The sequence below is a fragment of the Longilinea arvoryzae genome, assembly GCF_001050235.1.
Taxonomy (GTDB): Bacteria; Chloroflexota; Anaerolineae; order Anaerolineales; family Anaerolineaceae; genus Longilinea; species Longilinea arvoryzae.
On sequence record NZ_DF967972.1, the window covers coordinates 1,661,450 to 1,719,120 of the forward strand.

Below are 57,671 nucleotides of genomic sequence, written 5' to 3' on the forward strand. Positions count from 1 at the left end.
ATCCAGGTGGAGACCGAGAAGGGCCAGCGTGGTTTTGTGGCAGCCTGGCTGGCGCGCGCCACCGGCCAGAGCGCACCCGCGAGTGGCCTGACGGTCTATCCCATCGAATGGGTCAATCTGCGAGCGCGGCCTTCCACCCAGGATAACATTCTGGCGGTGGTCCTCGGCAGCGATGCGCTGGCCGTGCTGGGCGACACCGATCTGGCGCGCGCGAAAATCGGCCAGGCGGAACAATGGCTGAACGTGCGCACGCCGGCCGGATTGGAAGGGTACGTCGCCGCCTGGCTGGTGCGTACCCAGGCCCCGCGGGGACCCGGGCAGGTAGGGCTCAGGGTGATCGCAAGCGCCGATCTCAACCTGCGGAAGCAGCCCAGCGTCAATTCACCCCGGGTGAGCGGATTGTTCGCCAACGAGGTGTTGAACGTGCTGGAACCAGACCTGGCCGCCGCGCGTTTGAAGATCGGCCAGCCGGAGCAGTGGATCTACGGCGAGAATTCCAAGGGCGAGCGCGGTTGGGCGGCGGCCTGGTTTTTGAAAGCGGCTTAGCCATTTCTGAAAACCTGCCCGCCTGATTACAGGTTCGAATGTTTCATGGAACGGCTTGCCAGTGGCTGCCGGTCGAACTTTAGGTAAGTGGCCTTTTGAAAAGATAGAACATATCCTGTTCGCCGCGGAACTCGCGCAGACCCAGGCAGGTCATGCCGATCTTTTCCATGACCCGCATGGAAGCCTTGTTCTGCGGATTCACCATGCCGTAGATGGAGTCGATATCCGTGGTTGCAAAGGCAGCCTGAATGACGGCTTTTCCGATCTCGGTGGCATAGCCTTTTTCCCAGAAGGGCACGCCAAACTGCCATTCGATTTCGGGTTGCCCGGGCAGGTAGGGGTTCAAGCCCGTCAACCCAATGATGGAATGATTCTCTTTGAGCACGCAAGCTGCGTGAAAGACTGCGAGCGACTCGAAATTTAACTTCTGATTGAGCCGGATGTATCCAATCGTCCGATCCAGCGACCAGGGTTGATCGCCCGTATAGGTATGCACGCGGCTGTCGGACATGATTTTACAAAGCTCTTCGGCGTCGCTCAGTTCCCATGCCCTGATCTGAAAGCGCGGCGTTTCGAGGAATACTCGACCCATGTTTGAAATTCCTTTTGATTTTTATTTCTGGATGTCCTGATCCAGTCGATCGACGAATGCGAGTCATTCTAGCATGGTTGAGCCGGGGTGAGATCAGGCTTTGGTATTGTTTTTATCCTCCCCCGATCCTTCCCGGAGGAATTCACAGCCCAAATGCCGATTGTAATTGTGAGTTGCCGTGCTATATTAATAAAATAGATATAATAAGTAAATAATTATTGATTTTACAGTCGAAGGGTTTGCCGTTTATCCGTAGTGTGACGAAAGGAGCGCAGCTTTGGACACCAATGATTTGTTACACCGCTGGTCGACTCTTTCCCTGGCCGAAATCGAAGAGCAAATCGTCCGCGGCGAAGATCAGGAAACGGTCACGCAACTATTGGGAGCCGATACCGTGGCCGAAATTCAGAATATTTCCTTCGCGCCGCCGCCGGCCGGACCCCGGGACGAGGTGGTGTTGATCCCCGGCATCATGGGTTCCACGCTGGCCAGTATTCGCGGCGTCACCACGCTGATATGGGTCAACCCGTTGCTCTTTCTGCAGGGCAACGGGCGGTTTTTGCGTCTGAATTCGAACGGCGACAATGACGAAGCCTCCGAGGTGGAGGTGGTGCCGATCGGATTGGAAAAGCTGGCCTATCTCAAGACCGGCCTGCAGTTCAACCGCCAGACCAACCTGCATGAGTTCCCGTACGACTGGCGGCGGCCGATCGAAACCAACGCGGATATATTGCGCAATTCGATCGATCACTGGGCGGGCGGAGTCGCGCAGCGCAAATTCAATCTGGTAGCGCACAGCATGGGCGGACTGGTCGCCCGCAGCTATCTGGCTCGCTACCCGCGCCATGCCGAACTGCATGTCGCGCGTTTGATCATGCTCGGCACGCCCAATTTCGGCGCGGCCAATGCGGTGGACAACCTGATCAACGGCAATTCGATGATGGCAACGGTGGACAAACTCAACGCACAGAACGAAATGCGCAAACTGGTTTTCTGCCTGCCGAGCGTCTACCAGTTGCTGCCCGCGCCGCCCGAATTCTTTCCGGACGGGCGCAGCTACCCGGTCAATTTCGACCTGTACCGCGCCGCCGAGTGGCGCATCGATGAAATTCAACAAAAATATCTTGACGCGGCGCGCGGGCTGCACAAAGCCCTGGCGGGATCAGAACCGCAAATACCCATTCATGTCATCGCCGGCGCCAACATCGACACCCTCGTGGCGGTCGAACTGCAGTTCAACAACGATGTGCCGCGCCTGCAACCCCTGCGTCAGGCCAGCGGACCCGATTCCGGAGACGGCACCGTGCCTTTGTGGTCGGCAGTCCTGCCGGGCGCGACGACCTATTACACCCAGGTGATTCACCGCGAACTGCCTGGAACCAATTCTGTCATCCGCGCGGCACTGGATCTGATCCGCACCGGCGCCTGTGACTTGCCCGAGACTCTGCCCGCGCCGCGACCCTTCCCGTTCGAAGTCACCCCGCCGGCTTCGCCAGAACTTCAAGCCGAGGCGCTGCGCGGCAAAATCGAAGACGGAACGGCCGGAGACAGCGATCTGCAAAAGATGTTCTTTGCGTTTTAATTTCGGGTCGACCCGAGGAGAAAAACCATGGGAATGAGCTTTTTATTCGGCGTCATTGGCGGCGTGTTGGGCGAATTGCTGAAATGGTACGCCATGCGTGAGAGCCCCAACCTGCCGACCTACCTGCGCAGCCCATTCTACTGGGTGGTTACGGTCCTGATGGTGCTGGCGGGGGGTGGCCTGGTGTTGATTCAGGGCGTCAAGGCGGATAATCCCTGGCTGGCGATCAATGTGGGCATCACCGCGCCATTGATCCTCAAGGGCTTTGCAGCGGTGGTGCCAGTTCAACCTGCCAAGGCAGGTGGAGTCTCTTTTGGACCTTCAGCGAAACCCAAACCGACCCTGATCAATTTCATGGCCGGGCGTTGAGTCGTAAATTGGGGGTGCTCGCATGCTTGGCTTTTCCCCCGATCCGCTCACGGTCGAGGTTCTGAACCAGGGCGCGGATCAGCCCGGCCGGATCCGCCTGATTCTGCCGGACGGCAGCGGCGACAGCGGCCAATTGGACCTGGACGGGCTGATCGCGCGGATCGGGGCGCTTCAAAACGGCTGGAAGACCGCGCCGCAGGAGACCGGGCAGGCGCTCTATCAGGCTTTATTCCCGGGCAACCTGTCCAATCAGTTTGCGGTTGCTCTGGCGGCGGCGCGTGAGCGCGGATTGCGCCTGATGTTGAACTTCGACCCTGCCCTGCCCGCGCTGCACCGCCTGCCCTGGGAGCGTTTGTATTATCCGCAGGGCGATCAATGGCTGCCGCTGGCCGCGTCGCCGCGCATCTACCTTTCGCGCCATCTGCAAACCGGGCGGCCCTGGGGCCTGCCGTTGCCGGTCGGCCCGCTGAAAGTGCTGGTGGTCATTTCCAGCCCATATCCGCAGGAAAATAAACAACTGTACGTCAACGCGCAGGATGAAGAACAGGCCATCCAGGATGTCTTCAAGAATTTCACTTCCGAAGTGGCTGTGGATGTGCTCAGCGGCCCGCTGACCGTTCAGCAGATTGCCGACCGGCTGGTCCAGGGCGCGGGCTTCGACGTGCTGCATTACATCGGGCACGGCGAGTGGCGCGCCGCTGAGCAAACCGGTTATCTGATCCTTTCCAAACGCTACGACGACGGCAGTCTCGGCCCCACCGGCGTGAGCGCCGCCGAACTGATCCAGTCGATCTCCCCCGGCGCGCATCTGCCCCAATTGATCTACCTGAGCGCCTGTGACAGCGGACAGCAGTCCAGCAACGACGCCTTCAGCGGGGTGGGGCCGCAGTTGGTCCAGGCTGGCTGCCCGGCGCTGGTGTGCATGCAGGAAAAAGTGGAACGGGAGGTCGCCCGCCAATTTTCGATGAGTTTTTATGCCCATCTCCTCGAGTCGGGCTGCGTGGACCTGGCAATCAACCGCACGCGCGCCGGCCTGCTGGACCACCAGTACCTCGAATGGGCGACTCCGGCGCTGTATATGCACCTGACGGACGGAATTCTATTCAACCCGCAGCAGCGCTTTCAACCCGCCCAGCGCCAACCGTATAAATTTCTCAGCTCGTATCAACGTTTCGACGCCGACCTGTTCAAAGGCCGTGACCATAAAATCGCCGAAGTGCTGCAAAGCGTCCGCAGTTCGACCGCCACGGTCGTGTACGGCGACTCCGGGGTGGGGCTGACCAGCCTGTTGGAGGCCGGCTTGCGCCCGGCGTTGGAAGCGGACAACGCACTTGTTGTGCGTATAGCCGATTACGCCGATCTGACCAGCGAGTTTCGCAAAGGCCTGGAGGTGGATGGGCGGCCGGTGTTCCTGCGCGTGCCAGGCGATGCCCCGCTTTCGGAAGTGCTTCGCGCGGTCAACCCGGCGCGGTTTCCCACCCTGGTACTGGCGTTGGATCAGTTCGAATTGGCCTGCGCCCTGCCGGAAGCGGAACAGCGCGCCCTGAACGCGGCCCTCGAAGACAGCCTGCAGGTGCTGGGGGTGCGCCTTAAGCTGATCATCTTGATTCACGCGGACGCGCTGCCCGATCTGGCGCGTTTCCAATCCTTACTGCTGAGGCGCAGCGGGCCGTGGATCGAGCTGCCCCCGCTGCAAAAAGACGAGGCGGTCTCGGCCATCGTCGATCCACTGGATGCGCTGGGCTGGCCGGTGACGCTCAATCCGGCGCTGGCGCGCGAACAAATCGTACCCGACCTGGCCGAGTTGTATCCGGATGGGGATACGGCCGACCTGCACCGCTGGGTGGACCCCGGACAGTTGCAGATTGCCTGCACCTGGCTGTACCAGAAAGCCCACGATCGCCGCCCACCCTTGATCGATGACACCCTGTACGTCCGGGAAGCCGGCGGCGCGGACGGCATTCTGGTGCGTTACATGGAGGAGGAACTCCAGACGCGTTTCGCCGGTCAGACCGAACTCGCGCGCCAAATTCTGATGGCGCTGGCCGCGCCGGACATCGACCGTTGGGCGTCGCCGCAGCAGGTGGTGGAGAGGGCTGTGTTTCCGTCCCGGCAGACGGCCGCCGTCGAAGCCATCCTGCCCCTGATGGACCAGATGGTCAAAGCGGAACTACTGGTGCGCAAACTGTTGAATGGGCGATATGTCTACGCGTTTGCCAACCAGACCATTGCGGATGAGGCGCTGCGCATGGGCGGCGATCAGGCCGAACAGGTCTATAACGCCGGGGATGAATTGGAACGCGCCTGGCGGTTGTGGTTGGCGCGCCAGGCACAGGCAGGTGAAACCGGCCATGCCGATCAGGCGCTGGTCACGCGCCAGCAGCTCCGCCTGCTGGCCGAATCCGGCCAGCACCTGGACCCCAAGCCGGTCAAGTTGCTGCTGCTGCTGCGGTCTGCCGTGCAGCGCGCCGAACCGCCGGCGCCTTGGCTGGACCGGCTGCGCGCCGAAGAAAGCGATTCGGGGCTGCTGCGCCGGCTGGAAGGCATGCAGACCGAAAGCCAGCCGGAGCCTGCCAGCCGTTCGGCGAGTGAAATGGCTGCGCGCCTGTTGGGCATGAAGGATCCGGCTCTACCGGAGTTGAGCGAAAACGATCCCGGTTACGGCGCCATCAGCAATGCGGCCGTAAATTGCCGCCAGTCTCTCGACCGGCGCACGGCGGTTCTGGCGCTGGCCGCGCTGCCGCCCGGGCTGCGCGAGGTCTACGGCCGGCTGGAAAACGCGCTGGGCGACCTCAAGTCCGGGTTTGCGCGCTTCAAGCGGCGCGCGGAATTGTTCGGCGTGCTGGCGGACGCCGGCCAGTCGCCGCCGGCGGCGCACGGGCGTTCGTTGGGCGAACGCCTGGGAACCTACTTCTGGCGCGGGGGACGGCGCGTCTTCCTGGACCGCAGCCGCGTCGCCTGGATGATGTTCGGCGGCGGGATTGGGGCCGGGCTGGCGATGGGGCTGGAGCGTCTGATCGTGGGTTCGCTGGCCCAGTCGCACATTGGGGCGATCTTTTTTGCCCTGTTCTCCTACTGGGGACTGCTGCTGGCCGGCCTGACATCGCTGGGCATGGCGCTGGCCAGACCGTTGATGCTGGATGCGCCCCGCCAGCGGCACTGGCCGTTGAAACTGGTGCTGGGCGGTTTGTTCTTTGGCCTGGCGAATATGCTCGTGGCCGGATTGAATGGTATCTCGCTGGCCAAAGCCCCAATGGTGATCCCCATGGGATTTATCGTCGGGCCTGGATTGAGCGCCGCCTACCTGCTCATCGGCCGCAAAGGCTGGGGCTGGTTGGCCGGGGCGGTGCTGGCCGGCCTGGCGTTTGGCCTGGCGGAGCTGGTGTTCGTCAGCCAGCCGCAGGCGGGCAGCGGCATCTCGGTTTCGCTCTCGGCGGGCTATTTTCGGGTGGAGTTCGAATACTTCGCCTGGCCGGCCTGGCAAAACTGGCTGAGTTCCTTTCCCCGCTGGCCGGATGTGCTGGCGCTGATCGAGGCCGGATGGGTCGGGCTGGCGTTGGCGCTGGGGGGTGGTCTGGGGCAGGCTTTGGCCTCCCGCTGGCAGGCGCGCTGGCAGAAGCTTGCCGAGCAATCGGGTGATTAGCCGGGAGGGAGAAAGATGAAAATCAGGACGCTCATCCAGGGCTGTGCATTTGGGGCAATGTTGGTCCTTCTATGTATGCTGCAGGGCTGCCAGCAAACCGGTGGAACGGCGGTCATCCACGCCGACTCACAGGTGCGCCGCCTTTCGGCAGCCGTTTTTGCCGGCAGCAGCCAGCCGCTGCTGGAATTGACCTCCAACACAGCCGTTTCGCTGGCATCAGGGGGCATGGTAACGACCGACTCGCAGGGCGAAGCCGAGGTGAAGATCCAGGACTGCCTGACGATGTACATTTTTCAAAACGGCAGCCTGCAGCGTTCCACCTGCCGGCGCAGTGACGCGCTCAGCGGGTTGGGGGTGTGCAGCACCGGCGGAATGACCGGCGTGCTCAACAACTGCACCAGCCTGATCGACATCCAAACCCCCAGTTCGTCCACGACCACCTCGGGCACCTGGTTCAGCGTCATATACCTGCCGGAGGACCAGCTCAGCATCGTGCAGGTCTACGAAGGCCAGGTGACCGTCAGCGCTGTGATCGATCCACAGGCTGGCGCGTCGACGCCCGGCATGCAACTGGGCTCCGGCAGCCTGTGGTTCACCGCCCCCGGGCCGGACGCACCGGTGATCAATGGCCTCACCGGACGGCAGGCGCTGCGGCTGGAAGACTGGCAGCGACTGCGCCTGGATTTGATCGACCGCTACCCGGACCTGGACCGGTGGATGGAAGCCACCCGCCAGATCGCCGGCGGCCAAAGCCTGAACTTCCCGGATTACCTGTCGCAACCCGCTGACCAGATCGACGTTCAATTCGTGGGACCCTTGTGGTCCGATGAACGCATCCTGCGCGCGGTGACGGTTGGGATCGATTGGAAACGCCTGACGGGAGAGAACTGGCCGGATTTCGAGGTCACACCGCGCCTGCTGGCGCCCAACGCAATCGTCGAGGACGCGCGTATGCTCGAATTCAACCCGGATGAGTCCATTCGGCTGCTTTCAGAGGCGGATTACTGGCAGATGAACGCCTACATCAACATCGTCATGCGCGATCAGGATAACACCGCCAGACAGTTCGCCGACAGCCTGCGCCAGGCGCTGGCCAATCTGAAAATCGACACGGAAGTCTTCGCGGTGGACGCCGAACAGTTCCAGACTCTGCGGGCGTATTCCGATCCGCAGCAAACCGCTCCGTTCATCCTGTTGGAAACCTCCGGGGAGCATTTCGGAACCGCGCCCTGAGGATCGAGGTATCAGCAGGCTGTTATCGATTCGTTTACTGGTATCGATCGAGGAGGTAATTGATGAAGCCGAGAATCGGATTTCACGGCTCGATATTCTGGACAGCGCTGGCTTTAATCCTGATATTGCAATCCTGCACCTCGCCATCCTCCGAATCCACACAGGCAGGTCAATCGCCGCCGGCTGCGACGAACACGCCGACCCGTTCGATCCCGGGCCGGACCCCGCTTCCGAGTTCCACGCCGCGACCCTCTGAGACGCCCCTGGCGCCCACCCAGGTGGCGGTTATCACGCCCGATTCACAGGTCCGCCGCCTGAACCCGGCCGTATTCGCCGGCCAGGGCCAGCCGCTGCCCGAAGTGGCCAGCGATTCGGCCATCGCACTGGAACCCGGCGGGCTGGTGACCACCGACGCGCAGGGTGAAGCTGAAGTTTTGATTCAGGGCTGCCTGAAATTGTTCATCTTCCAGGAGGTCACCCTGCAGCGTTCCACCTGCCGGCGCAGTGATACCGAAAGCGGGCTGGCGGTGTGCAGCGTGGGGGGAATGACCGGCGTGCTCAACCAGTGCGCCAACCAGGTCGACATCCAGACGCCCGGATCGAGCACGCAGACGAAGGGTACCTGGTTCGCGGTCATTTATCTGCCGGCGGATCAGCTCAGCATCGTCCAGGTCTATGAAGGCGCGGTCGATGTCAGTGCCGCCATCGACCCGAGCGCCGGCCAATGGACATCCGGGTCACGGTTGGAGGCCGGCAACCTGTGGTTCACGGCCCCGGGCGCGGATGCGCCGGTGATCAACGGCATCCAGGGCCGCCAGGCCCAACCCATGGAAGTCTGGCAGGCGCTGCGTCCGGAATTGATCGACAAATATCCCAACCTGGATAAATGGATGCGGGCTGCCCGGCAAAGAGCAGGCCAGGAGGATCTGGCATTCCCGGATTTCCTAGCGCCTCCGGCGGGAGAGGTGCATTCCCAGTTTATCGGGCAGGTCTGGCGCGACGAGCGTATCCAGAAAGCGATGCTTGTTGGCGTTGATTGGAAGGGGATCGTGCGCAATTCATGGTTCGATTACGACATCACCCCCAGCCTGCAGATCCTGGGCTACACCATCCCGGACGCGCGTATCTATCCTTACAACCGTGACGACGCGCTCAGTTTGTTGTCCGAGGCGAATTACTGGCAAAATGCTGTGACCATCTCCATCGTTGCCCACGAAACGGATCCGGCCGGGGGCCAGTTCGCCAACAGCCTTCAATCCGCCTTGTTCGACCTGGATATCAACTCGGAAGTGCTCCAGGTTTCGGATGCGCAATTCGAGGAGTTGCGCAATCTGGATCCAACGGTCGATTCACCCTTCATTCTGGTGAGCAGTTCCGGCGAGGCCTTTGGCTCTGCGTCGCCGGCCAATTGAGTTCGATGAACAGGAGAAATCTCATGCCTGACGAGAAGAAAATTTTCATCAACGGGATCGACGGCGTGACCGGGCAGTATCTGCTGCCCCCAATGAACCTGGCCAATGTGGCCGCGCTGGCGCGCGGCGAAACGCGCGATCAGAACCTGCTGGATTGGCTTTCCAGTGTATGGCACAAAATCAGCACACCCCACCTCGGCCTGCCGCTTGGTGTCGATCCGGCGGATGTGACCCAGGCCGGCTGGGGAATCGTATTTCTGAAGGATGCGGACCTGGCCGTGATCGCGGCCCTGCAACCGCTGATCGAACACCGCAAACAACGCATCCGCAATGACCGGATCGTCAAAGAGCTGGACTATCGCCCGGGTGAAAGCTGGGAGGCCTGGTTGGATCGCTACGGGGTCGCGCCCGGCAGCGTCGACCCAACCCGGGTGCCCTATTACCTGCTGCTGGTCGGCGATCCGGCGCGCATGCCATTCGAATTTGGCCAACTCCTGGACGTGGAATACGGCGTCGGGCGTTTGCATTTCGATACGCCGGGAGAGTATGCCGCCTACGCTGCCAGCGTGATCGATTATGAAAATGGGCAGACGCTGCCCAATCGCAAGGAAGCCGTCTTTTTCGGCACGCGCCATCCCTTCGACGCGGCCACCCAGATGAGCGCCGATCACCTGGTCGGTCCGTTGGCGGATGGCATCCCGGAAGCCGGCCAGGTGGGGTTGCCCGCTCAGTGGGGCTATCTGGGTCGCAAATTGATGGCGACTGAGGCTACCAAGGCCGGGCTTTTGAATATCATCCGACCCGCAGCCGGGAGCAAGCCGCCGGCATTTCTGTTCACGGCCAGCCACGGCATGGGCTTCCCGCGTGGGCACGTCCGCCAGAAGAGCCAGCAGGGAGCGCTGTTGTGCCAGGACTGGCGCGGATTGGGTAATATCAGTTCCGATGATTACTTCGCCGGGGCGGATGTGCCGGCCGATGCGCGCGTGCACGGCATGGTGATCTTTCACTTCGCGTGTTACGGCGGGGGAACGCCGGACCGGGACCTGTTCGTCCACGAGGCCGGGCAGAAACCGCCTGTCATCGCGGATTCACCTTTTCTGGCGGCGCTGCCGAAGGCCTGGCTGGCGCACCCGGGCGGCGGCGCGCTGGCCTGCATCGGGCACGTCGAGCGCGCCTGGGGCACTTCCATCATTTCAGGCCAGGCCGGCCCGCAGATTTTGACCTTCCAGAACGCCATCGGCCGCATCCTGATCGGCCAACCCCTGGGTTACGCGCTCAAGGATTTCAACGAGCGCTACGCTGCGCTTTCGACGGGCATTTCAGCCGCGCTGCAAAAAGCCGGCTGGGGAGATCAAATCGATGCGGATGCACTGGCGACCAACTGGATCGAGCGCAACGACGCCGAAGGCTACGTGTTGATCGGCGATCCGGCGGTGCGCCTGCGGGCGGACGACCTGACCGTGTAATCGCATCAAAACTGTAATTTCCGATTCCGGGCAGTGTGACCTGTTACTGCCCGGATTTATCATTATAATTAGCTAAGAAAGCCCCCGGTACCACAGAGTCACAATCCGATTTTTTCAGGAGGAAAAGCATGAAGAAGTTCGTGTATGCCCTGCTTTTGGTTGCGATGTTGCTCGCCATGACCGGCTGTGCGCAGCAGGCTGCGACCCCAAAGGCGCAAAAAGTAGTCTATTTGATCAACGGCGCGCTCGGCGATAACGCCTTCTACGATTCCGGCAAGGCCGGCATCGACAACATTGCCAAGCAGTACGGCGTCGAGACGCGCACCATCGAATGCAACTTCGATGCCGGCAAGTATGAACCGGCGCTGCAGGCAGCCGTCGATTACGCGGATGTGATCTTCGTCATTTCCTATGGTTTCGAAGACCAGTTGAAGGCGATGGCTGACAAATATCCGACCAAGATCTTCGTCAACATCGATACCGTTGTCGAAAACACCGGCAAGACCATCACCTCGGTGGATTACATCGAAGAAGAGTCCGCCTACCTGGCGGGCGTCGTGGCCGGTATGGCCACCCTGGATACTTCGATCCCCAATGTCAACGCTGACAAGGTCATCGGCGTGGTCGGCGGCGACGTGGACCCGGTGGTGAGCGCTTTCGTGTATGCCTACATGAACGGCGCAAAATCGGTCGATCCCGATATTCAGGTCATTACCAAATCGCTGGGCGGCGCCTGGGATGATTCGTCCAAGGCCAAGCAGGCCGCGCTGCAGATCTACGATCAGAAGGCGGACGTGGTCTTCCAGGTGGCTTCCGCAGCCGGCATCGGCGTGCTGCAGGCCGCCAAAGAACGCTCGCTGTATGCCATCGGCGTGGATACCAACCAGAATGATCTGGAGCCCGGCTTCGTGATCGCCAGCGATGTGAAGAACGTCGGCAAGTCGATCGAAACCGTGTTCGCCACCATCGAGAACGGCACCTATAAACCCGGCCAGGTCATCGAAGACGGCCTGAAGTCGGGCGGTGTGGATATTGCCCTGGATGCGAAGGTTCAGGTGCTGCCGCAAACGATCATCGACAAGGTCAAGTCGATTCGCCAGGATATCATCGACGGTAAACTGACCATCGAACGCTACGGCGGTCAGGACGTCTGGAAATAACCTTTCGTTGCTTCATGCCGGCGCCGTCTCCTTCCCCGGGGCGGCGCCGGGTCTTAATTTGGAATCTTACCGGAATCCATAAGGTGAAAATCACCACGGAGACACGAAGGACACGGAGTTTTTGGAATGAAAGAAGAAATTTTAAAAGGATTTTCCCGCGCAGGTCTCCTGGCTTCTTTTGTTCTTCTCCTTTTTCAAATTTCTCTTCTCCGTGTCCTCCGTGTCTCCGTGGTTGTTTAAATCGTGATTGTCGAAAGGTGAGTTGAATCTACAATTATGGATGACGTGATCCGTCTAGAAAATATCGTGAAGGTCTACCCGCCCAGCGTGATCGCGGTGGATAACGTCTCGGTCAACTTCCGCAAGGGCGAGATTCACGCGGTGGTGGGCGAAAACGGCGCCGGTAAGAGCACGCTCATGAAGGTGCTTTACGGGTTGGTGCCGCGCGATGCCGGCGAAATTTATTATCAGAACCAGCCGGTGCATTTTCGCCAGGCCGGCGAAGCCATCGCCGCCGGTATCGGCATGGTCCACCAGGAAATTCTCCTGATTCCCGAGTACACGGTCTGGGAAAATATCGTGTTGGGCCAGGAACCCACCCGCCTGCTCGGACAGATCGATCGGGCCAAGGCCCGTCGCCTGGTGAAGGGCAAGATCGACGAATTCCAGTTCAATCTGGACCCGGATGCGTTGGTGGGCGAGATTTCAGTGGCGGCGCGCCAGAAAGTGGAAATTCTCAAGCTGTTGTACCGCAACGTCTCGGTATTGATCCTCGACGAACCCACCGCCGTGCTGACGCCGCAGGAAATTCCGCAGTTGTTTGCCGAGCTCGGCCGGCTGCGCGACGACGGGCATACCATCCTGTTCATCTCCCACCGGTTGGAAGAAGTGCTGACCTTGAGCGACCGGGTGACGGTCATGCGGCGCGGCAAGATGATTGCCACGGTGGATGCGAAAAGCACGACCAAGGAAGAACTGGCGCGCATGATGGTCGGCCGGGATGTGGTGCTGACCTCGCGGCGGGCGGCGCATTCGGCGGGCGGGGTCATATTTCAGATCGATCACCTTTCCTACAAAGATGGCGAAGGCCGCCAGCGGCTGAATGACATCAACCTTTCGGTGCATGCCGGCGAAATTGTGGGCGTGGCCGGCGTGGAAGGCAACGGCCAGTTCGAACTGGTCAATTCGGTAGTCGGGCTGATCAAACCCAGCACGGGCAAGATTCAGGTCCAGGATAAGGATATTACCAACGCCGCCATCCTCGAGCGGCGCAAGTTGATCTCCTTCGTACCCCAGGACCGGGGCAAGATGGGCGCCAGCCTGAACGCCTCGATCATGGAAAACGCCATCATGACCCACCACCAGCTCGATAAGCGCTTCTCACTGTGGCATGGGCTGCTCCTGAATTATGCCCATGCGCGGCGTTTCACCGATGGCCTGGAAAAGCAGTTTTCGGTGTCGATGGCGTCCAAGTTCAATCCTTTCCGCTCGCTCTCGGGCGGCAACCAGCAGAAAGTCATCCTGGGGCGTGAGCTGCTGCTCGACAGCGTTTTCGTGCTGCTCGACCAGCCCACCCGCGGCCTGGATGTGGGCTCGATCGAATACGTCCACGAGCAAATCCTCAAGATGCGCCAGGAGGATCGGGCTGTGCTGCTTGTTTCGGCCGATCTGGAGGAATTGTTCCTGCTGGCGGACCGCATCGTGGTCATGCACCGCGGCGAGTTGGTGGCGGACAAACCCATCGAGGAAACCACACTGGAAGAGATCGGGTATTTGATGCTGGAAGGGAAGGGCAAGGCGCAATGAGAAATAAATGGGTAAGCGGCATCACCGGGGTTCTGATTGCCCTTCTGATTGGCGCGCTGATCATGCTGGTGCAGGGATTCAACCCCATCGCCGTCTATTCGGCGCTGTTCGATTATTCGTTGTTCGGCCTGTATCCGCTGGCGACGACCGCCAAGAACGCGGTTCCGCTGGTGCTGACCGGCCTCTCGGCCTCGATTGCCTTTGCCAGCGGACCGGTCAACCTGGGCCAGCCGGGCCAGTTTTTGATCGGCGCGTTGTTCGCCACCATCGGGGGCCTGTACATTCACCTGCCGGCCATCCTGGAAGTCCCCATCCTGGTCTTGCTGGCAATGCTGGGCGGGGCGTTGTGGTCGGGCGTGGCGGCGCTGCTGCGCATGGCCTTCAACATGAGCGAGTTCATCGTCACACTGATGCTCAACATGATCGCCGACTTCTTCACCGCCTGGGCGATCGCGGGCCCGTTCATGGACAAGACGGCTTTTTCAGCCATGACGCCGCAGATCGATCCGGCCGCCTGGCTGCCGGACATCGGCGGGTTCAGCACCACCATTTTGTTCATGCTGGTTGCCCTGGCGATCTCCTGGTTCGTCTTCAACCGCTGGAAGGCGGGTTACGAATGGCGGCTTTCCGGCCAAAATTCGCTTTTTGCCCGTCTGGGCGGCTGCAACATCGATAAGAACTACGTTGCGGTCATGTTATTCACCGGCGCGCTGGCCGGGTTGGCCGGTGGGCTGCTGGTGATGGCCGGACCGCACCGTTTCCTGAAAGGGCTGGGCGCCAACTACGCCTGGGACGGCGTCATGGTCGCCATTGTGGCCAACAACGGATTGATTGCCACGCTGCTGTACGGGTTCTTCTTCAGCGCCATTCAAACCGGCGCACTGGGCATGGAGTTGATCACCGACGTACCCAATGAAATCAGCCAGGTGCTGCAGGCCGTGATGGTGCTGGTGATCGTCGCCAGCCGCGAGGCCATGAACGTGATCCTCGACCGTCGCGAGGCCAAACGCCGGGCAAAGGAGCGCGCAGCATGAAGATTCTGGTGGGTTTGATCAACGGTATGATCGCCGGCGCGACGCCGATCCTGCTGGCGGCGCTGGGCGGCGCGTTCACGTTCTACGCCGGTATCTTCAACATCGCCATGGAAGGCATGATGCTGGCGGGCGCATTTGGCGCGGTGGTGGGCTCATATTTCTTCCACTCGTGGGCGATGGGCATCCTGCTGTCGATTGTCTTCGCCCTGGTCCTGGCGCTGATCTTTGTCCTGTTCTCGGTTGTCCTGCATACCGATGAATTCGTCACCGGCATCGCGCTCAACCTGTTTGCCGTCGGCGCCACCACCTACCTGATGCGCCGCACTTTCGATGTCAAGGGCGTGTTCTCCAATCCCGGCATCATTCCCATGCCGCGCCTGAATATTCCGCTCATCCAGGATATCCCGTTCCTGGGCGAAATACTCTCCGGGCAGAACCTGATGGTGTATATCGCGGTCGTCGCCGTGTTCGTCACCAGCTTCCTGATCTTCCGCACGCGCTTCGGGATGCGGGTGCGCGCCGCCGGCTACAACGCCGCCTGCCTGGATTCGTCGGGCGTGTCGACCGCGCGCATGCGCGTCTGGTCGCTGCTGCTGTGCGCGGTGCTGTGCGGGCTGGCCGGGGCTTTTATCTCGCTGGGCTACGTGACGCTTTTCGCCGAAAACATGTCGGCCGGGCGGGGCTGGATTTCGCTGGCGGCCATCATCCTGGTGAGCGGCAACCCGACCGGCATCGCCGTCATCTCGCTGGTGTTCGGCTTCTCGGACGGCCTGGGCCTGCTGCTGCAGGATTATCAGGTGCCTTCGCAGTTCACCTCGATGGTGCCGTATATCGCCACCCTGATCGCGCTCTATTTCTACTCGGTAAAGGAAAGGAAGCGCAAGGCATGAAAAAAGCCTGGCAAATCGACCGCGAGTTGAGACTGGCCGCCGTGCCCATGGACCGGCGAACACACTCCAGCCAGTGGTACGACAGCAGCACGGTCTTCCCGACCGGGGACGACCTGATCGCCATGTTCTGGTATTCACGCGTGCCGGGCTCCGGCGCGCCCGAAATCCCATATGTCGAGATGGTGCAGTCGATGGACAACCGGGGTTACGATATGAGCGCGGCTGAGGCCCTGCTGCCGGAAGGCATGGCGCTGGCCAAGGGCGGGGATCGGGACGCGCTGCGCAGGCTGACCGTCGAATTGCTGGCGGCCATCCATTCCGCGCCGCGCATCGAAAGCGCGCCCTACTGGCGCTATGAACACCCGGCGCGGTGGGAAGACGTGCGGGCGGCCATGGCGACGCAGGATCCGGGCTGCGACCCGCGCGCGCTGGATCGCCTTGAAGAGCGCACCCTGGCCGGCTGGTTGGGGCAGTTGGCGGGCGGATCGTTCGGCACCGCCATCGAAGGTTACCAGACCGCGCGTATCGCCGAGGTGTACGGCGAAATCGATTCCTACGTCACCGCGCCGGAGACGACCAACGACGACGTGGTCTACGAACTGGTGCTGCTGGATGTCTTCGAGCGCGCCGGGCGGGCGATCACCTCGCGCGACATCGGCCTGGAATGGGTCAAGCAAATTCCGTTCGGCTGGTCGGCCGAGTGGGTGGCGCTGCACAACCTCAACGATGGAATCCTGCCGCCCGAGTCGGGCGCCTGGCGCAACCCGTATTCGGATTGGATCGGCGCACAGATGCGCGGCATGATCTGCGGCATGCTGGCGCCGGGCTGGCCCATGGAAGCCGCCCGCCTGGCGCATATCGACGGCGTGGTGTCGCACGCGGCCAACGGCGTCTACGGCGAGATGTATGCCGCGGTGCTGAGTTCGCTGGCCTATGTGCGCAGCGATCCGCGCGCCCTGCTGGAAGAGGCGGTCAGGTACCTGCCGCAGCGCAGCGAATACGCCGCTGTGGTGGCGGGCTGCCTGGAGACGGTGCGGTCGCAGAGCGATCCCGCTCAGGCCTGGCGGGTGCTGGACGAACGTTTCGAGCAGTACAACTGGATCCACGCTTACCCGAATATTGCCGCGGACATCCTGGCGCTGTGGTACGGCGGCGGCGACATGACCCGTTCGTTCAGCCTGCTGGCGCATGCCGGCCTGGATGTGGACTGCAATGCCGGGCTGGTGGGCACGGTGCTGGGCGTGATGAACGGCGTGCCCGAGAAGTGGGCGGCGCCGCTGGGCGACCTGCTGGAGACGTACCTGAAGGGTAAAGAAAAGCTGTCGATTCGGGAATTGGCGGACAGAACGGCAAGACTGGCAAGAAAATGATGAATGTTGAATGATGAATGCTGAATGATGAATGCTGAATGAAAAAGATGGGTAGGTCGGTTCGGAGGGGTGGGTTGGGAAGATTCACAATTTGAGATATGCTCACCCCGGAGAACCAACGTTCAAAGCCTATGAATCAGGGAGACGCCTGTTGACACAGCGTCTCCCTGATCGATTCAAATGCCTGGATTACGGTAGGCTTTCAGCCATCCGGATCAGATCTTCTTTGCTCACCTGGGCGTCGTCCGTATTGAGACTGAGAAAGACGGCGTCGATCTGCCAGTAAACATTCTGCAGCGGGTAAGCGTTATTCCAGGTGGCCTGACCGGTGCTGGCGTCGTTTTCCCAGGCGCCGACGGCGTATGCGGCAGCCTTGCCGTTGAGAGTGATATCCTCTACGGCTGCACTGGGGGCGACCATAAGCGGAATGATGTCATTGCGCATAGCCTCAACCAGGGTGAGCGCTTTCGTCTCGGTCATGGACGGATCGCCGCCGGGGAGCTGGCGCGTCGCCAGGAAGGTGAGCAGAACCACCTGGTTGGTCGAGTCATACAGGGCATCGTGGAAGGTGTAACCCTGCGGCAGCCAGGTGGGGCTCTTGACCGTCCAGCCAGCCCGCCGAGAAATTTCGTCGACCTTCTGGCTGTCGACCAGGCTGGTCGGGAGAACGGCCGGGTTTGGGACCGTTTCGGACGGGCTGAACCCCAGGTTGAGGAAGCGGATGAACGAAGCGCGCACGGTCGGGATGGAAAAGCCCAGGGCCAGTCCGAACGCCAGAACCACCGCTGCACCAATGGCGATCCGCCGAACCAGGACCGATGTCCGGGCCGGTTCTTTCCGGTTCCAGGGCGCGGCGGCCATTCGATGATAGAACCGCTGGCTGGGTCGGGGGGTGTATCCTTCCAGCGTGGCTGCAATCCATTTTTCATTCGGCTCGTTCATTTGCGGCTCCTTGCAGGGCCAGATCATCCTGCAAACGATGTAAGGCGCGATGGATGGAAACCGAGACGGTATTTTCCGGCAGGTTCAGGTGCGCAGCGATCTGATTGACGCGCCAGCCGAGTACGTAGCGCAGCACCACCATCTCGCGCTGATCCTCCGGGATCCTCTGGAGGGCGCCAATCACCTGTTCTTCCATTTCACGGGTCAGGACGACCGATTCGGTATTCGGGTCGTCGTCCGCCAGGTCGTCTTGAAGCTGGGTCTGAACCGGATGCGCGGTTTTGGAACGATATTCGTCGATCAAAATGCGCCGGGCAATCGTCAATACCCATCCCAGGGCGGCATCCGGACCGCCGGTAAAGGACTGGCGTTGCTTCCAGGCGTGCAAGTAGGCTTCGGCTGTGATATCTTCCGCCTGCTTCGCGTCCCCACGGCCCAAGGCCATCACATAGCGATAGGTGTTGAGGTGCGTGGTTTCAAAAAACTGGGCGAACGCCGAATTGTCTACCAGCGGGTGAGTCTGTTCAACGAACCGGTTAGAAAATTTCAAATGGCTACTCCGTGCTGTTGGTCGACCTTGGCAAGGTGCTTATATCCATAGAAACGATGTGGAGAGTAAAATCTGACACCTGATGGCCAGAAATTTGACGAAGTAGAGTAGATTTAGCAATTGAATCATGATACCTATTGTAATGAACTTAAAATCAAAATGTATTAATGGATCATCCTGTCAATCCACGATATAAAACGGTGCGGTCGATATTCGACCGCACCGTGGAAACCCCCGTTTTTTGTGGCTTATTCAAAGACCATGGAGCCAGAATCATACTTCACCAGGAGTACGAGCTTGTTTTCTACGCCGTTCAGCAACAGGCTTCCGATCTCACCCAGGGACTTGATAAATTCGGTTTCCTGCGATCCTTCACACACCTTTTCCACTGAGACCGAGATGTCGGATAAAGACAGCTTGTTATCTACAAGATTGTATTTGCCGGAGTAGTTATTGCAATCCGTCTTACCTACCAGTGTGCCATCCTCATTGAATATGATCGTATAGGAACTCGCTTCCACCGGAGTCGTGATTGTGCCATCGTTGAGCTGTGTTTCAACCCACTTCCATTCACGTTTTGTAAATTGCGATGGGTCAACCACCTCGACCTGGTTACCATCGACGACCTTGATGTATTTCGAAACTCCGACGGAAGGTTGGGTTGTGAAAGGATCGTCTGGTTTACGGTCGGTGTAATTCACAACGATCCTGCCGTTTTCGATCGCGGTGGTCTGGGGCGCAATTCGATCGCCCAGAAGGACCGCATTGGTGCCCTGATAGCCGGTTTCGGTCTGCAGGGCCGCCACGACATAGAAGAACGTGCCGCTGCCGCCGCTGTTCTGAGTGACCAGAAAAACTACATCCTCCTTACCGTCGCCGTTCAGGTCGCCAAAGGCTTCATTGCCAAAATATTGAGTGACAATTTTCGAAGCCGAACCAGGCGCAGCTTCGATCTCGGATCGGCCGTCGACCAGGGTTATCGACTGCCCCTCGATGATGTAGGTTGCGTTTTGATATGCCGGATGATCGCTGGTGGGTGGAATTGTAGACGACGGCTCCGCGATCTCGGTCGGTGCCGTAGCCGTCGGATTTTCGGTATTGCCGTTCGACGCAACCCCACAGCCGGATAATCCAAAGGCGGCGATGCACAACCAGGTCATCAAAATGATTTTCTTCATGAATAATCTCCGTTCGATATCGTAAATTACGTACACCTATAGAAACGGAGAAGCGCCCGAAATCTGACAGGCATTCTTTCGAGCGCTTTTGAACGGGTTGATTCATGCGCCGGGCAGGGCGGCAAACCGCGCCACCCCGCTCAAGCGCATCGCTGCCTGCAGCCGGCGTTTCGGCTGGCTACCCCACCGGGGAACCAGCCTGAAAACCGTGCATCCCGGAGAACCGGCAAAAGTTAGCGCATAAACCCGGCCACCACAAACGCCACCAGCCCCAGCGTCGCGCTCAGATACATCACGCGCATCGCCCTGCGGCCCTGTCCGGGGGTCTGGCTGCGCAGCAGCCGGCGGGTGAAATAGAGGATGATGCCGTCCATGACGGCGATCGGCAGGATGTACTCCAGCCCGGTTTCACCCAGGAAGATGGGGACCAGGGTCAGGCCGATCATCACCGCGAACAGCGCGCCGGAGATGCGCAGCGCGGCCGCCCGGCCGTATCGAATGGCAATCGACTGTGAGCCGCGCTCCCGGTCGCCCTGCATGTCCATGGCATCCCCGGCGATTTCCTCGGCCAGGTCGAAGACGAAGGCGATCGCGGCAAAGGTCCACACCAGCGGGTCGCCAACCCGCCCAACGCTGACACCGCCCAGAAAGAAGGTCATGGCAACGTTGGCGCTGACGATCAGGTTGCCCCACAGCCCGGCGGCTTTGAGCTTCCAGTTATACAGAAAACCCAACACCCACAGAACCAGGCAGATTGCGAATGCAATCGGATGGATGCACAGCGCCAGGATCCACGCGGTGACGGCGGTCAGGACGCCGAAGGCGATCGCCTCGGATGGGGGGATAAGTCCGGCTGGCAACGGCTTGTGGGGGGTGTTGACGCGATCGACTTCCATGTCGAAATAATCGTTGAAGACCATGGCGGAGCTGGAGAGGAAGAAGCCCAGTGCGAATCCCAGCCCCAGCGTGGCGGCCCGCGGCAAAGCTCCCAGCGCCAGGACCTGACCCACAACGACACAAATACCCGCTGCCAGCGGCAGTTCGGGGCGGATCAATTGCAGCAGCGCTCTGGTTTTTGCGAAGATGCGCATTCTATTTCTGAAAGCGGGAGAGGATCGGAAAGCGGCAGTTCGGCGAGCTTTTCTACAGGAAGTATATCCCAGTTGCAGAATCGGCTCGCCGATTAGGCCAGGTAAGCTCCAGGTGGTTTCGGAATGCGCACGCCTGAACCGGCAGGATCCTTTACTGATTTACGCTGCCATTAATTTGTAGCCCCGGGAGGATGGGCATAAAATCCGGCATTTATTGCATTTGATCCGCCATTCGCCGCCGTCTTCCTCGCCAAATGCAAAATTCTTGCATTTCTTCTGATCGATAAACAGGCTGCCGTCGAGCGCGCCAACCGGGCAGCGGTCGATGCAGATGCTGCATTTCCCCTGGCAGGGATTATTCTCGAGGATCGGATCCGGCTCGAGATCGGCGGAAGTGATCACGGCTCCGAGCCAGACCATGTTCCCGTATTCCGGCGTGATTAAAAGCGTGTTCTTGCCGATCACACCCAGACCGGCCTGATGGGCCGCGTTCTTCAACGAGATAAAACCGGTTTGTTTATCCAGGTCGCTATCGTAGTTGCAGGGCTCGATGGCGCCGGTGGGTATGGCCAGATGATTGGCTTCTTCCAGAAAATAGGCCAGTTGGATGGTGATTTCATCGATTTCGCGGCTGATCCAGTTTCGAATGATCGTATAGGGAATCGTGCTGGTCGACTCGGTCGTGCTGTTCAGGAATTTCTTGGCAACGACGATGACCGATTTTGCCTTTGGAAGGATGGCCAACGGATTCGATTTCGGCGGCATATTCTGAAACCGGTCGATGGATGCAATGCCACACAGATCGCATCCAAACAGCATCGCTTTTTCTTTAACGGTTGGTGCGTTGACGCCCATGCTTCCTGCCTTTCATCCAAATGGAATTTTTACGTAGAATCGATCCGAGGGAGGATCAAGAACCCGGCCTTCTACTGTGACCCAGGCAGGCTGTCAATCTGGAACACAGGATCACCGGCGTAACCCATCATTCGGATTGGTCCGGATTCTAGCATGAGGTGGAATTTCGGCAGGCTAGTTAATGGGATGTGATATTCAAAATGGTGGCGATTACGAATAAAACTGCATACGCGAACCACAATTTCCGATTCAGCAGGATCAGCGGCCACCAGTAGAACATCACCGTGGCCAGGTAAAGAAATACATAGGGGAAAATGATGGACGGACGGAGTGGGTTGCGGAATGGTATCTTTGCTACATAATCTACCCACAGCCCAAAGGCAGCATAGACGACAAAAATGAACCCGCCCAACCAAAACGACCAGCTCTTGCCGCCGCGCAGCAGGAAAACGCTGATGATGGCTGCCGGAATACATAGCGCGTAAACGATCCAGCCGTACTTGACGGTATAACTATCGAATAAAGGTTTACGTATGGCGAAATGAAGGATAAAAATTATTTGAAACAGGAACGCCCAAACAACATACAGCCGGTCGAGTTTGTCGAGGTTGGCCCAGGTGGACATACTTCACCTCTGTTTCAGGTTAAGTAACCGATTCTATTTACGGATGGGATCCAAGGGTATCTATTATTGTATAGCATTATTGACACAGTTGCTCTACGAAAATAATGCAAGAGCGATCCTTTCGCTTATGATGTAGGCTGAACCTCCTGTCGCAAGCCATATCCGAAGACAGGGACGTATGCTCACCCGGGAAGAGGACCGGCGCAAGACCCGGGGAAAAAACCTGCACACAAACACAATGGAAAGCCCCGACCCTTCAGGTCGAGGATGCCCTTACTGTGGATAGGCAGATTGCACGGCGGCGATGATGCGATCACATAATGCGTCGAAGGCCGGGTCGACCACCCGGCGGGCGGGATCAGCCCTGTACCAGGCGACGATTTCCTCGGCGCCGCGCGCGAAGGGCACCGTGCAGGTGAAACCCGGCGCCAGGCGTTTGATGCGCGTGTTATCGAACACCATGCTGTGCATTTTATCGCCCAACAGGCTGGCGCCCCAGCCGGGGTCGTATGCGGCGATCAACTCGGAGGGCACGTGGACCAGTTTGGGAGTCACGCCAGCCGCTCGCGCCAACGCTTCGTAAATCTGATTCCAGCTGAGCGATTCATCCGAGGTGATGTGAACGGCATTCCCCAGCGCGCGCGGGTTCCCCAGCAGGGGCACGAAACCTTTGGCGAAGTCGGTGTTGTGGGTCAGCGTCCACAGTGAGGTGCCGTCGCCGTGCACGATGACCGGCTTGCCCTGCAGCATGCGTTCCATCATCGTCCAGCCGCCGTGGAAGGGCAGCAGCGCGCGGTCGTAGGTGTGCGAGGGGCGCACGATGGTCATCGGGAATTTCTCCTCGCGGCAGGCGCGCACCAGGCGTTCTTCGCAGGCGATTTTGTTGCGCGAATATTCCCAGTAAGGGTTATCCAGAAGGGTGGCTTCGGTCACCGGAAGCGCGGCCGGCGGGGTCTGGTAAGCCGAAGCCGAGCTGATAAAAATGTATTGCCCGGTGCGCCCGCGAAAGAGTTCCAGGTCGGCTTCGAGCTGGTCGGGCGTGAAAACGATCCAATCGACCACGGCGTCGAATCGCTGCCCGGCGAGCGCGGCGTGGGCTGATCCCGATTCGCGGATATCGCCATGTAAGACTTTGGCGCCGGACGGAATGGGGCGCGCCGATTGGCCGCGGTTGAGCAGGTAGAGGTCGATGCCGCGTTCGAGCACCAGGCTCGCGCAGGCCGAACTGATGACGCCGGTTCCACCGATGAATAATACTTTCATGGGTTACCTCCTGAAGTCGCCACAGAGATCCCAGAGGACACGGAGAAGAAACCAGAGCGAGAAGAGACCGGGAATGGAAAGAAACTGCCTGCTGCGATCGAAATACGATTTCTCGTTTTTTCTTTTCTCCAAGCCCTCTCTGTGATCTCTGTGTCCTCTGTGGCTTCTCTTCCTTCCTTACAATCCAATTGTACTCAAAAGGCGTGTCACGAAAAAGTCACACGAAGGATATGACAAAAACCTATTGCATAATTCAGGTCGGCCTGCTATCCTGATGCTAGTACGGTATAGACTGGTTAGGCACGGTATAGGATGGATTTCATACAACTCGACAAAAACAGCTCAGAACAGCTTTACCTGCAAATCCGGCGCATCCTGCTCAAGGCAATCCGCGAGCAAGATCTGCTGCCCGGCCAGCGGATTCCCTCCGTCACCGAATTGTCCGACTTGACCCACGTCGCTCGCATGACGGTGCGTCAGGCGCTGCAGGTCCTCATCGATGAAGGCTGGTTGTACACAGTGCCCGGCAAGGGTACGTTCGTGTCCGAAAGCCCACGCATCGAGCAGAACCTGCAATATCTGAGCGGTTGGACGGAGGAAATCAGCGCGCAGGGCATGGTGCCTTCGACCCGCGTGATTTCACTGAACGTCCTGCCGGCGGATAAGATGGTGGCAAACCGGCTGGGGGTCCCGGTGGGCACGCGCGTCTACTGTCTGGTGCGCGTCCGGCTGGCGGATAACTTCCCGGTCTCACTTGAAAAGACCCACCTGTGCTGCGACGCCTTCCCCGGCCTGGATAAGATGATCGACCAGAATCCATCCCTCTACCATATCCTGCGTGAAAAATATCAAGCCTACCCGATTCGCGCTTTGCAATTCATCGAAGCCGGCGAGGCGGATGGGGTGACGGCCACCCTGCTGGAAATTCCCGTTGGAAAAGCCGTGATGACCTCGGAACGCATCACTTACGATGCCAATGGACGCCAGATCGAATATACGATCGGCGTTACCCGGGCCGGATTCCTGCGGTATAAGACCGAACTGAGCGCCAACAGCGCGACGGTACGAGAATTCATCGTTAAAAGTTGAAATTGGGCGGCTCTGAGGCTTCAGCCTGAGCTGATACAATTTTGGTTTTCTACCTTGAGGACGAGTAATCTGCCATGATGGTTCGAAGTGGTCTGGAAGGTTTGCTTGCAGAAAATTGCCGTTCATTGAAAGGCCGGCGGGTGGGTCTGATCGGCCAATCGGCAGCGGTGCTGCCAGATTTTACGCACGGCCTGGACGCGCTGCTGCGCGCCGGGGTTAATGTGACGGCTTTGTTCGGTCCGGAACACGGATTTCGGGGCGCGGCGGCGGATGGCGCGTCCGTGGAAAACCAGCGCGATCCGAAAACCGGCCTGCCGGTCTACAGTCTGTACGGCCCAACCCGCCAGCCAACGAATGAAATGCTGGCAAGCGTGGATGCCCTGGTGTTCGACATGCAGGACGTCGGCGTGCGCTTCTACACATATTTAAGCACTTTGTTCTACGGCATGAAGGGCGCCGCGGCGGCCGGGATGCCTTTTTGGGTGTTGGACCGGCCGAATCCTTTGGGCGGCTTGAAACTGGCCGGTCCCCTGGTCGCGCCCGGCTTTGAATCTTTCATCGGCGTCGTGCGCATCCCGATTATGTACGGTCTGACGCTGGGAGAACTGGCGGGTTGGATGAACGCCACCTATCACCTGGGCGCCGATTTGAGATTGGCACCGATGAAGGGTTGGACACGCAGCATGTCCTTCGAACAGACCGGTCTGCCGTGGGTGCCCACCTCGCCCGCCATGCCGCACCTGTCCACCGTGCGGGTTTACCCGGGTACCTGCCTGATCGAGGGCACCAACCTTTCCGAGGGGCGCGGGACCGCGCTGCCGTTCGAAGTGGTGGGCGCGCCCTGGCTGGACGGTGAAGCGCTGGCGGACAGCCTGAATCAGTTGGATCTGGCCGGCGTGCGCTTTCGCCCGGTGGCCTTCAGCCCGACGGCCAGCAAGTTTGCCGGAACGACCTGTTTTGGCGTACAATTGCACGTTTCTCAGGCGCAGGCTTTTCAGCCGGTCGAGACCGGCCTGCATGTCATTGCGGCCTGCCGCGCGCAAAATCCCGAACAGTTCAAGTTCTTGGAGACGAGTTGGGAGGGGCGACCAGCCCATTTCGATCTGGCTATTGGTAACTCACAGGTTCGTGAACAAATCGAGGTAGGAGCGCCGGTTGATGAGATCTGTCAATCCTGGCGCGCCGAGCTGGCAGAGTTCGAAAGAGACTGCGCAGCTTATTTACGTTATGCCTGAAGGTAAATTCCCAAAAGAGGTAAGTCAATGAGTTCAATCAGCGCTACATCTGTGGCAAGGACTAAGCGCCCGACCAACTGGCTCAGCAAGATCTACAAGAACTTCTGGGTGCAGACGACCTTGAAAAAGATCTTCATCATCTGGGTGGTGGTCACCTTTACCTTCCTGATCATCCGCGCGCTGCCCGGCAACCCGGTGGATATCATGGTCATGAACCTGATGGATACCCAGGGTCTGTCGGAAGACGAAGCTCGCCAACGCGCAGCCCAATTGATGCGCATCGATCTGGACGCGCCGCTTTCGGCGCAATATATCGATTATATGAAGAATCTGGTAAAAGGCGACCTGGGCGATTCCTATGTGCTGGCGCGCGGCAAGCCGGTGATGGACCTGATCGCCGCCCGCCTGCCGTGGACGCTCTTCAGCGTCGGCACGGCCCTGATTATCAGTTTCGTTATCGGTATGTTCCTGGGTATGGTGGCAGCTTACCGGCGAAATTCATTACTGGATCACTTGCTGACCAATTTCAGTGCAATCATCGATTCGATCCCCAACACGCTGACGGCCATCATCCTGATCCTGCTGTTGGTGGTGAATTGGAAACTATTACCGGTGACCACCATCCGCGGTTCCCTTAGCCCTGGCATCAAACCCGGTTTCACCCTGATATTCTTCGGAGATGTGCTCAAACATTACGCCCTGCCCGGTTTTGTATACGTACTGACCACATTGGGTAGCTGGCTGCTTTCCATGCGCAGCAGCACCATGAGCACACTGGGTGAGGACTACGTCAACGTCGCAAAGGCCCGCGGTTTGTCGGACTCGCGCATCATCACGGCGTACGTCGGCCGCAACGCCAGCCTGCCACTGGTGACCAGTCTGGCCATTTCCCTGGGGTTCGTGGTGGGCGGCTCGATCCTGATCGAAAAGATCTTTATCTATCAGGGCATTGGTTTGCTGCTCGATCAGGCCGTATCCAAACGCGATTACCCCGTCATGCAAGGAATTCTGCTTGTGACCACCATTACCGTCATTGTCTCGACCATGCTGGCTGACATGCTTTACGGCTGGCTCGACCCGCGCATTCGAGTGACGAAAGACAAGGAGGATTAGCCATGAGCACGATCGGAGCTTCTCTGAAAAAAATGGCAGCCTCGGCCTGGAAGACCTTCAAGCTGCTCGCGCGCAACAAGGTCGGGCTGTTTGGATTGTTTCTGATCCTGGCCATCTTCCTGATTTCCTTCGTCGGACCGCTGGTTGTGGCGCCCGAAACAAGCTCGCACGTCACGGCGATCAATAAACCGCCATCCTACGCGCACCCCCTGGGGACGGATTTCATGGGGCGGGAAAACTGGAAGATGATGATCCAGGGCGGCAAAGAAGTCATCATCGTGGCCTTCCTGGCCGGCTTGTTCACGACCGCCATAGCAGTCGTGGTCGGCGCGGTGAGCGCCTTCATGGGCGGGCGGGTGGACAGCATACTGATGACCATCACCGACATCTGGCTGACTCTGCCGCGGTTCTTACTGCTGGTGGTGATCGCGACCATCATCGCCCTGGATAATTCGTGGACGCTGGCGGTTTTCCTGGCGGTGATCGGCTGGCCGGGTCTGGCGCGCCAGGTGCGCTCGCAATTCTTGTCCTTGAAACGGCGCGAGTACATCGAAGCCGCCCAACTGCTCGACCTCGGCACGCCGCATATCATTTTCCGCGAGATGCTGCCCAACATGATGAGCTACATCACCATCGCCATGATCCAATCCATGGCCGCGGCCATCTACTCGCAAACCGGCCTGGTCTTCCTGGGCGTGGTCCCCTTCGGCAATAACTGGGGTGTGATGTTCAGCCTGGCCTACAGCAAGAACGCCATCTATAATCCCAACGCCGCCGCCAGCATGCTGGTGCCCATGTGCGGCATCATTCTCCTACAGCTCGGTCTGGTCCTCTTCTCGCGCTCTCTCGAAGAGATCTTCAACCCGCGGCTGCGCATGGGAGTGTAATCATGACACAAGCTGCCATCTATCCTGAAGTAAGTCATCGGGCAGAAATACCCATTCTGTCCATTCGCAATCTGAGCATTTCTTATCAGGCCAAACGCGGCTGGGTGCAGGCGGTGCGCAACGTCAACCTGGACGTTCGCATGGGCGAGGCCCTGGCATTGATCGGCGAGAGCGGTTCGGGTAAGACCACCCTGGGGCTCGAGATCGTTCGCCTGCTGCCGAGCAACGCGCGTGTGCCGCAGGGAGAAATCCTGTACCAGAAGATCAAGAAGAACTCCGGGGGCCTGGGGCCGACGGTGGATGTGATGAACCTGGGTACCCAGGCGTTACGCCAATTCCGCTGGAAAGAATGCGCCATGGTATTCCAGGCGGCTTTGAATGCCTTCAATCCCGTCCTGCGCGTTTCCGATCAGTTTGCCGATACCGCCCGCGCGCATGGCTACAAACAGGGCCGCGAATTGGAAGAACGGGCCAAGGAGCTGTTCCATCTGGTGCGCCTGGAGCCGGAGCGGGTCTGGAAAGCCTATCCGCACGAACTATCCGGCGGCATGCGCCAGCGCGTGCTGATTGCGCTGGGCCTGCTGCTCGAACCCCAGCTGCTGATTCTGGATGAGCCGACCACGGCGCTGGATATTCTCACCCAGCGCAACATCATGGATGTGCTCAAGGATCTGCGCACCCAATTGAATTTCTCGATGATCTTTATTTCGCATGACCTTTCGCTGGCCGCCGAACTGGCTGATCGGGTGGCGACCATGTACGCCGGGCGGGTGGTGGAGGTGAGCGATGTGTATACGACCTTCAAGCACCCGCATCACCCCTATACCATCGGTTTGATCAAGGCCGTGCCCACTCTGACCACGCACAAGGACAACATTTCCTCCATCCCAGGTTCGCCGCCGGATTTGATCAACATGCCGGCCGGGTGCAAATTCCACCCACGCTGCCCGCTGGCCGACGATCGCTGCCGGCACGAAGAACCGAATCTGGAACCCACCACCAATCCCGATCATCTGGTGGCCTGTTGGAAGTGGAAGACTGCCCGCCTGGATATGACGGCCTAGGAAGAGGACGCAGTGGATAAACCGATTATTGAACTCAATCATGTCAGCCGCGCGTTTCAGGTGAAACGCAACACCTATATCAAGGCGGTCGATAACGTTTCCATGCGCCTCAAGGAGGGTGAAATCGTCTGCCTGGTGGGCGAATCTGGCTGCGGCAAGACGACCACCGGGAAGATGATCGTGGGGTTGACCCGGCCCACTTCCGGTGAAGTGCTGTATATGGGCAAGGACATCAGCCAGTTGAACAAGGAAGAATGGAAACGCTTCCGGCTGGGCGTTCAAATGGTGCATCAAGACCCTTACGCCTCGTTGAATCCGTCCTTCACGATCTATGACACGTTGGCCGCGCCGTTGCGCCATCACGGCTTTACCAGCGGGGATGAAAATACGAAGAAACGGGTCATCGAGCTGTTGGAAATGGTCGACTTAACCCCTGCCAGTGAAATTCTGGATAAATACCCGCACCAGTTGAGCGGCGGACAGCGCCAGCGGGTTTCAGTGGCGCGCGCGTTGACGGTAAGCCCCTCTGTTCTGGTGGCGGATGAAGCGGTTTCGATGGTGGATGTATCCATCCGCATCAGCCTGCTGAACACTTTGCTCAAGTTGAAGGAACGCATGGGTCTGGCGGTGCTGTTCATCACCCATGACCTGGCCCTGGCCAAATACTTCGCCTGGGAAGGGCGCATCGGCGTCATGTACCTGGGGCGCATGGTAGAAATCAACGGCGCCCGCGAGTTGGTCGATAACCCCCAGCATCCGTATACCCAGGCGCTCCTCTCGGCCATCCCGGAAGCCGATCCGGATATCACCCGCCAGAAACGGCATGTCAATCTGCGCAGTATGGACGTTCCATCCCTGCTGCACCTGCCCACCGGCTGCACATTCCATCCGCGCTGTCCGTTATGGGATGCCGATATCTGCGAAAAAGTGGTCCCCGACCTGGTCAACTACCGGGATGGTTCGCAGGTGGCCTGCCACATTGTTGCGCGTAAACGCGAAATGGATGCCCGATGAGCCCGCAAGCCGGACAAACCTGGTTCCGAGTGGCCGTTTTTATCACGTTGATGTCGGCCCTGCTGTTGTTCGTGGTGCAGCCAGGCACGGCGGAGTTTGTCATCGACGTTGCAACCCTGGTGATTGGTTTGATCTTTATGGCTGTGATTGTCGTTATTGCACGCAGATCGAGATAAGCCTTGAAAGGAGGTGATTGGATCGGTAGACGTCTGTTAACATTGCAGGTTCACATCTTTGGACCATTCTTTGTAAATCCTGACGATTCTCATTGAGGAGAAGCAAATGCGTACCTACAAGGTTTTGATTTTCGTTCTGCTGTCAGCCATCCTGCTGACCGCCTGCGGCCCGGCAGCTACGCCGACCGTGGAACCGACTGTTGCTGCGACCGAGGCGCCGACGGCTGCCCCGACCGAAGCTCCCACCGAAGCCCCGACCGTTGACGCCACCCAGGCTCCCCTGCCCGAGGGCGTTGTCAACATCCTCACGGTCAAGCTCAAACCGGGCCTCAAGTGGAGCGACGGCGGCGATGTGACTGCCAAGGATTTGGTTGGCACTTACAACATCTACTGGCTGCAGAAGTCGGCCATCTGGGGTTACCTGAAGGACGTTGTGGCTGTCGATGACAACACCGTCGAATTCCAGATCAGCGCTGCTTCACCGCGTGTTCTGCGCCTGATCCTGCGCGCCAACCAATTTGCCCCCTACTCTCAGTACGGCACCTGGATGGACAAGGCTGCTGAACTGCGCGCCGCCGGTACGGCTGCGGACAGCGACGAGGGCAAGGCGTTGTTGGATGACCTGTATGCCTTCAAGCCCGAAACCATTGTGGCTTACGGTCCCTACGTTATCGATCCGACCACCGTCACCGAAGCCCAGCTCGAACTGACCAAGAACCCCACCGGTTACAACGCAGACAAGATCGGCTTCGACAAGATCCTGGTCTACTACGGCGAAACCGCTGCCTCGCTGCCGCTGGTTCTGGCTGGCGACGTGGATTACAGCACCCATGGTTACACCCCCTCCGATGTCGAAACCATTTCCGCGACCCCGAACCTGAAGGTCTTCACCGGCCCGACGGGCACCGGCCCTGGTTTGTGGTTCAACGAGGATGTGTATCCGCTGGGTAAGAAGGAAGTCCGCCAGGCCTTCGCTTACATCATCGATCGTGAAGAAAACGCGACCGTCGCCATGGGCCCTGCCGGCAAGGCAGTCCAATACATGGCCGGTTTCACCGACCTGCAGGTGGATGCCTGGATGTCGGCGGATGACAAAGCCAAACTGAACACCTACCCGAAGGATTGGGCCAAGGCTGAAGAACTGCTCACCAGCGTCGGCTGCACCAAGGGCGCCGATGGCATGTGGGTCGACGACAAGGGCCAGGCTCTCGACTTCGAACTGTGGGTCCCGGCTGACTTCGCTGACTGGTTGGGCGCCGCTGAAAATGCAGCCCAGCAGTTGAATGCCTTTGGCATCAAGGCCACCGTCCGCGGTTATCCTTCCGCTGAACGCCCCACCACCCAGACCGAAGGCAAGTACGACATTCTGGTCGACCTGAGCCTGTACTACAACCCGCCTCATCCCCAGACTTCCTTCAACTACTATTTGAACACCCCGCGCAACAACCCCGAGGGTGAAGCCGGCGCCAAGGGCTTCGATTGGCCCTGGAAGCAGACTCTTGCCGATGGCACCGAAGTCTACATCCCCGATCTGCTCACCGAAGCTGCCGCTGGTTTTGACTTCGAAGGTCAGAAACCCGCCATCGCCAAACTGGCTTCGTTGGTCAACGATCAACTGCCCGTTTTGGCCCTGTTCGAACGCTACTCCACCGATGTCTTCAATTTCGGCACGCGTGTGGATGGCTGGCGCGATTTCACCGATCCCATCTACCAGAACAATCAGGCTGATCTCTACGTAGCCATCCAGTTCCTGAACGGCGAACTCAAACCGTCCGCCACCGGTGACGGCACGTTCCACACCGTCTACCCGTACATCCAGCCGCCAAACTACGATCTGAACTTCTTCACCTCCACCAGCCTGGAAGCCTCGGTTGGTAATCCCTCCTACAACGTAATGTTCCCGCCCCTGTTCTACTATATGTGGTCGGATGCGACTTACGTCCCGGCTGTAGCCGAAAGCTACACCCTGCGGTAGGAATCTTACTTTTCCTTATTCCCCCTCCCGGTAACGGGAGGGGGATAGGGGAAAAGGTTGAGGTGACAAGAATGCGCGCACCATTGCGGAAGGCAGCCCTTTTTATTCTGGCGGTGGTTTTCCTGGCCGGATGCGCTGCGCCCGCCGCGACGGTTTTGCCGCCTGACCCTTCTCCCTTATCGATAACGACCCGGAGCCCACAAGCGCAGGAAGGTACATCCATGACTGTTGAATCTGCCCCGGACTCACCTGCAGCACTTTTGAATGCGATGAGCCTGGAAGAAAAAATCGGACAAACGCTGATCATCGGTTTCGACGGCCTGAGCGTGGACGCCGGACTGCGCGAGATGATCGTCGAACGCCACATTGCCGGCGTGATTCTGTTCGCGCGCAACGTCGAATCACCCCGCCAGGTGGCGGACCTGTGCGCGGAACTGCAAACCATCGCCCTGGAAAGCGGCAACCCCGGGCTGATCATCGCCATCGACCAGGAGGGCGGCCGGGTGGCGCGTTTGACCGAAGCTACCGGTTTCACCGAGTTCCCGGGCGCGATGGCCGTGGCGGCCAGCGGTTCACCCGAAAACGCGCGTTTGGTGGCGCAGGCCATGGCGCGCGAGATGAAGGCCGTCGGCATCAACGCCGATTTCGCGCCGGACCTGGATGTCAACAACAACCCGCTCAATCCCGTGATTGGCGTGCGTTCGTACGGTTCGCAGCCTGAGCAGGTGGCGGCGTTTGGCAGCGCGGCGATCGATGGGCTGCAAGGCGAAAACGTGCTGGCGTTCGGCAAACATTTCCCGGGCCACGGCGATACGGCCGTCGATTCGCACGTCTCGCTGCCTTCCGTACCGCACGCTCGCGAACGGCTGAATGCGGTCGAACTGGTTCCCTTCCGGGCAGCCATCGAGGACAGCGTGGCGGGCATCATGTCAGCCCATGTCACTTTCCCGGCCATCGATCCGGCAGCCGGGCGGCCGGCGACGCTTTCTTCGAAGGTGTTGACCGACCTGATGCGCGGCGAATTGGGTTTCAGCGGGCTGGTGATAACCGATTCGCTGGAAATGGGGGCGTTGGGCGAGGCCGGGTACCCGGTTCCGCTGGCGGCGGCGACGGCATTGCAGGCCGGGGCCGATTTGCTGCTCTTCAACCGCGACCACAGCCTGCACAAACAGGCTTTCGACGAAGTCAAACAGTGGCTGGCGGACGGGAAAATCCCGGAGGCGCGCCTGGATGAAGCCGTGCTGCGCATTTTGACCGCCAAAGAGCGCTTCGGATTGCTGCAACCTCAACTAGCCCTAGCGCCCGGGCAGGTCGGTCAAGCAGAGGCCCGCGCGCTTTCCCGCCAGATCGCCGCGCAGTCGATCACGCTGCTGCGCGACCAGGCTGGACTGCTTCCGCTGAAGAAGGACGCGCCTTACCTGGTGGTGGAGGTGCCCGGCGCCGAGGGATTGGGCCACACCCTGGGATTGACCTACCTGGCAGTATCTGACAAACCCGACGCAAAGGAAATCCAGCAGGCGCTGGAACTGGCGCGGGACGGCCGCACGGTGATCGTGGCGACCACGGACGCCAACCGCAATCCGCAGCAGATCGAACTGGTGCAGCGCCTGCAGGATGCTGGCCGGCCGGTCATCTGGATCGCCATGCGCAACCCGTACGACCTGATGGCCCTGCCGCAGGTTGGGACCTACCTGGCCAGTTATGGATCGAATCCGCCGGCCCTGGAAGCGCTGTCAGCCGTGTTGTGGGGCCAGGTGGAGCCGCAGGGCAGGCTGCCGGTCGAACTGCCGGGACTCTATCAACCCGGCGACGGCCTGAATCATTTTCAAGAACCATGATGGAGCCATTCATGTCCGCATTGATTCCCTTTGAACGTTGCGACGAGCATTACCGCCTGAGCGCGGAGATCTGGAACGCTGCCGCCGGTGAAAAGTTAGCCGTGCATCCGTCTTTTGTGGCTTATAACACGCAAACCATGCCCGGGCTGGCCCAGGAGGGCCGTCTGGCGCGGGTGGATGGGCAGGCGGCCGGGGTCGTGCTGGCCTCCGCCGTTGTGCTCGAAGGCCCTTTTCGCGGCCAGGCCTGGGTGGATGTGCTGGCCGTGGCGCCGCAATTTCAGCATCGCGGCATCGGCGCGAAGCTGCTGGCCTGGGCCGAGGAATGGTTGGCCGGTCAGGGCGTGACGTCCGTGCGCCTGGGCGGAAGCCTGAATCCGTTTGCCGCCGGCCTGCCGGTTGAATTGAACACGCAGGACTTCTTTCTCAAGCGGGGTTATGAAGCCGCGACGCATCCGTTCGAATGGGACGTGACCCGCAGCCTGAAGGATTATCAGCCGGTGTACCCTGAACCTCTTCCGGGCGCGGATTTGCGCCCGCTGCAGCCCGGCGAGGAAGACGAACTGATCACTTTTTTGAAGCGTGAGTTCCCCGGCCGCTGGCAGTACGAGGTGGAAAATTTCTTCCGCATCGGCGGACACGCGGCCGATTTTATGGTGCTGCGCACCGAAATCGGTGTGGACGGTTTCTGCTGGATGACTTTTGCCGATTCGGCGCGCCCGCTGGACCGCTTTTACATGCATGACCTGCCCAAACCCTGGGGCCAGTTGGGCCCGCTGGGAGTGGGGAAGGGCTGCCGCGGCAAGGGATTCGGCGGCGCGTTGATCGACGCGGCTGCCCGCCATTTACAATCGCTCGGCATCGACGGCAGCCTGATCGATTGGACCAGTTTGTTGGGGTTGTACGCGAAATTTGGCTACCAACCCGGCCGTCAGTATCAAATTCTGATCAAGACATTATTGCCAAAAGCGACGGGAAATTTGGGATGACTTTCGATTTTAGCCGTGTTGATGAACTATTGAAGACTGCTATCGGCGTCGATGCGCCGGCCGCGCAGTTGGTTGTTCTACAGGAGGGCCGTCCGGTTTTCGCCGGGGCTTACGGTTGGTTGGATCCGGATACCCACCAGAAACCGGCCGACCTGGATACGCTGTTCGATATGGCTTCGGTGACCAAGCTGTTCACCACCACCTGTTTCATGCGCCTGATGGAAGCCGGCCGGGTGGGCCTCGACCAACCGGTCAGCAGCCTGCTGCCGGATTTCAGCGGCCTGCGCTCGATCCATCCTTACGAAGATCCCCTTAAGAACGGTGAATGGATCGACGTGAACGGCGGCGATAACGGGCAGGTGGACGCCGGAAAGATCACTTTCCGGCAGTTGCTGACGCATTCTTCCGGGCTGCCCGCCTGGCGCTTGTTCAAAGACCAGCCGGACGCCGAGTCGGCGCGCCGCCTGGCTCTGGACACTTTTTTCTCCTACCGGCCGGGAGAGCGGGTGGTCTACTCGGACGTCGGCCTGATCCTGCTGGGCATGGCGGTCGAGGTGATCACCGGACTGCGCCTGGATGAAGCCATCTACGCCGGGGTGACGCGCCCATTGCAACTGGCCCGGACGCGTTTCCTGCCGGTTGGCGAAGTCCTGCCGGCGCTGGAAATCGGCAACATTGCGCCGACGGAATACTGCAAATGGCGCCAGCGCCGCATCCGGGGCGAAGTGCATGACGAGAGCTCCTGGCGCATGGGCGGGATCGCGGGTCACGCCGGCATCTTCTCGACCGCCGGCGATACGGCGCGACTGGGACAGATGTATCTGGACGGCGGGCGCCCGCTGCTGAAACCGGAAACGGTGGCCGAAATGCTGCGCCTGCAAAGCGAGTATCAGGGAACCCGGCGCGGTCTGGGTTTTGCTTTATGGAGCCCGGACCCGGAGGCCAGCAGCAATCCGTTCAGCCAGTCCGCCTTTGGGCATACCGGCTTTACCGGCACCGAACTGTGGATGGATCCGCAGCGCAAATTGGTGGTTTCCTTTTTGACCAACGAAGTGTATAACGGACGTGAGGGGCGCACCATTGGCGAATTGCGCCTGAAGCTGCACCGCGCCATTCTGGCCGCGGTGGACAACGCCCAGGCTCTGGAGGGGAATCAGGTGGTTCGCTTATGATCGTTATCGGTTTGATGTCCGGGACATCCGCGGACGGCATCGATGCTGCCGTGGTGGAATTGTTGGGGGCGCCGCCGCGCCTGGAATGGCATGTGCTGGGATATTCGCACTTTGCCCATGCGCCCGAATTACGGGAAGAAATATTCGCCTGTTTCCGGCCTGAGACCGGCAGCGTGGACCGGCTGTGCAGTTTGAATTTTGCGCTGGGAGAGGCTTTCGCGTCCGCGGCAATCGAGGCCGCCCAACAGGCCGGTCTGTCCATGCAGCAGGTCGATTTGATCGGCAGCCACGGCCAGACGCTGTGGCATATCCCCACCGGAAAGCAGGCTTCCACGCTGCAACTGGGTGAACCGGCGGTCATCGCCGAACGGACCGGCCGGCCGGTGGTGAGCAACTTTCGCACGCGCGATATGGCAGCCGGCGGGCAGGGTGCGCCGCTGGTGGCTTACGTCGACCGCATTCTGCTGACCCACCCGGAAAATCGCCGCGCCGTACAGAACATCGGCGGCATCGCCAACGTCACCTACCTGCCCAAACCCGGGGATGGGCAGTCCGCCTTCGCGTTCGACACCGGACCGGGAAATATGCTCATCGACGCCCTGGCGGCGCGGGTGAGCGGCGGTCGCCTGGCCTGCGATGTGGATGGAAAGCTGGCGGCCAGTGGGAAAGTACACGCCGGCCTGCTGGCGGAGTTGATGGAAACGGCCTATTTGCATCAGGCTCCTCCCAAGACGACCGGGCGCGAGTTATTCGGGCACACCTTCGCGGATATCGTCTGGACGCGGGCCGAGGCTCTCGGCCTCTCCGCCGAGGACCGGCTGGCCACGGTGACGGCTTTCACAGCCGAGAGCATCGCGCGGGCCTATGCCGATTTTCTGCCGGCCCAACCGGATGAGGTCATCCTCAGCGGCGGCGGTGCGCTGAACCCGACGCTGGTTTCGATGTTGGCCCGGCGCGTGGCGCCAGCGCGGGTGCTGACCAGCGACGAACTCGGATTGCAGGCCGAGGCCAAAGAGGCGGTCGCCTTTGCCGTGCTGGCCTATGAAAGCTGGCATAATCGCCCCGGCAATTTGCCTGAAGCGACCGGCGCCCGCCAGTCTGTCATCCTGGGGAATTTCACCCCGGCCCCGCCCCGACAGTCGACCATCAAACCCGGGAGCTATACCGAAGCGCGCAATTCCTACACCGAAAAGATCGACCAGGTTTCGACCCTGGAAATGGTGCAGATGATCAACCGCGAAGACATCAAAGTGGCCGAAGCGGTGCGCCCCGAGTTGCCGGCGATTGCGCTGGCGATCGATGGCATCGCCGCCCGCATGCAGTCGGGCGGACGCTTGATTTACATCGGCGCGGGTACTTCCGGCCGGTTGGGAATCCTGGATGCATCCGAATGCCCGCCGACCTTCAGCACACCCCCTGAGCTGGTCATCGCGCGCATCGCGGGCGGCAAACGCGCCATCACGAACGCCGTGGAAGGCGCGGAAGACGATCTGGAAGCCGGCCGCAGGGAGATCGAAGCGCTTGAGGTTAACGAGAAAGACAGCGTGGTGGGCATCGCCGCCAGCGGCCACACGCCGTATGTACTGGGCGGCATGCAGGAGGCGCGCCATCGCGGCGCCCTGGTCATCAGCCTGGCCTGCAACCATCCAGCCCCCATCGAAGAACACGCGGAGATCGTCATCGCTCCCCTGGTCGGTCCGGAGGTCGTCACCGGGTCGACGCGCCTCAAGGCGGGCACGGCTCAGAAGCTGGTTCTGAACATGCTCTCGACGGGTACGATGATCCGCCTGGGTAAGACGTACAGCAATTTGATGGTCGACGTGCAGATGACTAACCTCAAGCTGCGGGCGCGCGGCGCGCGCATTGTGGCCCAGGCCTGCGGAATTTCGGATGCGGAGGCCCGCCGTCTGTTGGAAAAATGCGATAATGAGGTCAAGACCGCCATCGTATCCTATCTGGCGGATATTCCGGCCGCGCGAGCCCGCAGCCGGTTGACGGCAGTCCACGGCGTGATCCGAAAAGCATTGTCAGTAAAGGACCTATGAGCGATTACTTGATTGGCATCGACGGCGGCGGCAGCAAGACGGCCGTCGTCCTGGCCCGCCTGGACGGCAGCCCGATGGGACGCGGTGAGGGCGGCCCTTCCAACTACCACGCGGTTGGCCTGGAAAATGCGTTTGCCGCGTTGGATGAAGCCATCTCAGCAGCCTGGATGCAGGCCGGCATTCCCGAGCAACCCGTTTCGGCGGTCGTCCTGGGAATGTCGGGTGTTGACCGCCCGGAGGACAGCACCGTCTTCGAAACCTGGACCGCGAGACGCTTTCCTGGGGTGCATGTGAAGCTGGTCAACGATGGGCAAATTGCCCTGGCAGCCGGTACGCCGCAGGGGTGGGGCGTGGTGGTCGTATCCGGCACAGGATCGATTATTTTCGGCCAGGACGAACACGGCCGAACCGCCCGCGCGGGCGGGTGGGGACCTTTATTTGGCGACGAAGGCAGCGGTTACCGGGCTGCCCTGGAGGCCATCCAGGCCGTAGCCAGGGCGCACGACGGCCGCGGACCGGCCACCTCCCTGACGCAGCGCGTGTTGGCGTTCTTTCAGGTGACGGCCCCACCCGATTTGATCGCCGCGGTTTATCGCCCGGAGAATTCGCGCGCCGAGATTGCGCGCCTCTCCCGGGCGGTGGATGAGGAAGCCCTGGTGGGCGACTTGGTGGCGCAGCGCATCGTTCAACGCGCCGCCGAAGAGCTGGCGGCCGGTGTGCAGAGTGTGGCCGTTCAACAGTTGCATTTACAAACCGTCCCGATCGCATTGGCCGGGGGATTCCTGGTGCACGGGCGTTCCCTGCAGACGGCTTTTTTGGACAGGGTGAAGGCCATCGGAATCCCCCTGGATTCGGTCGACAGCGTGGAAGAACCGGTGTGGGGGGCAGTGTGCCTGGCCATGCGAATGCTGAAGTAAGAGGTGTTTTTTGAGACCGTTATTCATCAGGAATATTAATTTGATCGACCGTCCGGGTCAGGCCGTGCTGGCGATGGATGGCGTCATCCAGGCTGTGACGGATGAAGCTGCCCTGGCGTGTCCACCGGATGCGCGGGTAATCGATGGCCGGGGCGCGACCCTGGCTCCGGGTTTCATCGATATGCAGGTCAACGGTGGCTTTGGAATGGATTTCACCATTCGGCCGGAAAGCATCTGGCAGGTGGGCAGACTGTTGACCCGCTATGGGGTGACGACTTTCCTGCCAACGATCATCACCGCGCCGCTCGAAGCGTATGCTCGCGCCCAGAAGGTGATGACCGCCGGTCATCCGGCGGGCTACCTTGGCGCTGAACCGCTTGGGCTGCACATGGAAGGTCCATTCTTGAGCCCTGGCAAGAAAGGCGCGCACAACCCGGTTTACCTGCGCTTGCCTTCCCCGGACCTGGTCAAGGATTGGACGCTGAGGAATGGGGTGCGTCTGGTGACCCTCGCGCCCGAACTGCCCGGCGCGCTACCGACGATCGAAAGCCTGGTCGGGCAGGGTGTTTTGGTCAGCGCGGGCCATTCGTTGGCCGACCAAAAGGAGACGGAAGCGGGTATCGCCGCCGGGATTCGCTGGGGAACGCACTTATTCAATGCCATGCCGGCCCTCGAGCATCGCGCGGCCAACCTGACCGGCGTGCTGCTGACGGATGACCGGGTTGGCTTTGGATTGATTGCCGACGGCATTCACGTCGATCCATTGATGATCAAGCTGGCCTGGCGGGCCAAGGGTGGGCGCGGCCTGGTGCTGGTGACGGACGCCATGGCGGCGTTGGGCCTCTCGGCCGGCGTTTCCCGGCTGGCAGACTTCGATGTGATCGTCGATGAGACTTCGGCGCGCCTGGCGGACGGCACCCTGGCCGGCAGCATTCTGACCGAGGACACGGCTTTGCGCAACCTGATGCGATTCACCGGGTGCTCCCTGGCCGAGGCGCTGGCCGCGCTCACGACCGCGCCGGCTGCCCGCCTGGGTCTGACGGACCGCGGGCAGATCAAGCCCGGTTTACGGGCGGATTTTGTGTTATTGGATGAAAAATTACAGGTGGCTGCGACGCTGGTGGGCGGTGAACTGGTGTACGAACGCGGCGCGAGCCCGGAATCATCAATCTAGAGAGGTGTATGGATGTCTTTACATAACGAAATCATGGAACAGGCGGCTGTTCTGGAAAACCTGGTGAAGAATCAATGGGGTGCGGTGCAGAAGATCGCGGAGGATATCCGGAAACACGATATCGACTACGTTTTTCTGGCCGCGCGCGGCACATCCGACAATGCCGGGCGGTATGCGCAGTATCTGTGGGGGATTTACAACCAGTTGCCCATTGCGCTGGCCGCGCCCTCCCTGTTCAGCCTTTATCAGATGCCGCCGCGCCTCAAGAATGCGCTTGTGGTCGGAATTTCACAGTCGGGCATGTCGCCGGATATCGTCAGTGTGCTCAAGGAGGCCAAACGCCAGGGCTGTCTGAGCGTCGCCATCCTGAACACGCCCGAGTCGCCGATGGGCGAGGCCGTCAGCCACGTTCTCGATATCAGCGCCGGCATCGAAATCGCCGTGGCAGCCACAAAAACGTACACTGCCGAGCTGATGGCCATCGCCATGCTTTCGGCTGCCCTGCGCCAGGACGAAGATGCCTATCAGACGCTGAAGAAAGTGCCCGGCTGGGTGGCTGCCATGCTGGATCAAGACGCCGCCCTGGGTCGGATTGCCGAACGCTACCGTTATATGGACCAGTGCGTGGTGCTGGGGCGCGGTTTCAACTATTCGACAGCCTTCGAGTGGTCGTTGAAGATGAAGGAACTGTGTTACGTCGCGGCCGAGCCGTATTCTTCGGCTGACTTTTTGCACGGCCCGGTGGCCGTCGTCAGCCAGGGCTATCCGGTGATGGCGGTGGTTCCGGATGGCAAGGTAGCGGACGGCATACTGGAATTGCTGCGTTCCCTGCGCAAGGAACGCAACGCCGAATTGTTTGTCTTTTCCAACCGGGCCGACGCGCTCGATCTGGCCCAATCCAGGGTGGCGTTGCCGGCCGATATGCCTGAATGGGTCAGCCCGATCGTGAGTATCGTGCCAGCCCAGTTGTTCGCCTACCATCTGACCCGCGTCAAAGGGTACGACACGGAGAATCCGCACGGTTTGCACAAGGTGACCGAAACCAAATAACGTCCACGGATTTGCCATCTTCACTCGCCCGAAACAGTCCCCTGTTTCGGGCGTTTTTTTCCCGGGGAGGAAAATTCCTGCCGGCCTGGGGAATACTGCGGCTTCTATTAAATCTTAATATTTATTAGCAATCCGTTTTTGGCCGCATGTGGTGCGCTAATAATGATATGATTCTGTCTGGAAAAACACTCGACCGGTGAGGAGCATTCATGGAAGCTGGTAAGACCCTGCGCGTCGCAATTGCCTCGGATCAGGCCATCTTTTTACGCGGCCTGGCTTCATTGATCATGTCGATGAAGGATGTGATGCTGATCGGCGAGGCGCGCAGCGGCGAAGAAGCCCGCCAGATGTGCCAGCTCCAGGCGCCGGATTTGATTTTATTGGATGCGAGGAATACCATCGAACCCCTGCGCGAGGTGGCTCGCGGCGTTCGCGCAAGCTGCCCGGATACGAAGATCGTCCTGCTGGTCGATACGCAGGCTGAAAATACAGCTGAGGATGAAAACGACCAGGAACTGTATTACTTCTCGCGTGAAGTTTCTGAAGAAGAATTCAGGGCTGCCTTGGCGCACGTGCGCGCCACGCCGGCTTCCAGCAACGGCGGGCAGGGCGTATTTCGGCATCAGCCGGATGAGGAGGATGATCCGCTTGCGTTTCACCCCGTCCCCCGCACGCAGGAAGTCATTGTGCACGAGCTGGATATGGCCGCCCGAATCCAGGCCGACATTTTGCCGGAGGAGGCGCCGATCATCCCGGGTTGGGAATTATGCGCCCAACTGCAACCCGCGCATGAGACTTCCGGCGATTTCTATGACTTCATCCCGCTTGCCAGCCGCAAGTGGGGCCTGGCGGTGGCCGACGTAACCGATAAGGGCATGGGCGCGGCCTTGTTCATGGCGCTTTCCAGCACTCTGATTCGAAATTACGCCAACCGTTTCCCGACCCTGCCGGCAATGACGATGAGCGCGGTGAGCGAACGGATTCTCTCGGACACCCGCGGCGATATGTTTGTCACCGCCTTCTTCGGCATTCTGGAGCCGCACACGGGCCGGTTGACCTTCGCCAATGCGGGCCATCCACCCGGCTACCTCCTCAGCCGTCAGCGCGGCAAAGTGTCGGTGGAATCGCTGAGCCACACCGGCATGGCGCTGGGCGTCACCGAGACCGCACGTTGGAAACAAAAAACCGTACGATTCGCGCCCGGGGATTATCTCATCCTCTACACGGATGGCATCACCGAGGCGCAAAACCCGCACGGAGATTTCTTTGGCGATAACCGGTTGATCGATACGGCGCTGGCGCAGATCGGGAAATCGCCCCGCGAAATGCAGGCCGCCATTCTGGACGAAGTCAATCGTTTCATGGGCAGCACGCCCCGGCAGGACGATATCGCCACGATCATCATCCGCCGAAATGAGTGAGCCCATTCTTCCAGTAAATTTCCCCCCGCGCTAATGGCTGTGGGGGATTTTTATTATCTGAGCGGCGGATGATGGTGGTGGAAAACGCCGCCTCTCAGCGCCGGAGCATGAACACTGCGGATTATGTTATCCAACCTCAAGGGCGGCAAGCCGCACAGGCTGCGGGCGTGGTTGCAACGTTCCAGGTCTTCCGGGCGGATGGTCAATTGGTTGTTGACCATTTGAAAGCCAAATTCACGGCAGGTGCTGGAGCGAAGATTGTATATGCTGCACGATACCTGGTCGCCGATGCGACCGCGCAGCGCCACGCAGCGCGGTTTCGGGTGATTGGTCCCGCGCATACAGGCATAGAAGGGTGGAATCGGTTCGGTCATTTCCGGCGGAACGGTGCCGCCTGTGGAAGGATCGGTTTCAGACCAATAAAAAGAAACGCGAAAGAAAGTGCAACATGCGCCGCACTTCAAGCATGGATTGGCAACAGGCATGCCCGATATTAGAAACCCGAAGCCTATAAATTGACAAGAGGTCACTTTTTATTTTGTTGGATCGGAACAGGACACCTGGCCTGTCCAATTGTCCAGTGTCAAATCCAGCCAGGTTGCAGAGGCGGGAAACAAAGGAAATCGGTATGCTGAAAATCGGATCGGGTATTGTGGGTTTGATTGTTTTTTATGGAAGGAGAGAACATCATGCATACGCAGGCCATTCGGGTAATGATTGTGGATGATCAGGCAGTCGTGCGCAGCGGTTTGAGCACGTTCCTGACTGCTTTCGATGATTTGAACCTTGTCGCCGAGGCAGGCAATGGTTATGAAGCGGTTCGCCTGTGTGATGAGAAGAAACCGGATGTGATCATCATGGACCTGAAGATGCCGGAAATGGACGGCGTGGAAGCGACGCGCGCCATTCGGCTGCGCCATCCGGAGGTTCAGGTGATCGTCCTGACCAGTTTCCCTGAAGAAGGTCTGGTGCAAAAGGCATTGCAGGCTGGCGCGATCAGTTATCTGTTGAAGAACACTGCTGCCGATGAGCTGGTGGCGGCGGTGCGGGCTGCTTACCATGGCCGGCCAACCCTTGCTCCCGAGGCGACCCAGGCGCTCATCCATGCGGTGAATCACCCCAGACCGGTGGGGCATGATTTGACTTCGCGTGAACTGGAAGTGTTGGAGTTGCTGGCGCGCGGTCTTTCGAATCTTGAAATCGCTGACCGCCTGGTGGTGAGTCGATCGACGGTAAAGTTCCACGTCAGCAGTATTCTGGCCAAACTGGACGTCTCGACACGCACCGAAGCCGTTTCAGTCGCCATGCAGCACAATCTGGTTCAAGAAAAAGCTGCACCCGTAAGTTATCACCATATGCGCTGGTGAGTCTGTCCTGTTGCCGTTAGTCGGCATGCATGCGCTTTCCCAAACCGCCAGGCCGTCTGGCGGTTTTTCTTGTCCTGGATCGGTCCGTTTTTGCATATTTCTTGTAATTCTTGAATATTTGGATTCATGTATAATCTACTCGGTCAGGCTCGAAACGGCTGCAATGAGATGATCTCAAATAGATATTTGGCGACGAAACGCAGCCAGAAAACTGGGCTATGGTTCTCTTTGTTCTTCCACTGTTTATCTCTGCGATCATCACCGGGGGATTGGCGTGGTATTCTGGATCGTATCATTGTGTTCCAGGAGTACGTGAGTTTAGACTCAGCCTCCTGATTACCAGCATCTGGTCACTCTTTTACGCATTCGAACTCTTGCTGCCAACCGTCACGACCAAATTGGTGGCTTCCAGCCTGGGTTTCACGGCGGTGGCTGCTTTACCGGTTCCCTGGTTGGCCACGGTCATGAAGTTCACCGGCCGTGGAAATCAATTCAAACGCTACTTCCCGTTCATCCTGATCATCCCTGTATTCACGATCGCAGCAGTCTGGTCCAATCCGCTGCATCACCTGTTTATCCAGCGGGTCAGCCTGGATGTGAATGATTTGTTCCCGATTATGAAGGAACAGTATGGCCCCTTGTTCTGGGTCCATACGAGCTATACCTATTTTTTATACGTTCTTGCGGCCGGTTTCTTGGTCCGGCTCCTGGCGCATTCCTCCCGGCGTTACATCGGCCAACCGCTGACCATGCTGATTGGCATGCTCATTCCGTTGGTCTGGAATGTAATGTACGTCACGGATATTTTGCCAAACCAGCGTCTGGACCTGACCCCTTACCTTTATAGCATCAGCGGGATCTTCCTGCTGCTCGGCCTGGTCTATGCACGCCTGTTCGATATATTGCCGGTGGCGCGAGATGTGGTGATGGACGCCATTTGCGACGCGGTGATTGTGCTCGATTTTCAAAACCGGGTGGTCGATCTAAATTTCGCCGCCCGAAAGGTGTTTGGATGGCCGTCGGAGACACAGTTGATTTCGCAGCCTTTCAAGAAGATCTTTGCACCCTGGCCCGCAGTAATGGAATTGCTTGGTTCTCAAAGACCTCAAAGAACGGAACTGGTTCTGGAAAGGGACCAGGAATTATTCTATTACCAGGCCACCCTTTCGCTTTTGAACGATTCTCAGGGCAATTCTCTGGGAATGCTCCTGATGTTGCACGATAATACGGACAGCAAACTGATGGAACAGGACCTGCGCCGACTTACGGTCACGGATCCGTTGACCGAATTGGGAAACCGGCGTAAATTCTTCAACGCATTGGACAGTGAATTTACCCGCGCCAAACGCTATCACCATGTATACAGTCTGGTCATGTTGGATCTCGACAATTACAAATCCATCAATGACCGTTATACCCACCTGGTGGGCGACGAAGCTTTACGAATGGCCGCGAACGCGATGCGCAGGACGGTTCGGAAGACGGATACCGTCGCGCGGTATGGCGGGGATGAATTTGTGGCGCTGCTGCCCAATACACAGGAGGAAGGAGCGCTCCAATTGGCCCAGCGGTTACGCGACGCAATTCATGATTGCCAGGTCTCAGAGAACGAACACCTGACGGCGAGCCTGGGCGTTGCGGTTTACTGGCCGGAGGATCAGGGCAGCGAGGATTTATTGGCGCGGGCTGACCTGGCGCTGTATCAGGCCAAAGAAGAAATGCTCGGCATCGTGTTGGCGGAAAAACATTCACAGATCATGGACGCAGCCAGATGAAAATCAGACCCATATCTTTCCATTTGAATCCCTGGCAATGGGGAATCGCTCTGTTCCTGTGCCTGCTGCTGGTGGTTGGAATGACCTTTGTGCTGCCGTCGGCGATTGATTTTCACAGTTACTTCCGCCCGGCCGCATTGGCCGTGTTACATGGCCATTCGCCGTATGACACGCCGGGCTTCTTTAATGCGCCGTGGGCAATCTTGCCCATCCTGCCTCTCGCGCTGCTGCCGGAATCCCTCGGGCGCGCCGTGCTGGCGGTGGCAGCCTTCTTGACTTATGGCTACACCGCTTATCGTTTGGGCGGAAAACCCCTGGCGGTTACTTTTTTCCTGCTCTCGCCGACGGTGGTGCATGATCTGTTGAACGGCAATTTGGACTGGCTGACCATGTTGGGTTTTGTTCTCCCGCGGCCGGTCGGTTTGTTCTTCCTGGCGGTCAAGCCGCAAATTGGCGCGGTGGTGGGGCTTTTCTGGCTGATCGAAGCCTGGCGCGAAGGCGGTTGGAAGCGCGTCGTCCATGATTTTTGGCCGTTCGCCAGCGCGCTGGGGCTTTCTTTTATCATTTTCGGAATTTGGCCTCTGCGTTTTCAAGCCAATCTGACCATGTGGTGGAACGCCAGCCTGTGGCCCATGTCGATACCGGTTGGGCTGGCGTTATTGACGGCCGCGGTGCATAAACGGGATCAGCGCCTGGCGATGGCCGCCGCTCCCTGCCTTTCGCCGTACTTGCTATTACATTCCTGGGGCGCTGCGCTTCTGGCCATCATCGATCAGGTGCCCGAGACGATTGCCGCTGTGGCAGGATTATGGATTCTGGTGGCAATTCGCGCGGCAGGTGGATAGGCCAGCCTGAAATGATTCACTCGAATAAAAAACTGGTCGAAGGATGGGGCAAAACGGCCCTCAAACCTGCCATAATCATTCTGAATTATTCCGTTCGGTTGATTTCATTGCGATAAACGGCGGGGGACGATTATCCGGTCGAAGGGCCGGCGGAAGCATGAAAATCAACGGCTCCAAGTGATCCGGTGGAAGAAAAACGCGCCCCGGGTTGTTAAAGGAGCGGTTTGGGTTCGATTCGATCCATGCAGAATTGCCAGAAGAGGGGAATTATCGCGATGATCACCGATCTGACTGAAGAAAGCCTGAATCACACCTTCCTGCTCGAGGAGGGCGTTTGGAAAGCGGCGGGTGAATACTTTGGCGAAGACAACCAGAAGATTCGAGCTCAGGGCTGGATTCGGGTGCACTATCAAGTCGATCATTGGTTCGTTGCCAGAAACCTGACATTGGAAGGCACGCGAAACGCAGAATTAATCAATCATTATTACGTTCAGCCCGGTCTTATCTCATTAGGAGGCGCTCTCCTGTGGACCGGCCATGATCCGGTGTTGGGGGAAATGCGCGGCCATTATGGCTTGCTGAAAGATACGATCCTCTGCCAGTTCTATAGCATCGATGAACGCTATCATGGGAACGAAAGCCTGCTGCAGATCGACGCCCTGCATTACAAGGCGCGTGGAATGCTGCTGGACGGCTGGCGCAAGAGTTCAGCCTGGTCGTTGGATTTATGCCGCGCTGAGGAGAACGAATGCTGCGAGTAGCTACGTTGGAGGATGCGCCCGGAATTGCGCGCGTACATGTGGAAAGCTGGAAAACCACTTACGCCGGATTGATGCCGGAAAGCATCCTGGCGAACCTCAGTCTCGAAAAGCGCACCCAGAATATGGAACGCTTCCTTCGCAGCCAGCCCGAACATGCGGTCACAATTGTGACGGAAGAGGATGGATGCATCGTCGGTTTCGCTCAATGTGGGCTAAACCGCGACCTGGAGATGGATCCGGCATTTGCCGGTGAACTGTACGGCATTTACCTGCTGAAAGAATGGCAGCATCAAGGGCTGGGAAAACAGCTTGTTAAAACTGCGTCTCGCTTTTTGCTTTCACATGCGTTAAAATCAATGATAGTCTGGGCGCTTGCCAGCAACCAACCCGCTTGCCGGTTCTACGCGGCATTGGGGGGCAGCAGTATTCGGGAACGCGAAATCGAGATTCAAGGCCAACGGATGTTAGAAACATCCTATGGCTGGAATGACCTGAGGAGGCTTGCATCATAAAATGGAATCCCCAGAATTTCAAATTCGATTCATGGAAACGGGCGAAGAAGCTCAGGTTTGCAAGTTGGTCGAGCGTGTTTTTATGCAGGACGATGCTCAGGATTTCCCGCAGCAGGGCATCAGCGAGTTTTTAGCCTATGCCAATCCGGTCCGGATGGCCGAACGCGTCACTCAGGATTTGAGCTTCGTGCTGGTGGCGGCCGTTGAGGACGATCTGGTGGGCATGATTGAAATACGCAACTATAACCACATCGCGTTACTGTTTGTAAGCGATGATCACCAGCGGCAGGGTATGGCCTCGCACCTGATCGAAAAAGCGATCACGATTTGCCGTGAAAAGAACACCGCCCTGCGCCGAATTACCGTTAACGCTTCCCCATCTGCATTGCCGATTTACGCCCACTGGGGCTTTCACCCCATTGGCGATCAAATCGAAGTCGATGGAATCCCCTTTACCCAGATGGCGTTGGATTTTTCCTGATTCTCCAAAGTGAACCCCGCGGTGATTAAGGCCGCGTGGAAAGGCCCGATTGAAGGAAAAGGAGCTGACCATGAAGCTTAGCGCGCGGAATGTATTGAAAGGGACGGTCAAGAAGATTGTTCCCGGTGCTGTCAATTCCGAAGTCGTCATCGAACTCCCCGGTGGAACCCAGGTTGTTTCCATCATCACCAAAGAATCGGTCGAATCGCTTGGCCTGAAAGTTGGAAAAGAGGTCTACGCGGTCATCAAAGCTTCCAACGTCATGGTGGCGATCGACTAACTGATTTTATTCGTCTTCGACGACGGGCCTGCCAGAAAGATCCTGGCAGGCCCGTAATTTTTATTGCGCGATGAGCCGGAAACCGGAATCCAACTCATCGCGCCAGAGGAGAGATGTCGTCAATTGGAACAAGGATACCATTTCCATCCGGCCGTTGCTTGACGCTGCAGTGACGATATCCCTACGCTCGCCCTACCGTTTCTCATTCGGGGTTAAAATAGAAAGAGCGTGTAAATCCTTTCCTCCGGAGTCAGCATGGAAGCAAACCCCATCGAACCCAGATCGGACACCCCCCGGCGCCGAACCAACGCCTGGGATCTTGTGATTTACCTGGTGTGCGGTTTCGGCCTGTTTACGGCCGCTGGGATTGTCGTCGGTTATTTCTGGGGCAGCCAGACCAATAGCCTGTTGTACAGCGTAATGGTTTTCGCGTTCAACCTGGTTTTCTTCGGAGGGACCGCATTGGTGATGGGGGTTGGGCGCGGAAAATTCAGCCTGGAGGAGATTGGCCTGTGCCCGCCGCGCTGGAAATGGTCCTGGCTGGGGCTGGCGGTGGCCCTGGTGGTGTTGCTGCTGCCGGTCCGGGCCGGGCTGGGAGTGCTGGTGGAATACCTGCTGCGCGGCAATCTGGACAGCCTCATGCTCCGCTCGCAGCTCGTGCAGCCGGTGGGCGCCGATTGGCTTTCCTTTGGCGTGACGCTGCTGTTCGTGGGCATTCTGGTGCCATTTTCGGAAGAATTATTCTTCCGGGGCGCGATCTATTCCTGGCTGCGCGACCGTTCGCCGGTGTGGGTTTCGGTGTTGATCAGCGCGGCTTTGTTTGGGCTGGGGCACGCCGATTCATTGGGCGTGGTGGCGTCCAGCTTCGTGATCGGCGTGGTGAACGCGCTGGTTTTCGAGAAGACGCGCTCCATCTGGGTGCCGGTGGTCATTCACGCCGCCAACAACAGCCTGGCCATCATCCTGGTCTATCTGGCCTCGGCGCTGGTGAAATTGATGCCGGGACTGGCTTTTCTACATTAGCGGTTATTTCGAAACTCTATTTTAAATTCCAGAGGCGTACCTGGCCGTCTGAACCGGCGGTGGCCAGGCGGCTGCCGTCCGGCGAGTAGGCCAGCGCGGTCACGGCATCGTCGGACGCGTGGAAGGATTGCAGCACTTGCCCGTTGGAAGGATTCAGCAGGAGCACGTCGCCCCCGATGCCGGCGGCCAGGGTTGCGCCGTCCGGTGAAAAGGCCAGGGCGCTGGCGAATTTCGACTGCGGATATACCCCAATTTGAGCCCCGCTCTGCGGATTCCACATATGGATCAGGGGGACGAACTGGCCATTGAGCGTCCCGCCGGCCGCGGTGGCCAGCCGGCCGTCATCCGGGCTGATCGCAAAGGCTGAGATGAAATCTTCGTGGCCAATTTCGGCCGCCAGTTTGCCGGAGGCGATGTCCATCTCCTGAATGGTGCCGCGCGCGTACCAGACGAGCTTCCTGCCGGAAGGGCTGAAATCGGCCGCATAGATCGGCGCGGCCGTGACGAAACCGCTCAGCGTGACGCCCCTCTGCCCGCTGGCGACGTCCCACAATGTGTAGGCCATCTGATCCATCGAATCCACAGCCAGCCAGCGGCCGTCCGGTGAGAAGACCGCGCGTTGGAACGCGCCGCCGGGTTGGATGGTCAGCGGCGTCTGGTCGCTGTCGACATCGTCCAGTTCGATGGTCTGGCCGTCGGGCGTGAATGCCAGGGTCTTCCCATCCAGGGAGAAATCCAATACGCGGGCCGGCGATGCAATGGCGCGTTCGAGAATGGGCTGGAGGGTTTCGGCATCCAGCAGGGTCAGACCGGCTTCACCCAGAACGGCCAGGCGCGCGCCGTCCGCAGACCAGATCAGGCGGGATGGGTAAGTGACAGCGAACTCTTTGAGCAATTGGGGAGCGGCGGCGGATGCCTGGGCGGCGGTCGGTTCGAGCCGGGTGGCGGTTGGGATGGATGTGGGAATCGCGGTGTCTGGAGCGGATGGCGTATTCAGTTCGCCGGGAGCTGGAACGGGCTGGCAGGCGGCCAATGCAAAAACGAACGAGAGCAGCACCCATAAGAAAGATCGCAACCCGTGAGGGGGAAGAGCGTTTGTTCGCATGATAAATCTCCTTTGATTTGAGTCAGACGCTGCCAGGATACGCCGGATTGGAAAAGCGAAGCCGGGCTCCGTGGTATACTAACCCTGGCAGTAATCTACCTATGGACGCTGCCCGATCTCATTTTGATCCACTCGATTCATGAAACTCCTCATTCAGATTCCCTGTTATAACGAAGCCGAAACCCTGCCGCACACGCTGAGTCTGCTGCCGCGCCAAATCGAGGGCGTGGACAGCGTGGAAGTGTTGGTGATCGACGACGGCAGCAGCGACGCGACCGTCGAGGCCGCCCGAGCCGCCGGCGCCGAGCATGTCATTTCGCTGCCGCATCACAGCGGGCTGGCGCTGGCTTTTTCGGCCGGGCTGGATGCCTGCCTGCGCCTGGGCGCCGATGTGATCGTCAACACCGATGCGGACGGCCAGTACGAAGCGGCCGATATCGCCAAATTGGTGGCGCCCATCCTGCGCGGCGAGGCCGAACTGGTGGTGGGCGACCGCGGCGTGCTGACCAACACCTGGTTTTCACCGCTCAAGCGGCGCCTGCAGGCTTGGGGCAGCCGGGTGGTCTCGCGCGCGGCCGGGTTGGACATCCCGGACGCGACCAGCGGTTTTCGAGCCCTGACCCGCCACCAGGCCATGCGCACCCTGGTGCTGAGCGAATATTCCTACACGCTCGAGACGCTCATCCAAGCCGGCAACCAGCATGCCCGGATCCTCTCGGTGCCGGTGAAGACCCACCCGCCCCAGCGCCCCTCGCGCCTGATGCACGGGGTGCGGGATTATCTGATGAATTCGAGCGTGACCATCGTGCGTTCGTATACCATGTACCGTCCCCTGCGCGTGTTTACGTACATCGGCGGGGTGCTCTTCCTGATCGGCGCGATTCTGATCATCCGCTTCCTGGTGTTCTTCTTCCAGGGCAACGGCAGCGGTCACGTGCAGTCGCTGATCGTCGCGGCGGTGCTGCTGATCAGCGGCTTCCAGACCTGGCTGAACGGTCTGCTGGCAGATTTGATCAGTAAGAATCGGAAGATAATGGAAGAGATTTTGTATCGTATGAAAAGAGAAGAAAAGGTTGATGAATAATGCGGATTGCTATCCTGACAAGTTCTTATCCCCGCTATCCTGGAGATGGAACTGCACCATTCATCAAATCCTTTGCTGAAAATTACGCAAAATTAGGACATTTAGTATATGTAATAGTGCCCTACGATCCAGCTGTTAATGGTGACAATGATCTTGAAAATGTCCAGGTCATTCGCTATCGATATATCTGGCCGAATTCCCTAAGCTTGATGGGACATGCTCAATCTCTAAAAGGTGATGCGCGGCTTTCAGCATTATCATTTCTTCTTTTACCCTTTTTTCTATTTTTTGGAATCATAGCCTTATATCGCGTTTGCCGCGAAAAGAAGATCGATGTTATCCATGCGAATTGGGTTCTACCTAATGGCCCAATTGCACTCGTTGTTTCAAGGTTATTAAAGATTCCGTACGTGTTGAGTTTACATGGCTCGGATATCTATGTTAGCCAGAAAAATCCCGCCTTTTCAAGGGTTTCCCGGAGTGTATTCGATGGCGCGAGTTCAGTTACAGCCTGCAGTCGGGAACTTAAGGAGGCTGCAGTAAGGCTTGGTTCAAATGAGGAAAAAACATACTTGCTCGCCTGGGGAGCAGATCCGGAGAAATTTTCACCAAGTAACTATTCAATCGATCTCAGAAACAAGTTCGGTATCGCCGAGTCTGAAATCCTGGTAATTGCAGTAGGTCGTCTGGTGTATAAAAAAGGATTTAATATACTCATCTCGGCCTGGAAAAAAGTGTATGAACAATTTCCAACCTCTCGATTGATAATTGGTGGGGGAGGCCCACTTCAAGAGGCATTGGAGCAAAAAGCGAAAGAGCTGCATATCGATGGTTCTATCTTTTTTTCTGGGCGGATCAATTGGCAAGAAATGCCTACTTACCTTGCATCGGCGGATATTTTTGTTTTGCCTTCGGTGAAAGATGAACACGGGAATATGGATGGATTGCCAACCGTTTTGTTGGAAGCGATGAGCAGCGGAACTGCGTGCATAGCAAGTGAGATCGGTGGAGTGCCATTAGTTATAGAAGATGGAAAGAATGGCATCCTGGTTCAAGAAAAATCTTCCGATCAGCTATCCGATAGTTTGATAAATGTTATTAAAAATGATCCCCTACGTCAGGAGTTGAAAGACTCGGCCCGGAATTCCATACTCTTGGAACATAATTGGCTGAATGTGGCGAGAAAATTGGTTGGTTTGTTTTCATCAGCAATTGAAAAGAATAAATCTACTCGCAGACCCAAGAGATTGGGTGTTTTGTATCGAAAAAAATATATCGAACTCTATCTCAAGAAAAAACCTCCATTGAACACGCGAAATGTACTTGATGTGGGCTGTTTTGATGGTGATTCAGTTTCTTTCTTAGGTATCCAAAATCATATCGCTGTGGATCTTGATCCTGAACCAATCCATTCGAATATTCATTATGTAAAGGCCGATGGCTGTAATTTACCTTTCTCGAAAGGAAGCTTTGATACTGTTTTTGCGCTGGATGTGATCGAACATATTCAAAATGACCGCCAATTTACTGGGCAATTGAAGGACGCATTGGCACCAGGTGGACGCCTGATCCTGACGACACCGAGTGAAAAAATTCGGCTTTATCCATGGTTTCTGACAAAGTGGATCAGTCATAAATGGGGACATGACCTTAGAATGGGATATACTCGCGATCAGTTAGTTGAGTATTTTTCAGGTGAAGGATTCGCTGTTCAAATTCAACCCTGGAGTGCCAAACAATATCGAATTTGGTACTTATTCGCTCGATTCTTGCTTCAAATATTTCCGACAAGGATAATGAAATGGGTTGAAAATATGGCTGAGAAAGATAGTCAGAATCAGGACAGCGAGAATGGCTTTTGGATAGTAGAAGCAACAAGGGAGAATTAATGTGTTCGATAAAAATACGGATCGCGATTGGAAGAAGATAGGTGAAACTGATCCATATTTTGGCGTTTTAACGTTTGATCAATATAAGAATTCATCATTAACACAGGAGTCTATTAAGGACTTCTTTCGAACTGGTGAATCTTATGCTAATGAGATTTTAGCCATCATCCGTGAGAAAATCGATCCTACTTTTGCCCCCCAAAACGCGGTAGATTTTGGGTGTGGGGTGGGAAGGGTTTTAATTCCATTAAGTCGACATGTTAAAACAATTACTGGTATTGATGTTTCTGAAGGGATGTTGAAAGAAGCAGCTAAGAACTGCAAAAAATATAATATAGATAATTGTGAATTGGTACATAGTGATGGCTCGTCGATTGGAGTTACAAAAAAATTTGATTTTATTCATTCATTTATTGTTTTTCAACATATCCCTGTAAATCGCGGAATCAATTTATTTTCTGAATTAGTAGATCATTTAGAGATGGACGGGGTTGGCGTAATCCATTTTACTTATTATCGTAAAGCATCATCGTTCAAGAATTTTCTTTATCGTCTAATAAAGCGATCAAATATATTATCTGGAATTTGGAATATTTACAAAGGGAATGCGGCTTCATCACCAATTTTGCAAATGAACATGTATGATGTAAACCAAATATTATACATTTTACAAAATCATGATTGTCATAATATTCACATTAGGCTTACTAATCATGGGGATATCTATTTTGGAATAATAGTATTTTTTCAAAAAAAGCATGAGATCATAAATGGGGTATCGTAAATGATTAATATTAATTCTGCTTTTAAAGTGAAGATACTATGAAAATCCTAATTGAAGCTATTGGTATAGAAAAACCAGGTGGTGGCCGTTCTGCTACGGTCAATTTATTGGAGAACATATTTTTGCTTGATAGTGAGAATATTTATACGGTGATTCTTAGCCAGCATGAGAATTTCCTTGATCGTTTTGCAAATGTACATCAGGTTATAGTTCCATTTCACAATCGCTTTCTTGCCAGAATTTGGGCGCAGATGGTAATACCGATTCGTTTTAAAAATATCGATATTATTCACTTTACAAAGAATCTTAGTGTTTTCGGTATTAAGGTTCCACAAATTATTACAATTCATGATTTAACAACAATAATCTTCCCACAATTTTTTCCTTGGTTAGATGTTTTCTATTGGAAGACAATAGAAAAATTTTCTGTTCAAAGAGCAGACCTAATAATAGCTGTATCAAGAAATACCGCAAATGATATAGTTAAATACTATGGAATTGAACCCAGAAAAGTAAAAGTAATTTATCATGGAAGGTCAAGCATTTTTTCCCCTGCTTCAGCCGATGAGATTGCCAATATTCATAAGAAATATGATCTGCCAGAAAAATACTTGATTACAGTTGGTCGTATTGATTTAAAAAAGAATCTAACTAACCTTGTTAAAGCTTTCTCAATCATACAAAACCAGATAGACCCGAATCTGAAACTTGTATTGGTTGGAGAAATTTATAAAAAGTGTGAAGACAAGAATTTGACCCCTACAATTCAAGATATGGGCTTAATGGATAAAGTGATTTTTGCTGGGCGTGTACCTGATGCGGATCTGCCAAGTTTATACTCTGGGGCAATTGCTTGTGCATTCCCATCTCTCCATGAGGGTTTTGGCCTGGTAGGATTGGAAGCCATGGCTTGCGGAGTGCCAATTATTACGCATAATTCCAGTGCAATCGTTGAGGTAGTAGGAGCCGCTGGAGTAAAAGTAGATGCAACAAATGTTGATGAATTAGCAGATGCCTTAACACGGGTAATTAATGACGAATCTCTTCGAGTGCAAATGAAATTATCCGGTCTAGAAAGATCAAAGGAATTCGATTGGAAAATAACTGCACGAATGACAATAGAATCTTACCAGCAGGTAAATACTCAATGAATATTAAAACGTTAATAAAAATAATAAATACCAAATGGTTAAAATTTGCATTACAGATAATTATTTTTTTGTTTTGCGGTTGGTATATTTGGAAAAATTTACAACAACTCGACTTCGGATCATTAAGTATTAATTATTGGTGGATGATATTGTCCTTACTAATTACAATGATTGGTACTTTCCTTGGGGCAGTATCCTGGCTATTAACTCTTCTATCTTTTGGCCAAAAACTAACTTTTTCAAAAATTTGCGATATCCAATTTAAATCATCATTAGCAAAATATATACCAGGATACGGCTGGCAATTGGTAGGGAAAGGTTATATGTCTATTAATGCTGGAATTCCCGCATCAATAACAGGGATTTCCATTATTTTTGAATATATCGAGATATTTATTACCGGTGTATTTTTAATGGCCTTTTTTTATCCCCATGGAATAGACTTCCAAATCCCAATAATTCGTTCGATCTCCAATAATATCCACTTGTTACAAATAGTCTCAATTTTTCTGCTAGTTTGTGCTCCAATAATATTAATTCGTTTTTTGAAAATGCTTTACCAAAAGGAGCAGAAGATTGATTTTGAATGGAAATGGACTATATTACTGGTCGGATTGATGGTTATGACTTGGATTATAAACAGCTTTGGCTTTTATCAAATGTTTTTTGCCATTAGCGTTTATAAAAAGATGAGTTTTCAGCTGACCATTTTTTTCCTCACGCTAACCTTTTTAATAGGGTTAATCATAATTGTAGTTCCTGGAAGTATTGGTGTTCGCGAAGCCATATTTATTTTTTTGCTTTCTCCATTTATTGGCGTAAGTCAGGCAGGCCTGATCGCAATTTTTTATCGAATAATAACAATTGCAAGTGAAGTCCTAGTTCTCTTCTTATCAAACATATGGCAGCATTTTCATAAAAATATTCTACTAACCGAGAATAATTCTTAAGTGGTATTGCGGTGGATTATTAATGGAGTAGAGTAAGTAAATACCAATAAGGAGAGAGTCATGAAAAAGATTAACATCCTAATCATAATCGTAATGCTCGCTGCATTTGTGGTCGTAAAACCTGTCGAAGCGCAAGGGCCTACCGGAAGTTGGGTCTCCGGTATTACTTGCCAAAACCTTACGAGCGACATTGCAGAAGTAACCTTTGATTTCTATCAAGAAGGCGAAAGTTCACCTGCCTTGTCATATCCTGACTCGATTCCCGCTAATGGGACTTTAAAATATTTCACTGCAAGCACGCCAGCCGGTCTACCTACAAGCTTTTTTGGTTCCGCAACTGTCAGTTCGTCGGCGGCTTTATCTTGCAGCGTTAACACACAATCTACCGGGACGGGTACTACTTCAAATCCATATCGTATTGGCACCAGTTCTGGCTTCAATGATACTCAGGTGGCAAACACCATGTATGTTCCTCAGATTACGAAAGCTTCAACATGGGGAACTTACATGGCTATTCAAAATGCTACGTCATCAGCTGTCGACATTCAAATTCAATACTTTGATCGCACAACTGGGAATGAAATTGCCGCAGCATTGGAAACTCATAACATTCCTGCCAATAGTAACTTAGTCGTGTATCCTGGTGAAAATGCTAACTTGCCAGCAACCTTTTATGGTTCTGCAAAAATTACTGCAGGAAGTTCCATAGGAGTTATTGTTAGTTTCTATAACGCCGGAACAGATTACACGACTGCCCAATTCCAAAGTTATAATGCTTTTGCAAGCGGCACTAAGATTTTGTATGCTCCACGTGTCGTTCGTAAGTATTATGGATACAATTCTGGTATTTCGGTTCAAAATATCAGTACTGTTCCAACAACTTTGACTGTAGATCTGTCAT

Annotated in this window: 52 protein-coding genes and 1 pseudogene (2 of these 53 running past the window's edge); 43 read left to right on the forward strand and 10 right to left on the reverse strand. The window is 57.2% G+C overall.

The features are described from left to right. On the forward strand, nucleotides 1–546 hold the end of the coding sequence (locus LARV_RS07385; RefSeq protein ID WP_075073034.1) for an SH3 domain-containing protein. It extends 1,536 nt beyond the left edge of the window; the window shows 546 of its 2,082 coding nt (coding positions 1,537–2,082); its start codon lies off the left edge, out of view; the stop codon is at nucleotides 544–546. A 79-nt stretch (nucleotides 547–625) separates the two neighbouring features. Here the strand turns inward: LARV_RS07385 and LARV_RS07390 are convergent, their stop codons facing one another. Then, nucleotides 626–1,138, reverse strand: coding sequence for a GNAT family N-acetyltransferase (locus tag LARV_RS07390; RefSeq protein ID WP_075073035.1), 513 nt, complete (start codon nucleotides 1,136–1,138; stop codon nucleotides 626–628). A gap of 277 nt (nucleotides 1,139–1,415) precedes the next feature. Between LARV_RS07390 and LARV_RS07395 the strand changes: the two genes are divergently transcribed. The 11 genes from LARV_RS07395 to LARV_RS07445 all read left to right on the forward strand — a co-directional run bounded on the left by LARV_RS07395 (nucleotide 1,416) and on the right by LARV_RS07445 (nucleotide 17,103). Beyond that, nucleotides 1,416–2,720 carry an alpha/beta fold hydrolase gene (locus LARV_RS07395; RefSeq protein ID WP_075073036.1) on the forward strand — a complete coding sequence of 435 codons (1,305 nt, stop codon included), beginning with the start codon at nucleotides 1,416–1,418 and terminating at the stop codon, nucleotides 2,718–2,720. A gap of 27 nt (nucleotides 2,721–2,747) precedes the next feature. Further along, nucleotides 2,748–3,089: a hypothetical protein gene (locus tag LARV_RS07400; RefSeq protein ID WP_075073037.1), complete on the forward strand. Its 342-nt coding sequence runs from the start codon at nucleotides 2,748–2,750 to the stop codon at nucleotides 3,087–3,089. Between the two features lie 22 nt (nucleotides 3,090–3,111). Beyond that, on the forward strand, nucleotides 3,112–6,732 hold the full coding sequence (locus tag LARV_RS07405; protein WP_075073038.1) for an nSTAND1 domain-containing NTPase: 3,621 nt from the start codon (nucleotides 3,112–3,114) through the stop codon (nucleotides 6,730–6,732). A 15-nt stretch (nucleotides 6,733–6,747) separates the two neighbouring features. Further along, complete coding sequence (locus tag LARV_RS07410) at nucleotides 6,748–7,965, forward strand: hypothetical protein (RefSeq protein WP_075073039.1); 1,218 nt, start codon at nucleotides 6,748–6,750, stop codon at nucleotides 7,963–7,965. A 62-nt stretch (nucleotides 7,966–8,027) separates the two neighbouring features. Beyond that, nucleotides 8,028–9,377: a periplasmic substrate-binding domain-containing protein gene (locus LARV_RS07415; protein ID WP_075073040.1), complete on the forward strand. Its 1,350-nt coding sequence runs from the start codon at nucleotides 8,028–8,030 to the stop codon at nucleotides 9,375–9,377. Between the two features lie 23 nt (nucleotides 9,378–9,400). After that, the gene (locus LARV_RS07420; protein WP_075073041.1) at nucleotides 9,401–10,843 is read left to right on the forward strand and encodes a C25 family cysteine peptidase; all 1,443 of its coding nucleotides are present in this window, start codon (nucleotides 9,401–9,403) and stop codon (nucleotides 10,841–10,843) included. A gap of 128 nt (nucleotides 10,844–10,971) precedes the next feature. Next, nucleotides 10,972–12,003, forward strand: a complete 1,032-nt coding sequence (locus tag LARV_RS07425; protein ID WP_075073042.1) for a BMP family ABC transporter substrate-binding protein — start codon at nucleotides 10,972–10,974, stop codon at nucleotides 12,001–12,003. 276 nt (nucleotides 12,004–12,279) lie between these two features. Beyond that, on the forward strand, nucleotides 12,280–13,809 hold the full coding sequence (locus tag LARV_RS07430; RefSeq protein ID WP_075073043.1) for an ABC transporter ATP-binding protein: 1,530 nt from the start codon (nucleotides 12,280–12,282) through the stop codon (nucleotides 13,807–13,809). After that, nucleotides 13,806–14,843: an ABC transporter permease gene (locus tag LARV_RS07435; protein WP_075073044.1), complete on the forward strand. Its 1,038-nt coding sequence runs from the start codon at nucleotides 13,806–13,808 to the stop codon at nucleotides 14,841–14,843. Before LARV_RS07430 ends, LARV_RS07435 begins: the two co-directional genes overlap by 4 nt. After that, nucleotides 14,840–15,733 carry an ABC transporter permease gene (locus LARV_RS07440; protein ID WP_075073045.1) on the forward strand — a complete coding sequence of 298 codons (894 nt, stop codon included), beginning with the start codon at nucleotides 14,840–14,842 and terminating at the stop codon, nucleotides 15,731–15,733. Before LARV_RS07435 ends, LARV_RS07440 begins: the two co-directional genes overlap by 4 nt. Continuing rightward, the gene (locus tag LARV_RS07445; RefSeq protein ID WP_075073046.1) at nucleotides 15,730–17,103 is read left to right on the forward strand and encodes an ADP-ribosylglycohydrolase family protein; all 1,374 of its coding nucleotides are present in this window, start codon (nucleotides 15,730–15,732) and stop codon (nucleotides 17,101–17,103) included. Before LARV_RS07440 ends, LARV_RS07445 begins: the two co-directional genes overlap by 4 nt. 189 nt (nucleotides 17,104–17,292) lie before the next feature. Here the strand turns inward: LARV_RS07445 and LARV_RS07450 are convergent, their stop codons facing one another. The 7 genes from LARV_RS07450 to LARV_RS07480 form a co-directional block, all read right to left on the reverse strand. Next, complete coding sequence (locus LARV_RS07450) at nucleotides 17,293–18,045, reverse strand: hypothetical protein (RefSeq protein WP_075073047.1); 753 nt, start codon at nucleotides 18,043–18,045, stop codon at nucleotides 17,293–17,295. Further along, the gene (locus LARV_RS07455) at nucleotides 18,029–18,595 is read right to left on the reverse strand and encodes an RNA polymerase sigma factor (protein WP_075073048.1); all 567 of its coding nucleotides are present in this window, start codon (nucleotides 18,593–18,595) and stop codon (nucleotides 18,029–18,031) included. Before LARV_RS07455 ends, LARV_RS07450 begins: the two co-directional genes overlap by 17 nt. Before the next feature lie 248 nt (nucleotides 18,596–18,843). Beyond that, nucleotides 18,844–19,773: an META domain-containing protein gene (locus tag LARV_RS07460; protein ID WP_075073049.1), complete on the reverse strand. Its 930-nt coding sequence runs from the start codon at nucleotides 19,771–19,773 to the stop codon at nucleotides 18,844–18,846. A gap of 233 nt (nucleotides 19,774–20,006) precedes the next feature. Further along, on the reverse strand, nucleotides 20,007–20,864 hold the full coding sequence (locus LARV_RS07465) for a UbiA family prenyltransferase (RefSeq protein WP_075073050.1): 858 nt from the start codon (nucleotides 20,862–20,864) through the stop codon (nucleotides 20,007–20,009). 159 nt (nucleotides 20,865–21,023) lie between these two features. Beyond that, nucleotides 21,024–21,719: an epoxyqueuosine reductase gene (locus tag LARV_RS07470; protein ID WP_075073051.1), complete on the reverse strand. Its 696-nt coding sequence runs from the start codon at nucleotides 21,717–21,719 to the stop codon at nucleotides 21,024–21,026. 178 nt (nucleotides 21,720–21,897) lie between these two features. Beyond that, entirely contained in the window at nucleotides 21,898–22,344 is a 447-nt protein-coding gene (locus tag LARV_RS07475) for a hypothetical protein (protein ID WP_075073052.1), read from the reverse strand. Between the two features lie 273 nt (nucleotides 22,345–22,617). Further along, entirely contained in the window at nucleotides 22,618–23,607 is a 990-nt protein-coding gene (locus LARV_RS07480) for an SDR family oxidoreductase (RefSeq protein WP_075073053.1), read from the reverse strand. A 312-nt stretch (nucleotides 23,608–23,919) separates the two neighbouring features. Here LARV_RS07480 and LARV_RS07485 point away from each other — a divergent pair, with 312 nt between their 5' ends. From LARV_RS07485 to LARV_RS07560, 17 genes and pseudogenes are all read left to right on the forward strand, one after another. Beyond that, on the forward strand, nucleotides 23,920–24,696 hold the full coding sequence (locus LARV_RS07485; protein ID WP_075073054.1) for a GntR family transcriptional regulator: 777 nt from the start codon (nucleotides 23,920–23,922) through the stop codon (nucleotides 24,694–24,696). Nucleotides 24,697–24,770: 74 nt separating this feature from the next. After that, on the forward strand, nucleotides 24,771–25,931 hold the full coding sequence (locus LARV_RS07490) for an exo-beta-N-acetylmuramidase NamZ family protein (protein WP_201785893.1): 1,161 nt from the start codon (nucleotides 24,771–24,773) through the stop codon (nucleotides 25,929–25,931). A 27-nt stretch (nucleotides 25,932–25,958) separates the two neighbouring features. Then, entirely contained in the window at nucleotides 25,959–27,044 is a 1,086-nt protein-coding gene (locus LARV_RS07495; RefSeq protein ID WP_075073055.1) for an ABC transporter permease, read from the forward strand. Between the two features lie 2 nt (nucleotides 27,045–27,046). Continuing rightward, nucleotides 27,047–27,931: an ABC transporter permease gene (locus LARV_RS07500; protein ID WP_083522402.1), complete on the forward strand. Its 885-nt coding sequence runs from the start codon at nucleotides 27,047–27,049 to the stop codon at nucleotides 27,929–27,931. A 2-nt stretch (nucleotides 27,932–27,933) separates the two neighbouring features. Next, nucleotides 27,934–28,995, forward strand: a complete 1,062-nt coding sequence (locus LARV_RS07505) for an ABC transporter ATP-binding protein (RefSeq protein ID WP_075073056.1) — start codon at nucleotides 27,934–27,936, stop codon at nucleotides 28,993–28,995. Between the two features lie 12 nt (nucleotides 28,996–29,007). Further along, a complete protein-coding gene (locus tag LARV_RS07510; protein WP_075073057.1) occupies nucleotides 29,008–30,009 on the forward strand; it encodes an oligopeptide/dipeptide ABC transporter ATP-binding protein in 1,002 nt (333 codons plus the stop codon). Beyond that, on the forward strand, nucleotides 30,006–30,185 hold the full coding sequence (locus LARV_RS07515) for a hypothetical protein (RefSeq protein WP_075073058.1): 180 nt from the start codon (nucleotides 30,006–30,008) through the stop codon (nucleotides 30,183–30,185). Before LARV_RS07510 ends, LARV_RS07515 begins: the two co-directional genes overlap by 4 nt. A 106-nt stretch (nucleotides 30,186–30,291) precedes the next feature. Beyond that, nucleotides 30,292–32,160, forward strand: a complete 1,869-nt coding sequence (locus LARV_RS07520) for an ABC transporter substrate-binding protein (RefSeq protein ID WP_075073059.1) — start codon at nucleotides 30,292–30,294, stop codon at nucleotides 32,158–32,160. A gap of 221 nt (nucleotides 32,161–32,381) precedes the next feature. Beyond that, nucleotides 32,382–33,998, forward strand: a complete 1,617-nt coding sequence (gene nagZ, locus LARV_RS07525) for a beta-N-acetylhexosaminidase (RefSeq protein ID WP_172797811.1) — start codon at nucleotides 32,382–32,384, stop codon at nucleotides 33,996–33,998. Between the two features lie 11 nt (nucleotides 33,999–34,009). Continuing rightward, complete coding sequence (locus tag LARV_RS07530; protein WP_075073061.1) at nucleotides 34,010–34,984, forward strand: GNAT family N-acetyltransferase; 975 nt, start codon at nucleotides 34,010–34,012, stop codon at nucleotides 34,982–34,984. Beyond that, nucleotides 34,981–36,156 (forward strand): serine hydrolase domain-containing protein, encoded by a 1,176-nt coding sequence (locus LARV_RS07535; protein WP_075073062.1) that lies wholly within the window; start codon nucleotides 34,981–34,983, stop codon nucleotides 36,154–36,156. The genes LARV_RS07530 and LARV_RS07535 overlap by 4 nt, the downstream gene beginning before the upstream one ends. Beyond that, nucleotides 36,153–37,268 (forward strand): annotated as a pseudogene (locus LARV_RS20930) (anhydro-N-acetylmuramic acid kinase); the annotation flags it as partial. The gene LARV_RS07535 and the pseudogene LARV_RS20930, both read left to right, overlap by 4 nt. A 33-nt stretch (nucleotides 37,269–37,301) precedes the next feature. Then, nucleotides 37,302–38,201 (forward strand): N-acetylmuramic acid 6-phosphate etherase, encoded by a 900-nt coding sequence (gene murQ / locus LARV_RS20935; protein ID WP_083522734.1) that lies wholly within the window; start codon nucleotides 37,302–37,304, stop codon nucleotides 38,199–38,201. Beyond that, nucleotides 38,198–39,118 (forward strand): N-acetylglucosamine kinase, encoded by a 921-nt coding sequence (locus tag LARV_RS07545; protein ID WP_075073064.1) that lies wholly within the window; start codon nucleotides 38,198–38,200, stop codon nucleotides 39,116–39,118. The genes murQ and LARV_RS07545 overlap by 4 nt, the downstream gene beginning before the upstream one ends. 40 nt (nucleotides 39,119–39,158) lie before the next feature. Next, a complete protein-coding gene (gene nagA, locus LARV_RS07550) occupies nucleotides 39,159–40,292 on the forward strand; it encodes an N-acetylglucosamine-6-phosphate deacetylase (RefSeq protein ID WP_201785895.1) in 1,134 nt (377 codons plus the stop codon). 12 nt (nucleotides 40,293–40,304) lie between these two features. Beyond that, nucleotides 40,305–41,342, forward strand: coding sequence for an SIS domain-containing protein (locus LARV_RS07555; RefSeq protein ID WP_075073066.1), 1,038 nt, complete (start codon nucleotides 40,305–40,307; stop codon nucleotides 41,340–41,342). 209 nt (nucleotides 41,343–41,551) lie between these two features. Next, nucleotides 41,552–42,763 carry a SpoIIE family protein phosphatase gene (locus tag LARV_RS07560; RefSeq protein ID WP_075073067.1) on the forward strand — a complete coding sequence of 404 codons (1,212 nt, stop codon included), beginning with the start codon at nucleotides 41,552–41,554 and terminating at the stop codon, nucleotides 42,761–42,763. Between the two features lie 53 nt (nucleotides 42,764–42,816). Here the strand turns inward: LARV_RS07560 and LARV_RS07565 are convergent, their stop codons facing one another. After that, complete coding sequence (locus LARV_RS07565; RefSeq protein WP_075073068.1) at nucleotides 42,817–43,248, reverse strand: YkgJ family cysteine cluster protein; 432 nt, start codon at nucleotides 43,246–43,248, stop codon at nucleotides 42,817–42,819. Between the two features lie 204 nt (nucleotides 43,249–43,452). On the opposite strand from LARV_RS07565, the gene LARV_RS07570 reads away from it, so the two are divergent. The 8 genes from LARV_RS07570 to LARV_RS07605 all read left to right on the forward strand — a co-directional run bounded on the left by LARV_RS07570 (nucleotide 43,453) and on the right by LARV_RS07605 (nucleotide 49,807). After that, on the forward strand, nucleotides 43,453–44,130 hold the full coding sequence (locus LARV_RS07570; RefSeq protein ID WP_075073069.1) for a response regulator: 678 nt from the start codon (nucleotides 43,453–43,455) through the stop codon (nucleotides 44,128–44,130). A 218-nt stretch (nucleotides 44,131–44,348) separates the two neighbouring features. Beyond that, nucleotides 44,349–45,905 (forward strand): histidine kinase N-terminal 7TM domain-containing diguanylate cyclase, encoded by a 1,557-nt coding sequence (locus tag LARV_RS07575; RefSeq protein ID WP_075073070.1) that lies wholly within the window; start codon nucleotides 44,349–44,351, stop codon nucleotides 45,903–45,905. Then, on the forward strand, nucleotides 45,902–46,750 hold the full coding sequence (locus LARV_RS07580; RefSeq protein WP_075073071.1) for a hypothetical protein: 849 nt from the start codon (nucleotides 45,902–45,904) through the stop codon (nucleotides 46,748–46,750). The genes LARV_RS07575 and LARV_RS07580 overlap by 4 nt, the downstream gene beginning before the upstream one ends. Nucleotides 46,751–47,025: 275 nt before the next feature. Continuing rightward, nucleotides 47,026–47,511, forward strand: coding sequence for a hypothetical protein (locus LARV_RS07585; RefSeq protein WP_075073072.1), 486 nt, complete (start codon nucleotides 47,026–47,028; stop codon nucleotides 47,509–47,511). After that, complete coding sequence (locus LARV_RS07590; protein ID WP_075073073.1) at nucleotides 47,499–48,023, forward strand: GNAT family N-acetyltransferase; 525 nt, start codon at nucleotides 47,499–47,501, stop codon at nucleotides 48,021–48,023. Before LARV_RS07585 ends, LARV_RS07590 begins: the two co-directional genes overlap by 13 nt. 1 nt (nucleotide 48,024) lies before the next feature. Beyond that, nucleotides 48,025–48,504 (forward strand): GNAT family N-acetyltransferase, encoded by a 480-nt coding sequence (locus tag LARV_RS07595; RefSeq protein WP_075073074.1) that lies wholly within the window; start codon nucleotides 48,025–48,027, stop codon nucleotides 48,502–48,504. A gap of 70 nt (nucleotides 48,505–48,574) precedes the next feature. Continuing rightward, nucleotides 48,575–48,784 (forward strand): TOBE domain-containing protein, encoded by a 210-nt coding sequence (locus tag LARV_RS07600; protein WP_075075150.1) that lies wholly within the window; start codon nucleotides 48,575–48,577, stop codon nucleotides 48,782–48,784. Nucleotides 48,785–49,039: 255 nt separating this feature from the next. Next, on the forward strand, nucleotides 49,040–49,807 hold the full coding sequence (locus LARV_RS07605) for a CPBP family intramembrane glutamic endopeptidase (protein ID WP_075073075.1): 768 nt from the start codon (nucleotides 49,040–49,042) through the stop codon (nucleotides 49,805–49,807). A gap of 16 nt (nucleotides 49,808–49,823) precedes the next feature. On the opposite strand, the gene LARV_RS07610 is transcribed toward LARV_RS07605, so the two are convergent. Further along, nucleotides 49,824–50,912, reverse strand: coding sequence for a WD40 repeat domain-containing protein (locus tag LARV_RS07610; RefSeq protein ID WP_075073076.1), 1,089 nt, complete (start codon nucleotides 50,910–50,912; stop codon nucleotides 49,824–49,826). Nucleotides 50,913–51,051: 139 nt separating this feature from the next. Between LARV_RS07610 and LARV_RS07615 the strand changes: the two genes are divergently transcribed. The 6 genes in view from LARV_RS07615 to LARV_RS20170 are tightly spaced (at most 60 nt apart) and all read left to right on the forward strand, a layout consistent with a single transcriptional unit that may run on beyond the window. Continuing rightward, nucleotides 51,052–51,996: a glycosyltransferase family 2 protein gene (locus LARV_RS07615; RefSeq protein ID WP_075073077.1), complete on the forward strand. Its 945-nt coding sequence runs from the start codon at nucleotides 51,052–51,054 to the stop codon at nucleotides 51,994–51,996. Further along, entirely contained in the window at nucleotides 51,996–53,885 is a 1,890-nt protein-coding gene (locus LARV_RS07620) for a glycosyltransferase (protein ID WP_075073078.1), read from the forward strand. The genes LARV_RS07615 and LARV_RS07620 overlap by 1 nt, the downstream gene beginning before the upstream one ends. A gap of 1 nt (nucleotide 53,886) precedes the next feature. Then, entirely contained in the window at nucleotides 53,887–54,669 is a 783-nt protein-coding gene (locus LARV_RS07625) for a class I SAM-dependent methyltransferase (protein ID WP_172797812.1), read from the forward strand. A 38-nt stretch (nucleotides 54,670–54,707) separates the two neighbouring features. Further along, nucleotides 54,708–55,820 carry a glycosyltransferase family 4 protein gene (locus tag LARV_RS07630; protein WP_075073079.1) on the forward strand — a complete coding sequence of 371 codons (1,113 nt, stop codon included), beginning with the start codon at nucleotides 54,708–54,710 and terminating at the stop codon, nucleotides 55,818–55,820. Next, nucleotides 55,817–56,770, forward strand: coding sequence for a lysylphosphatidylglycerol synthase domain-containing protein (locus tag LARV_RS07635; protein ID WP_075073080.1), 954 nt, complete (start codon nucleotides 55,817–55,819; stop codon nucleotides 56,768–56,770). The genes LARV_RS07630 and LARV_RS07635 overlap by 4 nt, the downstream gene beginning before the upstream one ends. 60 nt (nucleotides 56,771–56,830) lie before the next feature. Then, nucleotides 56,831–57,671, forward strand: partial view of a hypothetical protein gene (locus LARV_RS20170; RefSeq protein WP_152031746.1) — the 5' portion only. The gene runs 614 nt beyond the window's last position; 841 of the gene's 1,455 nt are visible here — the first part of the coding sequence; it begins with the start codon at nucleotides 56,831–56,833; its stop codon lies beyond the right edge, outside the window.

Excerpts from the sequence above, each read along its gene's own strand:
- LARV_RS07390 (WP_075073035.1), bottom strand. The coding sequence starts at position 1,138 with ATGGGTCGAGTATTCCTCGAAACGCCGCGCTTTCAGATCAGGGCATGG.
- LARV_RS07400 (WP_075073037.1), top strand. The coding sequence starts at position 2,748 with ATGGGAATGAGCTTTTTATTCGGCGTCATTGGCGGCGTGTTGGGCGAA.
- LARV_RS07405 (WP_075073038.1), top strand. The coding sequence starts at position 3,112 with ATGCTTGGCTTTTCCCCCGATCCGCTCACGGTCGAGGTTCTGAACCAG.
- LARV_RS07410 (WP_075073039.1), top strand. The coding sequence starts at position 6,748 with ATGAAAATCAGGACGCTCATCCAGGGCTGTGCATTTGGGGCAATGTTG.
- LARV_RS07415 (WP_075073040.1), top strand. The coding sequence starts at position 8,028 with ATGAAGCCGAGAATCGGATTTCACGGCTCGATATTCTGGACAGCGCTG.
- LARV_RS07420 (WP_075073041.1), top strand. The coding sequence starts at position 9,401 with ATGCCTGACGAGAAGAAAATTTTCATCAACGGGATCGACGGCGTGACC.
- LARV_RS07425 (WP_075073042.1), top strand. The coding sequence starts at position 10,972 with ATGAAGAAGTTCGTGTATGCCCTGCTTTTGGTTGCGATGTTGCTCGCC.
- LARV_RS07430 (WP_075073043.1), top strand. The coding sequence starts at position 12,280 with ATGGATGACGTGATCCGTCTAGAAAATATCGTGAAGGTCTACCCGCCC.
- LARV_RS07435 (WP_075073044.1), top strand. The coding sequence starts at position 13,806 with ATGAGAAATAAATGGGTAAGCGGCATCACCGGGGTTCTGATTGCCCTT.
- LARV_RS07440 (WP_075073045.1), top strand. The coding sequence starts at position 14,840 with ATGAAGATTCTGGTGGGTTTGATCAACGGTATGATCGCCGGCGCGACG.
- LARV_RS07445 (WP_075073046.1), top strand. The coding sequence starts at position 15,730 with ATGAAAAAAGCCTGGCAAATCGACCGCGAGTTGAGACTGGCCGCCGTG.
- LARV_RS07450 (WP_075073047.1), bottom strand. The coding sequence starts at position 18,045 with ATGAACGAGCCGAATGAAAAATGGATTGCAGCCACGCTGGAAGGATAC.
- LARV_RS07460 (WP_075073049.1), bottom strand. The coding sequence starts at position 19,773 with ATGAAGAAAATCATTTTGATGACCTGGTTGTGCATCGCCGCCTTTGGA.
- LARV_RS07465 (WP_075073050.1), bottom strand. The coding sequence starts at position 20,864 with ATGCGCATCTTCGCAAAAACCAGAGCGCTGCTGCAATTGATCCGCCCC.
- LARV_RS07470 (WP_075073051.1), bottom strand. The coding sequence starts at position 21,719 with ATGGGCGTCAACGCACCAACCGTTAAAGAAAAAGCGATGCTGTTTGGA.
- LARV_RS07475 (WP_075073052.1), bottom strand. The coding sequence starts at position 22,344 with ATGTCCACCTGGGCCAACCTCGACAAACTCGACCGGCTGTATGTTGTT.
- LARV_RS07480 (WP_075073053.1), bottom strand. The coding sequence starts at position 23,607 with ATGAAAGTATTATTCATCGGTGGAACCGGCGTCATCAGTTCGGCCTGC.
- LARV_RS07485 (WP_075073054.1), top strand. The coding sequence starts at position 23,920 with ATGGATTTCATACAACTCGACAAAAACAGCTCAGAACAGCTTTACCTG.
- LARV_RS07490 (WP_201785893.1), top strand. The coding sequence starts at position 24,771 with ATGATGGTTCGAAGTGGTCTGGAAGGTTTGCTTGCAGAAAATTGCCGT.
- LARV_RS07495 (WP_075073055.1), top strand. The coding sequence starts at position 25,959 with ATGAGTTCAATCAGCGCTACATCTGTGGCAAGGACTAAGCGCCCGACC.
- LARV_RS07500 (WP_083522402.1), top strand. The coding sequence starts at position 27,047 with ATGAGCACGATCGGAGCTTCTCTGAAAAAAATGGCAGCCTCGGCCTGG.
- LARV_RS07505 (WP_075073056.1), top strand. The coding sequence starts at position 27,934 with ATGACACAAGCTGCCATCTATCCTGAAGTAAGTCATCGGGCAGAAATA.
- LARV_RS07515 (WP_075073058.1), top strand. The coding sequence starts at position 30,006 with ATGAGCCCGCAAGCCGGACAAACCTGGTTCCGAGTGGCCGTTTTTATC.
- LARV_RS07520 (WP_075073059.1), top strand. The coding sequence starts at position 30,292 with ATGCGTACCTACAAGGTTTTGATTTTCGTTCTGCTGTCAGCCATCCTG.
- nagZ (WP_172797811.1), top strand. The coding sequence starts at position 32,382 with ATGACTGTTGAATCTGCCCCGGACTCACCTGCAGCACTTTTGAATGCG.
- LARV_RS07530 (WP_075073061.1), top strand. The coding sequence starts at position 34,010 with ATGTCCGCATTGATTCCCTTTGAACGTTGCGACGAGCATTACCGCCTG.
- LARV_RS07535 (WP_075073062.1), top strand. The coding sequence starts at position 34,981 with ATGACTTTCGATTTTAGCCGTGTTGATGAACTATTGAAGACTGCTATC.
- LARV_RS07545 (WP_075073064.1), top strand. The coding sequence starts at position 38,198 with ATGAGCGATTACTTGATTGGCATCGACGGCGGCGGCAGCAAGACGGCC.
- LARV_RS07555 (WP_075073066.1), top strand. The coding sequence starts at position 40,305 with ATGTCTTTACATAACGAAATCATGGAACAGGCGGCTGTTCTGGAAAAC.
- LARV_RS07560 (WP_075073067.1), top strand. The coding sequence starts at position 41,552 with ATGGAAGCTGGTAAGACCCTGCGCGTCGCAATTGCCTCGGATCAGGCC.
- LARV_RS07565 (WP_075073068.1), bottom strand. The coding sequence starts at position 43,248 with ATGCCTGTTGCCAATCCATGCTTGAAGTGCGGCGCATGTTGCACTTTC.
- LARV_RS07570 (WP_075073069.1), top strand. The coding sequence starts at position 43,453 with ATGCATACGCAGGCCATTCGGGTAATGATTGTGGATGATCAGGCAGTC.
- LARV_RS07575 (WP_075073070.1), top strand. The coding sequence starts at position 44,349 with ATGGTTCTCTTTGTTCTTCCACTGTTTATCTCTGCGATCATCACCGGG.
- LARV_RS07580 (WP_075073071.1), top strand. The coding sequence starts at position 45,902 with ATGAAAATCAGACCCATATCTTTCCATTTGAATCCCTGGCAATGGGGA.
- LARV_RS07585 (WP_075073072.1), top strand. The coding sequence starts at position 47,026 with ATGATCACCGATCTGACTGAAGAAAGCCTGAATCACACCTTCCTGCTC.
- LARV_RS07590 (WP_075073073.1), top strand. The coding sequence starts at position 47,499 with ATGCTGCGAGTAGCTACGTTGGAGGATGCGCCCGGAATTGCGCGCGTA.
- LARV_RS07595 (WP_075073074.1), top strand. The coding sequence starts at position 48,025 with ATGGAATCCCCAGAATTTCAAATTCGATTCATGGAAACGGGCGAAGAA.
- LARV_RS07600 (WP_075075150.1), top strand. The coding sequence starts at position 48,575 with ATGAAGCTTAGCGCGCGGAATGTATTGAAAGGGACGGTCAAGAAGATT.
- LARV_RS07605 (WP_075073075.1), top strand. The coding sequence starts at position 49,040 with ATGGAAGCAAACCCCATCGAACCCAGATCGGACACCCCCCGGCGCCGA.
- LARV_RS07610 (WP_075073076.1), bottom strand. The coding sequence starts at position 50,912 with ATGCGAACAAACGCTCTTCCCCCTCACGGGTTGCGATCTTTCTTATGG.
- LARV_RS07615 (WP_075073077.1), top strand. The coding sequence starts at position 51,052 with ATGAAACTCCTCATTCAGATTCCCTGTTATAACGAAGCCGAAACCCTG.
- LARV_RS07620 (WP_075073078.1), top strand. The coding sequence starts at position 51,996 with ATGCGGATTGCTATCCTGACAAGTTCTTATCCCCGCTATCCTGGAGAT.
- LARV_RS07630 (WP_075073079.1), top strand. The coding sequence starts at position 54,708 with ATGAAAATCCTAATTGAAGCTATTGGTATAGAAAAACCAGGTGGTGGC.
- LARV_RS07635 (WP_075073080.1), top strand. The coding sequence starts at position 55,817 with ATGAATATTAAAACGTTAATAAAAATAATAAATACCAAATGGTTAAAA.